The organism is Candidatus Venteria ishoeyi (assembly GCF_030378065.1).
Lineage (GTDB): Bacteria > Pseudomonadota > Gammaproteobacteria > Beggiatoales > Beggiatoaceae > Venteria > Venteria ishoeyi.
In genome coordinates this window covers 1-41,366 of record NZ_JAUCGJ010000039.1, presented here as the reverse complement: position 1 = coordinate 41,366, position 41,366 = coordinate 1, and the positions used below count along the sequence as shown (strand labels likewise).

Genomic DNA, 41,366 nt, shown 5'->3' with positions numbered 1-41,366 from the left:
ACATGAATTTTAGTGCTTAATATTAAAAACATGCCATTTCAAGTTATAAATTTGAGCATTCAGTAGCTATTTTTGGCTACTTCATACGGTATAAAATACAATTTTACATCGAAAAAAATCAGCACCCCCTAAAAGTATTGTCTTTTCTATAGCTGACTACCGTGTTGAATAACAGCCATACAATATCAAGCCTTTTAAGGTGATGAGGATGAATCCCTGAGTTAAAAATACAATTTAACAATGGTGAAGAAGGTCTGTATGACTGTTCCCACCTGCTGGAATTTGGCGTATTCAAGGAATTGAAAAATAAAAATTACTTTAACAAGGCAAAAGCATGGGATGGTACAGTGGTTTGGCCTCATGAACAGGATATATGCCCAGACACCTTGTATCTGGATTCAAAGAAAAATGCTGCACAATAGAAATATTGTGAAAATGAAAAAACTAATACCAGAAAAAACTGTACTTTTATCAAAAACTCAGTGGGCAGCAAAGTTGACTCAGGAAAAGCTTGTGCATGAGTGGCCACAGTCGATTATCGATATGGTTGGAACCTGGGAAGATTTTCCTGATATTGAAGATATTCGCTCTCAGCAGGAGCAAGATGTTGAACGTGAGCATTTGTAATGTATTTTGTTTCCTCGTTCCCAAGTTCTACTTGAGAATGCCTATCTTGGAAGCTCTGCTTCCCATGCACCGCATGGAAAATGGTGGATGACGCGATACTTATCCGCCCTACCCTGATGAAAAACAAAGAAAAGAACAATGAAATATATAACACTCGGACAAAGCGATTTAAAGGTTTCCAACATCTGTCTTGGCAGCATGACCTGGGGCACCCAAAATAATCAGGACGATGCCAATCAGCAAATTGAATATGCCTTAGTCAGGTAGGGTGGGCAAAATTCCGTCCAATGAATTTTGATGTTGGCGTTTAATTATCACGGAATTTTGCCCACTGGAAAGCTCAAAGCCTTAGCTGAAAAAGCACTGGCTGATCATGCTGCCAGTTGGACAAAATCGCTTTGATTCATTATACCAACCCGGACTTCTGGTATTGCTACAGGCATCTGCCGGAAGATATTCAAAGATGTGCGGATAAGGGTTATGAGTTATTACGCCAGAACCCTCGCCATTCTTCACTGCATTTCAAAAAAACTCGTAAGGTGCATAAGCGATAGCCCCAGGCACCGTATGGAAAATAATGGGTGACGTGATGCTTATCCGTCCTACCGTATTTTAACCTTTAAAATAGTACTGTATATTGGTACTATTTAATTATGAAACGCAAACATCAAAAGACTCTTGAACTCATTTTTTCCCGCCCAGTGAGTGGTAATATCAAGTGGCGTGATATTGAGGTATTGTTTATTGAGTTGGGTGCTGAAATTACTGAACGGGAAGGCTCCCGTATTGGTGTGCGTTTGTTTGGTGATCGTCGGGTATTTCATCGACCACATCCCTCACCTAATACAGATAAAGGTGCTGTAGCGGCGATCAGAGAATGGTTGAGAGCAAATGAGGTGACACCATGATGAATATGATGGAAATTAATGACTTTCGTGCAGCGATTCAATACGATCCTGAAATTGAGATGTTTCGGGGTGAGTTTGTTGGCCTCAATGGCAGCGCAGATTTTTATGCCAGCAATATTGAGGGGCTGAAAAAAGAAGGAGAAATTTCTCTGAAGGTATTTCTGGAAATGTGTCAGGAAGAAGGCGTTGAACCCAGAAAAGAATATTCTGGAAAGTTTAATGTACGTGTTCCTTCCAGTCTTCATGCTGATATAGCCAGTGCTGCGACTGCTGAGGGAAAAAGCCTGAATCAATGGGTTGTTGATACATTGGATCAAGCTGCTCATATTTAATGTATTTTTTTATACAAAAAATCACTGATTCAAAGGTATGGACAATGGCGGATGACGCGATGCTTATCCGCCCTACTGTAAAAATAAAAAAATAACGATGAAATATATAACACTCGGACAAAGCAATTTAAAGGTTTCCAACATCTGTCTTGGCAGCATGACCTGGGGAACCCAGAATAATCAGGATGATGCCAATCAGCAAATTGAATATGCCTTAGCCGCAGGCATTAACTTTATTGATACGGCAGAAATGTATGCTGCGCCACCGTCTCCTGAAACCTATGGCAAAACGGAAAAAATCATTGGTCATTGGTTAGCCAATAACAAACAACGTCGTTCAGAGCTTATTTTAACTTCAAAGATTGCGGGTAACGGTCTGCCGTGGGTACGCAATGGTGGGGATATTACGGGTGAAGCCATTATCCAATCTGTTGATGCTTCACTGGCGCGCCTGCAAACCGATTATATTGATTTGTATCAACTGCATTGGCCTAACCGGACTTCCCCGCACTTTTCCAAACATTGGCCGGGTATGCTTAAGTTTACAGAGGTTGATGCCAAGCAGCATTCAGCACAAATGCTGGAAATTCTGCAAGCTTTGGATAGTTGCGTGAAAGCTGGGAAAATACGCTATTGTGGTTTGTCGGATGACACGACCTGGGGCATTAATGAGTTTATTCGCTTAAGCGAGCAGCATCAACTCCCGCGTATCGTGTCCATACAAAATGAGTTTAATTTATTACATACTAAAGATTGGCCCTATCTGATAGAAAATTGCGTACATGCGAATGTCAGCTATTTGCCCTGGTCACCTTTGGCGGGTGGCGTGTTAAGCGGTAAATACTTAAATGGCGCACGTCCTGAAGGCAGCCGTTGGAACAAGGCACAGCGCAATGGTTTGTTTCGTGACAATACAACGGTTAATCAAGCCGTCAGCGCGTATATGGAAATTGCGCAAAAACATGATTTGTCAATGGCACAATTAGCCTTGGCCTGGTGCAATCAAGTGGATGGCGTTGCTTCTAGCATTATTGGCGCGACCAGCCTTGTACAATTAGAGGAAAATATAAGCGCTTTTGATAAGTCTTTATCAGAAGAACTATTAAGTGATATTGATTCTGTGATGCGTCAATATCCCGTTCCATTTTAAATTTAGCTTTGGCAGAGGAATTATGAAACAAATAATCTACAAATTTTTGACGGTGATATACCTGATTTCCAGTGTATCAGCATTTGCAGCAGAGGATAACAACCCTGACAAGCGTATCAGCCTTGGCTTAAATGCCACTGAAAAAGTTGCATTTCTGACTGAAATGCAGCAAATGTTGGCGAGCATACAGGGGATTCTCATCGGTATGGGTGAGGATGATCGGCAAAAAATCATGAACTCGGCACGCGCTTCCGGTAACAAAATGGCGCGCGCAACCCCTGAGTCAATCAAACAAAAACTACCGCCTGCGTTTAAAGCGCTTGGCGGCCCTACACACATGCTATTTGAAGAATTAGCCATATACGCTGAAACCGATGATATGGATATGCTGGCGGCATTTTCCGGTAAGTTAATGCAGCAGTGCATGAATTGCCACGCCATGTTTAAAGTTGATTGATTGCGGTATAATTAACCTGAGTTTTTAACTGTATGTGCCAGATTTGGGTATTTTAAGCACGAAAATCTTATGTCAAATTCAGGTTACAACAACCCTATATTTTATGACCTCACTTGAGCCAAACCAAATGGATACATCCCCCGATTCTTCCCCAGACTCTCTTGATAATTTAATTGCCACTGCAAAATCAGAGATTGCAGCTTGCACCGAGCTTGCGCGCTTAAATGATTTGCGCGTTGAACTGCTGGGCAAAAAAGGCAAAATCACCGCACAGCTTAAACAACTGGGCAAGTTGCCGCATGAACAGCGTAAAACCGTTGGTGCAGAAATTAACCGTGCCAAACAAGATCTGCAAAGCGATATTAATGCGCGTCAGCAGGTTTTGGAAGCCGCTGCACTGCAAGCAAAATTAGTGGCTGAAAAAGTTGATATTACGCTGCCGGGGCGCGGCGCATCTGCGGGTGGTTTACATCCCGTCACCCAGACTTTGCAGCGCATCGAAACCTTGTTTTCCCGTATGGGTTTCAGTATCGCGGAAGGCCCTGAAATTGAGGATGATTTTCATAATTTTGAGGCGCTGAATATCTCGGAAACGCATCCGGCGCGGGCGATGCACGATACTTTTTATTTTGATGCGCATACCCTGCTGCGCACCCATACTTCACCGGTGCAGGTGCGGATTATGGAAACCGATCCACCACCGTTGCGTATTATTGCGCCGGGTCGGGTGTATCGCTGTGATTCTGATTTAACCCACACCCCGATGTTTCATCAGGTGGAAGGTTTGCTGGTGGATGAAGCCATCAGTTTTGCCCAGTTAAAAGGTATTATTAACGATTTTCTGCATGTGTTTTTTGAACGCGAAGATTTAGCCGTGCGTTTCCGGCCTTCTTATTTTCCGTTTACCGAACCTTCTGCTGAAGTAGATATTCAATGTGTGATGTGCAGCGGTAAAGGCTGCAAGGTTTGTAAGCAATCAGGTTGGTTGGAAGTGTTAGGCTGCGGCATGGTGCATCCTAAAGTCTTTGATTCAGTGGGTATTGACAACGAAAAGTATACAGGCTTTGCCTTTGGCATGGGCGTGGAGCGTCTGGCAATGCTGCGCTATCAGGTGGATGATTTACGCCTGTTTTTTGAAAATGATTTACGCTTTTTAAAACAATTTTAATCCGGGGTTTGTGATGAAATTTAGTGAACAATGGCTGCGCACCTGGGTTAATCCAGCAATTGATACCGCAGCACTGGTCGAGCAGTTGACCATGGCAGGTTTGGAAGTGGACGGGGTAGAACCTGTTGCCAGTGATTTTAGCCAGATTTTAGTGGGCGAAGTGCTGGAGATTAATCCCCATCCTGATGCTAAAAAACTGCAAATCTGCAAGGTTAATGTCAATGCTGATGAAGCCTTGCAAATTGTCTGTGGCGCGGCAAATGTACATGTGGGTATGCGCGCTCCGACTGCGGTTGTTGGCGCGCAGTTACCCGGCTTTAACATTAAACAAGCGAAACTGCGCGGTGTGGAATCGTTTGGCATGTTGTGTTCTGCCAGCGAGTTGGGGCTGGAAGAACAGTCTTCCGGTTTATTAGCACTGCCAGCAGATGCGCCTATTGGACAGGATATCCGGGAATATCTGCAACTGGATGATGTGGCGATTGAAGTGGATTTAACCCCCAATCGCAGCGATTGTCTGAGTCTGTTGGGTATTGCGCGGGAAGTCGATGCCTTAAACCGTTGTGGTTTGAATATCCCGGATATTATGCCAATACCGGCGACCACAGATAAAACTTTTCCTTTGGATATTCAGCAGCCGCAGGCGTGTCCGCATTATGTGGGGCGGGTGATTTCCGGCATTCAGGCGCAAGCAGTTACGCCGTTATGGATGCAGGAACGCTTGCGGCGCAGTGGGCTGCGCAGTCTCAGTCCGGTCGTGGATGTCACCAATTACGTGATGTTGGAGCTGGGCCAACCCATGCACGCCTTTGATTTGGCAAAACTCAGCGGCGGCATTCAGGTTAGAAACGCAAACGCCAATGAAAAACTGACCTTATTAGATGGTCAGGAATTGAAGCTCAATGCAGACACGCTGGTGATTGCTGATAATAACAAAGTGCTGGCCCTGGCTGGGGTCATGGGCGGTGAAGGCAGTGGCGTTGCTGATGAGACCACGGATATTTTCCTGGAAAGCGCATTTTTCACCCCGGAACAACTGGCGGGTTGCGCGCGCGCTTATGGCTTGCATACCGATTCCTCGCACCGTTTTGAGCGTGGCGTGGACCCTGAGTTACAGGCAACTGCGATTGAACGCGCAACGGCGCTGTTATTAAAAATTGTTGGCGGTGAAGCCGGGCCTTTAATTGAGGCAACACAGGCAGAGGCATTACCTGAATTAAAGCCGATTAGCTTACGCGCCAGTCGCATCAAACGGGTATTAGGCGCAGAGATTTCCGCAGAAGATATTGAACAGGCTTTAACCCGTTTAGGGCTTGCGGTGGTAGCAGAAGAAAATGGACAACAATGGCAGGTTACGCCAACCAGTTTCCGCTTTGATATTCGCCTGGAAGCCGATTTAATTGAAGAAATTGCGCGTATTTATGGCTATAACCAACTGCCCAGCGAGATGATTAACATCCATGCGGAAATAGAGCCGCCGCCGAGCAATCTGAATTTACAGCAACTGCAACAAGTGCTGGTGCAACGCGGTTATCAGGAAGCGATTACCTACAGCTTCATTGATCCCAAATTGCAGGCACAGTTTACCCCGCAGCATTCCCCCATCGCATTGGCAAATCCCTTAGCCAGTGATTTATCGGTGATGCGTACCAGCTTATGGCCGGGATTGATACAGGCCTTTTTGCGCAATCAAAAACGCCAGCAGGCGGATGTACGCTTGTTTGAAACCGGCCTGCGTTTTATTTATGATAATGAGCAGAAATTACAGCAACAACCTATGCTGGCTGCTGTTATCAGCGGATCGGTCTGGCCGGAACAATGGGGCGCACCTTCCCAAGCGGTCGATTTTTTTGATCTGAAAGGGGATGTGGAAAACCTGCTGCACACGGCGGGTATCACGGCAGAATTTGTACCCAGTACCCATCCCGCGCTGCATCCGGGACAAGCTGCAAAGCTGATGTTTGAAGGCGAAAGCTTAGGTGAAATCGGTGCTTTACATCCGCAATTAGCCAAACAACTGGATATTGACGTGCCGGTGTATGTATTTGAACTGGCACTGGAGCCTTTACTGGCAAATAAACTACCGGTATTCCAGGCTTTGTCCAAGTTTCCTTCGATTCGCCGTGACCTTGCGCTGCTGGTGGATAAAGATCAGGTCGCAGCGGATATTATCAACTGCATCAAGCAAAATGCCGGAGAATTACTCAGTAAGTTAGAGTTATTTGACATTTATCAGGGCGAAGGCATTGATTCACAGAAAAAAAGTCTTGCTTTGGGCTTGACCTTTAGAGCATCTTCGCGCAATCTAACGGAAGCTGAAGTTGAACCCGTGATTGAGCAGGTTTTACAGCATTTACAACAGGATTTTGACGCAAGTTTGCGTTTCTAATAAGGTAAAAAAAATGGCATTAACAAAAGCTGCAATGGCAGAACGATTATTTGCAGAATTGGGCTTAAACAAACGTGAAGCCAAAGAAATGGTGGATCAATTTTTTGAAGAAGTCCGTCAGGCACTGGAAAAAGGTGATCAGGTCAAATTATCGGGTTTTGGAAATTTTGATCTACGTAATAAAAGTGAGCGCCCCGGTAGAAACCCAAAAACCGGGGAAGAAATCCCTATTACAGCACGCCGGGTTGTGACTTTTCGTCCAGGTCAAAAACTCAGAGCACGGGTAGAAGAATATGCTGGAAATAACGACTCATAACGAACTCCCGGAAATTCCCACCAAGCGCTATTTCACTATTGGAGAGGTCGGCGAGTTATGCGCCGTTAAGCCCCATGTGTTGCGCTACTGGGAACAGGAGTTCCCACAATTAAAACCCATTAAACGGCGGGGCAACCGCCGTTATTATCAGCGCCATGATGTGTTGCTGATTCGTCAGATTCGCAGTTTGCTGTATGAAAATGGTTTTACCATTGGCGGTGCCAGACAGCAACTGACCGATGAGCAGAAACAGGAAGAAACGCCTTGCGCGGATGTTGCCATGATTCGGCAGTTGCGCACGGAACTGGAAGACTTATTAGCCCTACTCAATGAGCCGATAGCGGTTAAACCATCATTCTGATGTTGAGTAAAACAAGCACCCAGAGAAAAAAAAGCGCAACAAAAAAAGCACCCAGAAATCGCACGACAGTTTTAACTGAAGCCGATAAAAAGTCTTTTTCTCGGCATCTGCTGTCGTTAAGCGCAAAAGCAGAACCTGAGCAGGTTTTTGGTAAGGTAATTCATCAGGACTTGCACGATGCCTTGCCTTTGCTTCCTGCGCACTGCGTTGATTTACTGATTGTTGATCCGCCTTATAATATGAATAAGGCGTTTAATGGTCGCCAGTTTACTAAAAAAAACCTGGATGACTATGAAATATGGCTGGATTCCTGGATTAAAGCCTTGTTACCAACCTTAAAGAAAACTGCTTCATTGTATATCTGTGGTGACTGGCAATCTTCCAGCGCCATACATCGCGTGGCTCAGCAATATTTTCATATCCGAAACCGTATCACCTGGGAGCGGGAAAAAGGCCGGGGCGCAAAAACCAACTGGAAAAATTGTGCTGAAGATATCTGGTTTTGTACCGTATCCAATGATTATACGTTTAATGTTGATGCGGTAAAAATGAGGCGTAAAGTGATTGCGCCTTATACCGATAAACAAGGTAAACCCAAAGACTGGCAAGAAACTGATGAAGGGAAGTTTAGAATCACCCACCCTTCTAATTTATGGACTGATATTTCCATCCCTTTTTGGTCTATGCCAGAAAATACCGACCACCCTACCCAGAAACCGGAAAAACTGATTGCCAAATTGGTTCTGGCTTCATCAAATCCTGGCGATGTGGTGTTTGATCCTTTTCTTGGTAGTGGTACCAGCGCCGTGGTTGCTAAAAAATTAAAACGCCAATATTTTGGCATTGAAATCGATCAGGATTATTGCTGTCTGACAGAAAAGCGTTTGGCAATGGCTGAGCAAGTGCAAAGCATACAAGGTTATGTGGATGGCTGTTTTTGGGAACGTAATACGCAAGCTGCACAAATTAAATCCCGGTAATTGGATATGAAAAAATCTATTTTTAAAGCCGGTAAAAAATATACCTTCAGTGACTACTTTGAGCTAAACAGTCCCACAGAAGAGATTGTTGCGGAACTGGGTTATGCTTTTTCTTACGAAGTCATTCATCTTCCAAGATCAAATGATTACAGTATTGATGAAATCAACAAGCTTCAACAAACCTTATACACCATTCTGCCAAAAATTATTATTAATTCAGAAATTGCCAAGCGGGAATTTCTGATTGCGCCTATTTTAGTGGAGATTGCTAAAAATACAGCCTCTAAAATTAATGTTGAATACGCGCTTGAAGTCGATGACAGATTAAGTGGTTCTTTGGATTATTTAATCCAGTTAAAACAGGAAATCATTGTCATTGAAGCCAAAAAAGGGGATTTGGATAAAGGTTTTAATCAATTATCCGCTGAATTAATCGCCTTGGATAAGTATGAGGATGATAATACCAGTAATGTATTATATGGCGCGATCAGTATTGGTGATGTATGGAAATTTGGTATTCTGAAAAGACAAGAAAAGCAGATTAGCAAAGACATTAACAGCTATACCATCCCTGCCGATATTGAAAAGGTATTTTCAATATTAATGGGCATTTTAACGAAAACTTAGGCAATAACAAGACAGCATATGAAACTTGAATTCTGGCATCAACGCTGGGAAGCTGGGAAAATCGGCTTTCATCAGGCGGATATAAATGTTTATTTGCAAAAATACTGGCATCAACTGGACTTGCCCGTACAAAGCCAGGTGTTTGTGCCTTTATGTGGTAAAACCCTGGATATGCTATGGCTGTTAGAGCAGGGACTGGAAGTTATTGGTATTGAAACCAGTGAAACAGCCATTGAAGATTTTTTTTCGGAAAATGGCTTAACCCCCACGATACAAAGCCAAGGGGCTTTCCAGTGCTGGCAGCAGGATCAGTTATGCTTGTTGCAGGGGGATTTTTTTGCTCTGGAAACCGATGACTTGCAGGGTTTTAATGCGGTTTATGATCGGGCTTCACTGGTAGCACTGCCCCCGGCGATGCGTCAGCAATACGCAGAAAAGATGGCGCAACTGTTGCCACCGGATACACCGATTTTATTAATCAGCATGGAATACCCGCAAACACAGATGGATGGCCCACCATTTTCTGTGACGGAAAGCGAAATCAAACAATTATATGCACAGAATTTTTCGGTTGAATGTCTGGATCGGGTGGATATTTTAGCCGATAATCCGCGTTTTCAGCAGCGTGGTTTAGCGCAAATGGATGAAGTTATTTATCGTTTAACACGTTTGTAAATGATAGTTACACATTATTGCTTGACACTTATCGGCTTCTTTTTTTTACTAAACCGTAAACCGTAAACCGTAAACCGTAAACCGTAAACCGTAAACCGTAAACCGTAAACCGTAAACCGTAAACCGTAAACCGTAAACCGTAAACCGTAAACCATCTGCTGGAAATTCAATTAATGCGTAAAACACTCTTACAATGCACCGACTGTCCCCGTCTGGCTGAACATCTGGCAGTGTTGCGCCAGGAATTTCCAGGCTATCACAACCAGCCGGTATTGCCTTTTGGTGTGGAAGACCCCAGCTTATTAATTGTCGGACTGGCACCGGGAAAGCACGGAGCCAATGCCAGTGGACGGCCTTTTACCGGGGACTATGCCGGGATTTTGCTCTACCAAACCCTGTTTGATGCCGGTTTTAGTAATCAGGCAACAGGAGAAAATGCCGATGATGGGCTGGAACTTTACCATTGCCGCATTAGCAACGCGGTTAAATGCCTGCCGCCGGAAAACAAACCCACTACGGCAGAAATTAAAACCTGTAATCATTACCTGCAAGCTGAACTGAATCAACTATTATCCGCCAAACCCGATAATCATCTGGTGTTGGCCTTGGGTGGCATTGCCCATCAAGCGGTATTACGCGCCTGTAATCAGCCGTTGAGCAGCCGTAAGTTTGCACATAACACCCTACACGAATTAGATAACGGCCTGCGTTTGCTCAATGCTTATCATTGCAGTCGTTATAACACCCAAACCCGACGTTTGACCCCGGACATGTTCCGGCAGGTTTTTGAACACGCTCACACACTGCTTAAAATTACTTAAATAGCTGATTTTCAAAACCTGCGAAAAAGAAGCTTTTGCGTAACACCAGATTTAAACAATTCCTACAAGAGACAATTTTATGAGTTTTTCCTCCCTGGGGCTATCCGCCCCTATCCTTAGCGCTGTTGCCGAGCAGGGTTATGAAACGCCATCACCAATTCAGGCCCAGGCGATTCCCGCCGTATTGCAAGGCAAAGATGTGATGGCCGCAGCACAGACCGGTACCGGTAAGACCGCAGGTTTTACCCTGCCTATTTTAGAACGTTTATCACAAGGGGAACGGGCGCATCCCAATCAGGCACGCACGCTGATATTAACGCCAACCCGTGAATTAGCCGCACAAATTGGTGAGAGCGTACTGACCTATGGTCAACATTTGCCGTTACGCTCTACGGTGGTTTTTGGTGGGGTGAAAATCAACCCGCAGATGATGCGCTTGCGCAAGGGGGTTGATATATTGGTGGCAACGCCGGGACGACTACTGGATCTCTACAACCAGAATGCCGTAAGGTTCAAGCATTTGGAGGTTCTGGTACTGGATGAAGCAGACCGTATGCTGGACATGGGTTTTATTCATGATATTCGTAAAATTCTCGCGGTTTTACCCAAACAGCGCCAGACCTTAATGTTTTCCGCGACTTTTTCTGATGATATTCGTAAGCTGGCTAAAGGCTTGGTGCATAATCCGGTGGAGATTTCAGTCACACCGCGTAATACCGCAGTGAAAACAGTCACCCATTGGATTTGTCCGGTTGATAAAAAACAAAAATCTGCTTTGCTCACGCAATTGATTCATGATAACCAGTGGGAACAGGTGCTGGTTTTCAGCCGCACCAAACATGGCGCTAATCGTCTGACCCGTCAGTTGGAAAATGCCGGTATTAAAGCAGCTGCAATTCATGGTAACAAAAGTCAGGGCGCGCGCACCAAAGCGCTGGCTGATTTTAAGAAAGGGGCAGTGCGGATTCTGGTAGCAACCGATATTGCCGCCAGAGGGTTGGATATTGATCAGTTGCCTCATGTGGTCAATTTTGATTTGCCTAATGTGCCGGAAGATTATGTGCATCGCATTGGACGCACCGGTCGGGCGGGGGCTAAAGGTGAAGCTATTTCTCTGGTCAGCGCAGATGAATTTAAACAGCTTACGGATATTGAGCGTCTGATTAAACAGTTATTACCCCGTAAATTGATTGATGGTTTTGAGCCAGTTCATGAGCTGCCAGAGTCGCGTTTGGCACAACGTCCTGTACACACCAAAAAGCCAAAGAAACCAAGGTCGGGACACCGGGATGGACAACGCTCTGGAGAGAGTGCCCAAGGCCATAAGCCAGCAGGTAATAAATCAGGAAATCGGGGGCGCGGAAGTCAAGCTGGGGGGCAGGGCAGAGGTCGTAACAGAGTTCGCTAGCGCTTACTTCACTGTGCATGGGTCTTTCACCATAACTGAAGCCCATGCAACGGCGTGTCAATCCTGATGAAGAAATCCTCAACTGGAGAGCCGTATGCACGGTTCGGCGGGAGGGGAGATGAAAGTCTTCCCTCCCCTATCTTTAAAACCAAATTTTTCACCTCACGTCAAAATTTACTGTTTTTGCACTAGACTTTATGCGAGTGAACCTATACTTTTCAAACAACAAAAACATTTCAGGACACTATCATGAAATCACGCAGAAGAACCAAAGACCCTTTAACTACGGCTTGCCCAGCCTCCTGGTTATGGTTATTAACCGGCATTTTGATCGGTTTATTCCTCGCTTTCTTAATCTATCTTAAGGGTTGGCTACCTAGCGCGCCAGTACCGCCACCACAACCACTGGTACAAGCACCACCACCGGCTTTACCGATTCAGGCGGAACCGAAAATAAATAAAAGTGCAGAAAAAATAAGTGAACAAAAAACAGCGGAAGCATCTGAAAAACCAGCAGCACCACATTTTGAGTTTTACGATATGCTGCCCAAAAGTACGCCAAAACCCACGACGCGACCCAGCCCGGAAGTAGAACTCGCGCAGGCACAGGCAGCGGCTATGGTTGCGCCAGTTGCCCCTGCCAGCACTTTGGCACTACCTGTTACACCACCAATACAGACACCCATGCGCCCGGAAGATTTTCCCGTGGCAGGTGTCACGCCAGCTACAGGGCAATTTATCCTGCAAGTAGCCTCTTTTCGTGACCGCCGCGCAGCAAATGAATTGCAAAATGAGCTGCAAACTCAGGGCTATGCTGCTGCCATTGCACAGGCGCAGGTGAGTGGAAAAACCTGGTATCGGGTACAGATTGGCGCTTATAGCTCACGCACTCAGGCTAATCAGGCGCAGCGACAACTTAAACAACAGGGTTATCAGGCGATTGTGCGCCAGCAATGAGTCGCTGGCATAAAAACAAGCAGAGTGCGGTAACATCAGTGAGTAATACCGATAACTTTAGTCAGGCTGTCTTAAACTGGTTTGCCGTTAATGGGCGCAAGGATTTACCCTGGCAACAAAAAACCAGTGCTTATTCAATCTGGATTTCAGAAATCATGCTGCAACAAACCCAGGTGGATACGGTTATTCCGTATTTCCGGCGTTTTATGCAGCAGTTTCCTGATGTTAATAGCTTAGCCAACGCACCATTAGACAGTGTTTTACAGCATTGGAGCGGCTTAGGCTATTATGCCCGCGCGCGCAACCTGCATCGTGCCGCGCAAGTGCTTTGTGAGCAGCATGAGGGGCAGTTGCCACAAAACCTGGAGGCTCTGTGCGCCCTGCCGGGTATCGGGCGCTCAACTGCGGGGGCTATTCTGGCCCTGGCTTTCGAGCAGCAGCAAAGTATTCTTGATGGCAACGTCAAACGTGTATTATGCCGTTATTATGCTATCTCGCAATGGTCGGGACAGAGTGCCGTGACCAAGCAACTGTGGGAACTTGCCGATAAACATACCCCCATGCAGCAAGTCGCAGCTTATACCCAGGCGATGATGGATATGGGGGCAACCGTGTGTAGCCGCAGCCGTCCACATTGTGATTTATGCCCATTGGCAACAGGCTGTCAGGCATTAGCGCAAGATATTATTAAAAATTGTCCCGCACCTAAACCCCGAAAACCGCTGCCTGAGCGTCAAACCCGCATGTTGATGTTGCAAACCCTGGGAAGTGGCGATATTCTCTTATCGCAACGTGAGCAACAGGGTATTTGGGGCGGCTTGTGGAGCTTCCCGGAGTGTCCGGCAGAGCAGACAGCGGAACATTGGTGCGCGCAACATTTAGGGATAACAATCAATAAACCGGATAAAAAACACTATTGGCCCGTGCGCCAGCATTGTTTTACCCATTTTCGGCTCAATATTGAGCCTGTGCATATTCTGCTGGATGCAACAGAAAGCCAGAAAATTACCGACTTACTTGTCACACAAGGCAACAGTCTCTGGTATCATCCTCAGCAGGAAGCACATTTTGGTTTAGCCGCCCCGGTGGCAAAATTAATTCAGCAATTGAAATAACAGGAGAACTCCATGAGTCGCATGGTACAGTGTGCCAAACTTGGCAAAGAAGCAGAAGGTCTGAAATTTCCCCCTTACCCCGGCGATCTGGGTAAAAAAATTTACGAAAATATTTCTAATGAAGCTTGGCAGCAGTGGGTGCGCCATCAGACCATGCTGATTAATGAATACCGTTTATCACCCGTTGATCCAAAAGCGCGCAAAATGATTGAAGGGGAAATGGAAAAATTTCTGTTTGGCGAAGGTGCTGCCGCGCCTGAGGGCTTTACGCCGCCAGCATAAAACATTTGTTACTCAAATGTTTTATTAACTTTTTAATTTAGAAATGTTGCCTTGCAACATTTCTAACAGGTAATCATTATGCGCCCTCTGCTTTTATTATCCCTCTCAATCAGCTTGCTTGCCATCACCAGTTGTTCTGCACCTAAAATTGATTATGAAGGCTGCGGCCCGCGCTTATTGTTCTGGGCTATAGGGCCAAAACCGGAAGAGCCGTTTCTGGATGTCTGTTATACCCAGTTGGACATCACCGAAATGCAGCAATATTTTGATTACGTGCCTATCGCGGGTTTTAACAAAGATACCCGGCAACCGCTGGATAATAATCAGGATGGCATTTCCGGTAATGGTCAGGTGTTTAACCAGGATCGGATTCATTGGGGCGGTAATGGTTGCAGTCATTATGCAAGGCGTATCGTGCAACAGGGCTGCTCGCGCCTGGGCAATGCCAGTCGTACCGGTGGCTGTGAATGGGTGGCGCTGCAAATCACCCCGAAATCCGGTATCAGCAAAGGCTTGGTATCGCTCACCCCGGTTTCCCATGTCCGCCTCAGTGACGGTACAGAACAGAATAACTACGCAAAAACCTTAACCACCGCGTTTTCTAACTGCCCATAAGGGATATAAGCATGGCACAAGCAGACATTGGTTTAATCGGTCTTGCCGTTATGGGGCAGAATCTGGTGCTGAATATGAATGATCACGGTTTTCAGGTTGCCGTTTATAACCGCACCCACCAGAAAACCAAAGATTTTATCAATGGCGCTGCAAAAGATACTCAAATCCAGGCCACTTATTCGATTGAGGAATTGGTTGGGCAACTCAAATCCCCCAGAATCGTGATGTTAATGGTCAAAGCCGGGGAGGTCGTGGATCACTTTATACAACAATTGCTGTCTCACCTGACACCGGGTGACATCATTATTGATGGCGGCAATTCACGTTATATTGATACCAACCGCCGCGTTACCGAATTAAAAGCGCAGGGCATTCGTTATATCGGTAGCGGCGTTTCCGGTGGTGAAGCAGGGGCGCGTAACGGCCCTTCCATTATGCCCGGTGGCGAAACCAGCGCCTGGCCTGCGGTGAAACCAATTTTACAAGCAATTGCTGCTAAAGCCGAGGGGCAAGCCTGCTGCCAATGGGTGGGCAATGGCGGCTCCGGGCATTATGTCAAAATGGTGCATAACGGCATCGAATACGGTGATATGCAATTGATTGCCGAAGCCTGGCAGTTGCTGCGTGAAGGCTTAAAACTGGATGATGATACGGTTGCTGATATTTTCAAGCAATGGAATCAAGGCGTGCTGGATTCTTACCTGATTGAAATCACCGCAGAGATTCTTGCCACCAAAGCTGAAGATGGCTCGTTGCTGGTGGATAAAATTCTCGATAGCGCAGGACAAAAAGGCACTGGCAAATGGACCGGTATCAGCGCACTGGATACCGGCATTCCGTTGACGTTGGTGACAGAAGCAGTATTTGCCCGTTGCCTGTCCGCCCGCAAAGCCGAGCGCCAACGCGCTGCCAGTATTTTTCAAAAGAGCGTTAATGACACCATCAGCATAGAACAAGAAACCATTATCCAGCAAATTCATGATGCCTTGTATGCCTCCAAAATCATTTCTTACGCACAGGGTTTTATGTTAATGCGCGAAGCCGCCAAGGAATACGGCTGGTCGCTGGAATATGGCAATATTGCTTTGATGTGGCGTGGTGGCTGTATTATTCGCAGTCAGTTTCTGGGTGAAATCAAACAGGCATTTGAAAAAAAACCACAACTGGAAAACCTGTTATTGGATGATTTTTTTGCACAGGCTATTCAAAAAACGGAAAACAACTGGCGCAAAGCAGTGATTTTTGGAATAGAGCGTGGTATTCCAACCCCGGCCTTCAACGCCGCGCTGGCTTTTTTTGACGGCTATCGCAGTGAACGCCTGCCTGCCAGTTTATTACAGGCACAGCGCGATTATTTTGGCGCGCATCAATATGAACGCATAGACCGGGCGCGTGGTGAGTTTTTTCATACCGACTGGACTGGGCGCGGCGGTAATGCCGCCTCCAGCACTTATCAGGTTTAAGAGAAGAAATAAAGATGCTTAACATGACCTTAGCAGAATTTGAAAGCTGGTCACTGACCTTAGGGCTTGGCGGCCTGATGTTTTATATGTTCTTTATTATTTATGATCTCGCCAAGCAGTCCAATGCCGGGAAATATGGTTATATCGCCCTATTTCTGGTACTGGGCCTGGGCATGGCCGGGTTTATTTTTAAGCTGGTGATTACTGAAATGATGGATCTATAGATTTTCAGAATCAGGGATTACCAATCAACAAAAATGCAGCCCAGTAATAAGGGTGTCGGTAAGCGATATAAGATTCATCTTCCAATAATAAGCGCTGAGCGCTGCTCAGGGCATGGGCTTTTCCCAGATTACCGGCTGCAAAACTGTTTTCCTGTAAAGCCTGCTGCCATTGCTGATAAAAGTTAGCAACCAATACAGATGTCAGTTGATCGTCAATACGCCATAAGCTGGCTAAAACACTGCTCACCCCGGCTTTAATGGCAATTCCTGCAAGCCCTAAAGCTGCTTTATCATTACCTGCGGCAGTTTCACAGGCGCTAAGAACGAGCAAATCCAGTGCTGCTGAGTTTGTTTGTAAACGCAGCAGGCTTTCCAAAGTATTAAAATTAATTTTTTGATCATAGGTCAGAATGAAACTTTGCTCGACATCCCCATTAAACTCTCCGTGCGAAGCAATATGCAGGTTACGATAAGTGCGCTGACTGAGGTTTGTTTTCATCAGTGGCAGGACAAATGATTGATTGAACAATAAATCAACCGACTGATTTTGATATAAATTTTGTATCTTACTAAGTTCGTGTTGTACGCAAGGCAAGGCTGGGTATGCCTGTACTGATTCACTTAAACCCGCCAGTAATATTGCCTGTTGCTCCTGCTGAAGATTTGGATTTGGGCTGAGAATCAAGCATTGCCCCGGCGCAATGGCGAGACTCAGGTTTTGGATGAGATACTTTTCCCCATCGTGCAGCGCGGCAAATGGCAAGGTATAAAGTATTTTATTGGGGATAACCATCAGGGTATCGATTTGCGCAGTTTGCAAGGCAGATTCTATGGGGCTTATCAACCATTGATACAGAATTTGCGCAGATTTTAGATACGCTTTCTGGTCATCAGCAGCCGATGTTTGCATGGATAAATAACGTGAACGACTGGTTAAAACCTGACAGGATTCAACACCGCCATTTTTATTTTTTTTTGTTAATCCCCTGGTATAAGCGGGGGGGCGACGCAACTGACTGACAAAATCAGTGACTTGATAGCTTAATTGCCCTGCACTCACCGGGATGCTGCGCAGTGTCAGGCGATCACCAATTTTCAGTAGTAATAATAATTCCTTTTCTAATAACAGCGGGTATAACACCGCTTGTTTTGCAGGTAGCGGAGCACTTAATCTGCTACAAGCACTACCTCTATTATCTGCATTGAGTTTACAAGGACTTTTAAAATAGTTTTCCAGTTCCACCTGATTAAAGGCTTCAATCACTTGTAATAGCGTTTGTAACAGCGCCTGATCCTGCTGTTTCTGGCTTTGAATTTGATTTGCCAGCAATTGGAAAAATTCAGCATATACGGGCTGAACATTTTGCTCAAAGCGTTGGTAATGATCACGATAACCCTGGTAAGATTCATTGCGCCAATGTTTTTCCAGGATTTTAATTGCTGCCTGGTAAGCACTGATAGCCTCTGATGAGTTTTGCTGTTTAGCACTTAAGCGCCCCAGTTGATGATACCAACGATAAATACGCGCATTTTCCGGCTGGTATTGTGCGTAAAACAAGGCCTGGCGGGTGAGTTTTAAGGCATTATCCAAATCTCCCCGTGCTGCCAGATAGCCACCAAAACCACCAGCAGCATAGGCTTTTGCATTATTGTTATTTAATTCCAGGGCTTGTTGATAAGCCTGCTTCCAAACTGTTAGAAGCCTATGATGCTCAGGTTTTGGCAAACGTTCTCCCTGTTGAGCCAGACGAATCAGGGCTAAAACCTGGGTATAGCTGCTTGCTTGTTTTTCCAAACTGCTCCAGGTTTGTTGCCAGACAGTGTTTAATTCGACAGGGCTAACTGATGGTTGTTGTTCCAGCAAAACGACCAAGCGATTGAGCTGGATTTTAGCGTGCAGTAAATCTATTGCAGGCACAATCTCAAGCGCTTTATCGTAGGCAAGCAGCGCCTCTGGATAATTTAAGGCAATGCTTTGGATATGCCCGTGTTGATTCCAGACTTTGGCAAGCCATTGATGATGCTGCGCCTTATGATTTCTCACCTTATGGTTTTTCAACAGGCTCGCCGCAGCGAGTGCTTTGGCATTAACATCAAATAATACATCAAACTGAAGCCGCGCCTGACTCATTGCTATCTTGTTATAAACAAGCCAATAGCGGGTTTGTTCAACTGCATTTAAGCCTTCGGGTTTTAATGCCTCCAGTTGCTGAATTGCGCGCTGGTAATGACCCAGGGCATGATAGGTTTGCGCAAGGCTTAAATGATGTTCAGCCGCGCCAGTTTTCTTAACGGCTTGTTGTAACAAAGACACCAGTTTTTGATATTCACCCTGCTGTTGCAGGGTTTCCAGCTCATCCGCCTGCACCAAAATGCTACAGACCAGCGCAAGCAAGCCAACAATATAAGTGATGTCAGATAACAATTTTCTCAAAATAAGCAAAATCACTCCAGCCACTTTAACGGCTCTTTGCTGCTAAACAACAAATCAATTTGGCTTTTACAGCCTTGTTTTACCATCCAGGAGACAATATCACTGCCACTTTTCAAATCTTCAGGTAAAACATGCAGGGTAACTGCCACATAACGTTTGCTATCCATTTGCAATAAATAACTTTGTTTATCCTGAATGGGCAGATATTGGGCTTGCCAATATAAACGTTGTTGTCCATATCGCCACACTAAAGGAGCCGGTGTCGCTGTTGTTAATGAACTTTTAGGGCGGATTGAAAGTCGCTGTGCCTGGCTATCATCCCTGCGCCATAACAATACTTTTTCAGTATTACGCACGCAGACATCACCATCTTGCTCCATATTGATCGCCCATAATTCTGTAGGGCCTTGCGCGGTGCTGCGCTGGCTTGGCACCCAGGTTTTCAAGTGTGATGCCAAAGTCGGACAGGTGGCTTTGCCTTGATAGATGCCTTTAAGCGTACAATATTCAGCAACACCCAGTTTTTTGAGACGCAGTTTTTCCCCATGTCTTAAATGAATATCCTGATGCTCGTCAAGCTTTTGTTTTATCCTATAATTTTCTGAAGTGCTAAGTACAACTTCATATTCAACCGCTGCATACACAGGGCTTAGACCGAGACTAAATCCAAATAAAATAAAGGCGCTTTTGCGTAATACCCGTAAAACAATCAAAATTAAATACTGGAAACTAAAGTGATTCATTTTAATACCTATGCTAATGTTTGACTCATGCAGACTGCTTGGCGCAGTAATTCTATATGTACCTGATAATATCCTGCCTGCCTGGGTGAGGCTTGAATTAAATCCCGCTGTAATAAATGTTGTAATCTGGTTTGATGCTGTTGCATGTCCACTTGTTGCCAGGCACTTTCCCCCACAGCGGCAATTGCGTTTAATAATAACAAATCATGTTTATCAATTTGATTATAAATCATATCATTAAAATAAAAACTGCCCGCACTCAGTGCCAGAGGAACTGTTGCTTCGACATCCTCAAAACAAACAAGGTGACGCACCTTGGCAGGCTGGGTATTTTTTAATTCCACCAGTTCATTACATAGTAATTGCACCAAGGCAGGATGACAATGCGTGAGTTTCAGTATATAAACCAGGGCATCGTCTGTATAACGCAGCTTGTAACCGGACACCGGCGCTGTAATAAGTTTCAGAGCTTCCGCTTTGTCCAGGTAGGCAACCGTAATGACCTGCACATTAATAAAATATCCCGCCCAACCATGTAGTTCATCTAACTGATGTGAACCGGACAGTAATAAACGAAAACAGGGACGATGTTGCACAATATGGCGAAAAATACCCAGTACAGTGTTTAATTCATGAGCTGCCAAGTGTCCTGACTGCACACGTTCCTCCAGGGTGACAAACTCATCCAGGGCAAGCAATAAAACCTGATCCCCAAGATAGTCAGCCATTTGATCCAGCCAGTTATCAAATGTAACCAGCGTGTCTTGAGAGGTGTCACTATCCAAGCTGGGACAAACTTTTTCCGGGTATTGCAGATCAAGTGAACGATTAATCACCTGCACCAGACCGGAAAGGATTTGTTCCGCCTGATTGGTCAATAAACGTGGACTTTGAAAATCCACATAAACAAAACAAAAGTGGCTGGATAATAAACGTCTTAAATTATTTAATAAAGAAGTTTTACCCATGCGCCGCTGTCCATACAATAATATCGGTGGAGCTTGTCTGGCAAGTAATACATGCTCAATCCGGTGCATGATGTCATCACGCCCGATAAAAATTTCCTGTTTGGTGGTTAAAGGCACACCCACTACATAAGGGTTATAAATTTCCTGCTGTTGATAACTCTGGATTGAAATTTCTTTATTTTCTTTAAATATTTTATCGTGCCACTGGGCTAAAATGATTTGAAATGGCTTGGCAACACGCTTGGGGTGTTGACTGATTTCCAGAATCAAATGGTCTAAACGTTCTTCAATATCTGTAAGCATCAAGCGCTGGTTATAGAGACTGTTTTGCTCAAGCGCCGCAGCCACATCCTGACTGATAAGCTTAAAACGACGTATAATACTGGCTTCTATCGCAATACCCTCGGTATAAGATAATTGTTGATGAACTTGACTGAGCTGCCTCATATCGCTTACTGCTTCCAGATTTGCCATATCCTCCAACAGGCTTAAACGTCCCACAATCCAGGCTTGTTGTGTACATGCTAATTTTTCTAAATAAAGTGGTAATTGCATAGGCGCATATTGTTTTAATAAGCGCAAATGTTGAACCAAGTCCAACCAGGGTAAAAATTGGCGTTTATCCCAAAAGGCACTGTGCCAATACAAATAGGCGGGCGCGAGACCCTGCCGATAGCGATAATGCTCAATATGTAATAAAACCAGATGCCATAAGCCTTGCAATGGATAAGACAACACCGGTCGCCACCAGGCTTGAGCCAACCCCAAACCCCAGGCCAGCAAACCCAGTAATAGCATCCAGACGGGTTGTTCCCAGTAAATAAAACAGTACAGGCTGTAAAGACTCAAACCACCGGCTATCAAGCCCAGTTGTTGATTAACAAAATAATATGCGGGTAAATAAGCGGCTAAAAACACGCTGCCAACCAATATCACAAGGCTGGCGCTAAGGATGGCATCGGTAAAAAACCACTGCACAGCAAGCGGCAGGCTGGGTTTAATCCAATAGGCTTGTAAAAAAAACAGTGCCAGAATTAAACCCGGCAAAACAGCGCTGATACTTGCCCAAAACCAAAAATACTTACTGCGATAAGCGCCTGCTCCAAAACTGATAAGCAGTGCAATCAACCATAAGCGCAGATTAATGCCATCCCAGCTAAATTGTCCAAGCCCCGCATTAACCAGGATATAAATAAGGCTAAATACGCTCAAAGCGATAACAAAACCAATCCCCAGCTTCCAACTAAATAGCATGCATACAAACTGGCGGCGGGATAATAACAGGCTGACAAATACCCCCAACATAAACAAGGCAGCCCATAAAACTGTCATCAGACCCGTGTTTAAACCACACAACAACAGCCCCACCAGCAAACCGCCCCAAAAACCTGCAATCGCAGCCTTAGCTAAATCAATACTGATACCCAATAAAAGAGAGGTAATGAAATTCCAGCTACCCGCGCAAACCATGCCTAACTGAATATATTTCCAGGCATAACCCGAGAGTAATAAAACAAGCCCCGTAGTCAAACTACAAAGCAGCGGCAGCAGACACAGATACAAGCTGAACTGACGATAGAGCAGCAAGGATTGCCAATCTCGCCAATGCAACTGGTTTAAACGCATACTAATAATCAAGCTCCAGATTACTTAAATGATTAGCACAGCATTGTTGCAATAAATCCGGCTTCCCCTGGCTTTGTTCCAATATCTCCTTTATCACCTCATTGCTAAATGCCGTTGGCACATTGCTTATCAGTGCCAGAGCTTCTTCTTCAGTAAAACCTTCAAGTTTGACCTGATAACCAAACACATTAAAAAAAGGTGAGGGTTTTCCCACTTCCTGCGCCAATTGGGCGGGTTTCTGTCTGGAGGTCATCAAAAAACCCAGACGTCCCTGACAATAATTATGCTGTACCGAGCGCATGGCCCACCAGAATTCCTGCGATAAGCTATCCGAGGCCAGGCCATATTCAATATCATCTAGCAATACCACGGTAGGATGGCACAAGACATGATGGCTGAGCAGCTCTTCAAAGTTGATCAAGCTGCAATTACTCAGTACAGGCAAGCCTAAAGCTTGTAATAAAAATTGTAATAAACTGGTTTGAGAGCGCATCCGGGTTTCTTTGAAATCAATTAACACCACCTTAAAATCCACCGAAACACGCTGCACGGCAATGGCTTTTAAGTAATGCAATAAAGAACTTTTACCAATCCGGCGCTCCCCGGTAATCGCGATATTTTGCAATGGGTGGCGCTGCCAGATGCGGATAATGCGTGAAACCAGTGCTTTGCGACCATAAAACTGCCTGGGATGCACTACCGGTTGTCCAATAACAAAAGGACTGAGCTTTTCAGGTGGCAGATCAAAGGGATCGGCATTTTGCGTGCTAACACTGAGCTTTTCAGATGCCTGAGTGAAATCACAGCCTGCTGCTGCCAATAATTGGCGTGCTTCATAAGTGGGCAAGTTTAACTGCTGGGCGCACAATAATACTTTTTCGCAATTAGGACGCTTGGTTTTACCACTGCGCCAATGCAATAAGGTATGTCGACTCAGATCGATACGTCTGGCCATTTCAGAGACATTAATATCGGCCTGTGACATTGCCTGAATTAGCAATTCAGCAAAACCTTGGGTATTGGCTTTAGTCAAAAAAATCCTCCGGGGATAGAAAACTGCCATTGACTGGCACAAGTACAAAACGGCTATTTTCCTGTGGCCCGCAACGGGCAGTGAGCAATTCAGGTTTTATAAATTCAGATAGTCCGCCGTGGTAGCGTAAAAACCACCGGAGACATCCAGTCTGGCATGTTCAGCAAAAAAAATACCCGCCGGGTTGAGTAAATAGGTATTCGCGCCGGGAATCGTGTTGCTGATGGTGCCGTTGATATGAGAAGGACTGCCGCCAGTCACGCGGGAAATTACATTGTTGATATGGGCAGCGCCGGAAAAACGTGCCGTTTCCCCTTGCTTGAGATTAAAGTCCTGAAAAGAATGAAACAGGTTATTGCCAATGACTTTCCCTAAATTCTGGGTGATAGCGTATTCACCCTGATTTGGTGTCAGCAACTGTGGTTGCTGAAAAAAACTGCTATCGACAGTAATTTCAGCGGCAACGGGAGAAAAGAATAAATACAGTCCTCCAAAGAACCAAATTTTTCCTGTATTATTTTTGTTTATCAGCATCAGCTTTTAATAGTCCGGTGATTTGCTTTTCTGGCAAACCACTGATTTCTTCGATGGTGGATAAGGGTAAACCTATTTGATGGGCATTACGGACGATATTTAAAGTCGTTTGCTCAACACCTTGTTCTATACCCTGCTCTATGCTCTGTTTAAGACCCTTCTCAATACTCAATACCCTGTGTAATCCCTTGTTTTACACCTAATTTCTCTGCTTTGAGCATGGCGTTTTTCTGAATATAAATCCAGTCCCGTTTTTTATGCTGTAATTCCAGTTCTTCTTCGCTGAGATTTGCTTCATTAATCACTGCAAATGCTTTTTTTAACTCATTCCTTAGTCAAAAAAGTCCTCTGGAGACAAAGGGCTGCCATCTAATGAACCCGACACAAAACGGCTGCTGCTCTGTGCCTGGCAATCTGAAGCTAACAATCGGGCCTCGGTAAAATCAGCCAAATCCAGTGCTTCCATCGGGTTTAATGTCGTGTCTGGTGATTTAATATGTATTTTGCCATCAATGCCCATGCGTGATGAGGCGCTGATAACACTGTCTGTTGAGCGCATAAACTGCTGGCTGCCGATGTTGATATTACCGCCGCGCCCTGCATCGGCCTGCGCCGTGATTTGACCTCGATTTAATATCACCGACTCCGTGTTGCTAATCTCAATATTGCCACTGTTGTCATTACCGCCCCGAACATCAGTAACAATATGCCCATTGTGCAAATAAAGCTGCTGTTTGGATTCAATGTTGATATTACCGCCTTGTGCCTGGTTGGCACTGCTATCAATATGCGCACCATTTAATAAGGACAGGTTTTGGGTCTGAATCTGAATGTTTCCGGCAGTGCCTGCTCCAGCTAAAGCAAGTTCTGAATTATTATTAATAATAGCCTGATCCATCATCAGTTCACCATCTACCATAATATTTATTTGCCCAGCATGCGCCTGTCCCATGGTTTCTGTGCTAATAAAACTGTCATGTTTAATAGATAACTGTCCTGCATTGATTTGAATTTGCCCACTTTGACCACAGGTTGATTGCTCTGCAAGCGATATGATATTTGATTCATTGTCCAATGATAAATGTTGTTTAATATCTAAAATCAAATTACCGCCAAACCCGTGCGCTTCAGCGGCTAAGGAGCTATTAATGTGGGATTGATTGTCCAGGTTTAAATAATCTGCATGGATGTTAATCACGTTACTTTTTTTATTATCGCTAGTCACAAAATTTACAATACTACTATTACCAAGTCTTATGTTTTCAGCTTTAATAATAATATTTCCTGGTTGAGATGATAGGTTTTTTTCAGCACGTAAGTCAGTGGAGCTATTGATGCTGGAAAAATTAAGCATCTCAAGTTCACGCACCTGAATATCAATATCCCCCGCATCGCCCCCTCCTAGCGACGATGATATAATCCAGCCAAAATTATCCATCAATAATTGATCAGCACTTATTTTAATATCTCCGGCATCCCCCGCATCGGCATTCTCTCCCACCGCCAGGGAATATAAGCCACTGAAAGAAATTAGTGACTCCGCGCCTTGTATAACTATATTGTCTTTGACTTGCAGGTGAATATCTCCACCTTGTCCGGCTTCGCTCACGCCCGTATAAATTGCCGCACCGTTAGTTAAATACATATTATTTGCCTGGATATTAACATTACCACCTGCCTGTCCATGCGAGATATTCAGACCGGGCAGTTGAGTAACCAGAGGCGAGTGCTCTGATAGAACACTATTATTTAATCCCAGTATTGAATGAAAATTAATCTGACCCGCATTTAAAAAGCTATTATCAATATTGACATCCCCGGCATGAATAAAAATATCACTATTCTGCCCACTGGCGGATAAACTTGTTTTATCCAGTAAATCCACGCGGCCTAATGCGCTGAACCCGGTTGTGTTCAAGCCTGTAGGCGTTAAACTCACTTCACCTTTTGCGGCAAACGCCCCCAAATACAAATGCCCCCGTTCCGCAGCCATTGAAACTAATGGAACCAAACCGAATAATGTCTGGTTGCCCTGCCACATACGAATATCCCCCGCAAGCAAAGATATATCATACCCTTCAGGCACACCTAAGCCGGTTTGCCATGCAATCTGTGGATAATCAAAAAATAAACGGCTCAGGTCTGTGGAGATTAAGCCATGACCCTGAATACTGACAGGTGCAATCTGTGCGTCAATAAAACCGAAAGCACTGACTGCCGCGCTACTGAACTGGCTGCCTTGCTCAGTAGATGTATATAAACGCTTATCATCGGCAAACTTCAGATAATCTGCGGTACTGACATGAAAACTGCCCTGTACATCCCACTTGGCATTACCTGAAAACATCACCCCGGCAGGATTTAATAAATAGGTATTTGCCCCGGCAATCTCATTACGAATTGTGCCGCGAATATCAGAGGGAAAACCGCCGGTCACTCGGCTAATTACGTTTTGAATGTTGGCATTGCCGGAAAAAGTCGCTGTCTCAGTGTTGCCAAGATTAAACTGCTGAAAAGAATGAAACAGGTTTGTACCTACGGTTTTACCTAAATCCTGGCTAATCGCATATTCACCCTGGTAAGGCTGCAAGGCTTTTATTTGGTTGGAAAAACTGGCATCAATGATGACTTCGGCATGAAGCCCGGAACATAAAATAAAACCAACCAAAAAACAATTTTGTTTTACAAAAAAAACAACAATACCATTCACTGAATTTTCCAGTTAGTCAAAAAAACACCTCAGAAGAAAAAATACTTAAAATTCATTATACGTCATTTTATCACTCATTCCCCCAATCAATGACCGACTAAAACCAAAAATTTATCAAAATAATTACAATATTGAAATAAAAGCATAATCACATTAAGCTAATAAAATCAATAGATTAAATAAATGGTGTTAAAAATAATGTTACAAATTAACAGGCATGGTTTGGGTAAAAAGATGGATTTTGTTAATTGAAATTTAACAGGCTGTTTCCCTAAAATCTCTTGGCATAAGCGTTTTAACGCTTTTAACTTGGATGAATAATATCCGTAACCCAATTTTCACGGAGTCATACGTAATGAACGTACCAATATTCCACGAGTCCTGTTCAGGCAGGCAGGGCTTGACCCAATATGCTGTTAACCCCAGGTTGACAGGCTATAAAGACAGGCCTTTCGAGGAGAATAATATATGAATATTCTAAAATTTTCCGTACACAAAACGGTTTGGTTGGCTTTATTGAGTTTGTTTTTGTTGATGGGGCTGGGCTTGAATGCGCAGGCAGGGGCGCCAACTAATTGTAGTGCCAGAACTGACAATGATGGTTGGCTTAATAATGCTGCTAACAACCCAGGTTCTACTACAGCAGGAAATAATAGTCATGCTCCAGCTTCAGTCTGTGGTTGTAAAGGTGGAACAGGTTGGATGACCTCGCAAAGCAATTCCTATGATACCGGTGGTGTCATTACTAAAGATGATGGTGCAACACGTACTATTGGTAATGCTGAAGAGTATAGTGTTGGTTTTTGCATTGATGGTTCTGACAGTACCTGTTCTCAGGGACAACCCAATAATTTGGTTAGTGGTACCACCTATTATTTTAAAAATACCAGCGGTGATAATAACTATTATCATTGTACCTGGGATGCATCTGGAGTTTGGGCTTCGCCTGTAACTTATAGTATTTCACCTGCACCAGGCAATGTTTCCGGTGAATTAGAACTTTGGCTTAAAGCTGATGCGGGTACAACACCCACTACCAATAATACTGCTGTCACCGATTGGGTTAGTCAAGCTGGCACTCATACTGCGAGTGGTACTGCTGGACCAAACTATTTAGATACAGACAACGGACTTAACTTTCGCCCTGCTTTGGATTTTAATGGTGTTAATACAAGTTTGAATTTAGGTAGTGATTATATTGACGTGGATAGTACAAAATCAGGTTTAACCATGATTTTTGCAGCACGGACGCATAGTTCTATTGCTGGAGATAATTTTATTTTTGATTATGGTAAACATGTAGGAAACAGTTATAGTCTTCGATATACTAAATCAGCGTCATATGGTGTGGTATTTAGTACAGGACTTGGTGGTACACATAATAGCGGTTCTGATGCTGCCATTTTAACCTATAAACTTGATTTTAGTGGAAATGGTGATGTCTTTGTAAATGGTGAAACATTGGGAAGTGCAGATGTCAGTGGTTTGACATCCATCACCACAGCTCAAATTAATGAATCTGCTGTACATACAACCGATGCAGGTCCAATGTCTATCGGTCGCCAATCTAAAGCAAATGTATCAACAGGTCGTTTTTACGCAGGCAAACTAGGCGAATTCCTATTTTATCGCCAAGCCATGTCAACAGCCGACATCAACAAAGCTGAAACCACTTTAGCAATTAAATACGGTGCAACCCTCAACAAAGATTACATTTTCTCTGATGGATCAACCGTTGTTTGGGACGCAACCACCAACGCAGGTTTCTTAAACGGTATTGCCGCAATTGCTCATGATGATGACGCTGATTTAATGCAATCAAAATCCCGCAGTGAAACTGTTGGTGCAATCTTAACCATTGCACATGGTTCATTAACAACACCTACCGATGTAACCGCTGATAACCTCGCTTTTGTTTGGGGTCATAATGGCCTGGATACTGATTACAGTAGTACATCCGTTTTAGGCAAACTACCCATGAATCGTATCTGGAAGGTACAAGATAATGATGATAAATTTGCTGCAATGCCATATAGCATTCCTGCTAGTACAGGTGCTAAATATATAATCACCGATAGTGATACTGATTGTAATTTCAGCACCGGCACACCTGTTGTTCAAGCCCTCACAGGTAGTAATAGTGATATGGTTATTACTAAAGACCATACTAATGGACAATGTTTTACTTTTGCTAAAGATATTCCTGAAGTAGCTTATCCCGGCAATGCCTTAGATTTTGATACAAATCCACGTTCAACAGGTGCGCTTGTTTATGGTGGTTATTATCATGTTAATACAACACATGCCGATATGCCTGGTGATAATTCTCCTATGACAGTTGAATTCTGGCTTAACTATAAGCGCGGGGTAACATATTCAAAATATTTCCAAGGTCCAGGTGGTTGCTTGAATATGGGATACAGTACCAGTGGCGCTTTCTGGTTCGGTCCTGGTAAAGGCGGTGGTATACCGGATGGTGGCTTACCTACCAATCGCTGGTTCCATTTTGCTGCCACAGTTGATGGCTCAGGTAGTGGACAATTTTATATTGATGGTGAAGAGGCAGGTGCATTTACGGGTGATACCAGTACTTGCACCAATTTCGCATACTTACAAGTCGGTGCTGATGTTACTAATCCAGAAAGCATCCCAGGTACAATGGATGAACTGCGAATCTGGAAAGTTGCACGGACACAGGCTCAAATCAGAGCTTATATGAATGGCCCTATCCCTAACCCTGATTCAGTAGCTGATTTATCTTTATATCATAAATACGATCAAGGTACTGCGAATGGTGATAATACTGGCATTACCACTATTATTGACAGTAGCCAATATGGACATAATGGTGCAGCAACTCGTTTTGCATTTAGTGGTGTCGATGGTAATTATGACAGTAATAATTTCATTAAATCCGAAGCACAACACAGCTTCCAGCCGGGGAATGGGTTGAATTTTGATGGCACGGATGACCATGTTGATATTGCGGCAAACTCAGCATTAGACGTGGCTGCTGGCTCTTCCACCATCGAGCTACGTTTCAAAGCAGACACTTTTCTTAAGAATGGCGCATTATTGACCAATCGTTGCACTGGCCCCAATACTCGGTATAGCTTCCACCTTAGCTCAGATAAATTAGCCTTGTGGAATGGATCCAAGAGTGGTTCCATCAGCCATGCTTTCGATACGAGTACCTGGTATCACCTTGCATTGCTGCCTGGCGCTACCGCGACGGAAGTGCTGGTAGACGGTGTCTCTATCGGCTCAATTGATGTAGCAATTAATACCGCTCAAACTGGCTGTCCAACGAATTTAGGTGCGGCCTATAATGGTGGGTCGACTTATGTAGAGTTCTTTGACGGGGATCTTGATGAGGTTCGCATCTGGAACACCGTGCGCACCACCGATCAAATCCGCGCATATATGAACCGCGACATTCCCAATCCAACTGGCGAAACTAATCTAGTCGCTTACTACCAGTTTGACTATGGTCAGCCCGGTGGAACCAATACTGATATGACCGAAGCCCTGGATTCTTCCTTGAACGGGCATAATGGTACCTTGGCTAACTTTGCTTTAACTGGTTCTAGCTCCAACTATTTAGACTCATCAGCCTATAGCATTTGGACAGGTACAGGTGGCGACTCAAATTGGACTAACATTGCTAACTGGACAGATACCGATGCCAGTGGTTTACATCTCAAACCCACTACAGCGACTAATGTACATTTAGCTGATGTGGGTAATATACCAAGTGAATTATTGGCACCAAGTATTAACCACCTCGTTATTGATTCTACAGGAGTAGGGCTTGAGTTAAAGGTGCAGGGGAATGTCTTTGCAGTTAATGCAGGTCAAAGTGCAGGGACTAAACCCATTATTCTTAAAAATGGCAGCCAAACTCATTATGTTTCTGGTACTTTTGCCAAAGGTTTATCCCAAACCGATCCCTATCAACCTATGAAGCTGGCAGGTAATTTAAGTATCAGTGGTTCAGGTGCTTATTTTACTCGAGTATTCCCAGCTACTGTAGATGCCAATGGTTATACTTTTAGCTATTCAGGCAGTGATACGGATTTAATCAGAGGGGGTACAGTTTCTGGTGATTTTGGTGATGAATTTCCAGCTATTAATGGCCCCTCAAGATTAGTACTCAATGGTACTAGTTCAGCCAGCTTAATTGGGGACAGAAGTATTGATAAAGTAGCTCTAGGATCGGCTGGTGCAATGCTCTCTTTAGGTGACCATACTCTAACTGCAACGATGATAAGCCTTGACCTTAATGGTAGTTCTGGACATGTAGTTGCCACAGGCACAGGTGAGCTTCGTCAAACCTACAGCAGTGGTAGCAAAACCTTCCCTGTAGGTGATGGTCAAAAATACACTCCGATTGATATTGATATCACAGGCGGTACTGGTGGTAGCTATGTTGGTGTAAGAGTAACAACATCCAAACAACCACAAAACTTAAGCACTACAAACTTTATTGAGCGTTATTGGTCTGTCAGTACCGATATGACCGATTTTGCAGCCGATGCAACGGCAACTTATGTAAGTAATGACGTCCAAGGCGCTGAAGACAAGATGTTAGGCCTATTCTATAAAGCCAATCCCTGGGAAGTGGGCAATGCAGCAGCGGGTAACAGTGTCAGCGGTTCTTTGAGTAGTGCAGGTGATTTCACTGCTGGTGAAGACCTCAGTGCAACTCTGGTTTCGGCAATTATAACCGGCTCTGGTGATTCAGGTAACGGCGATTGCTCTTCAGACAGCACGACTTGTGACATCCGTACTGCGATTAATTCGGTAGAAGACGGTGGTACAATTACCTTCCCCACCAACCCCACCAACATTACCTTAACCAATGGTCCTTTGGATTTATCCAAAAACCTCACTATTGATGGTACGGGTAAAAAAGTTACCATTACTGCAAAAACTGGTGAGCGGGTTTTTCACGTCAATGGCAATAAGAATACCGTGACCTTCAAAAACCTGACAATCCAGGGCGGCAGTCCAACGAGTGCATCTAACGAAGGAGCTTTCGGTGGTGGTATCCTGGTAGGTACATTTGGTGGCGATACTGCTACTGCGAATGTGGAAGGATGTACCTTAACCGGTAACAACGCCAATACCGGGGCAGCCATTTATGTACAGAAAGACTCAAGCTTAAATATGAGTAACAGTACTGTAAGCGGCAACACCACTACTGCGGGAACGGGTTCTGTTTCAGGTGCCGGGGCAGAATTAAATATCAGCTATAGCACCATTGCAGGTAATACAACAGAAGATACTAATATTACTAGCGGGGTTTATGCAGGCGATTATGATCCAACACCAGAGAATGGTGATAGTGGTGATGAAACAGAGTCACAACTAGTCCTCATCAACGTGTTATTAGCCTATAATGGTGGTACCGATCAATGCACGATGATGGGTAATAATGTGTTTGAAGAAAGCAACCTTATTTTTGGTGCTCACACCAGTTGCGGTATACCAGCAGTGACCACTGATCCAGGCTTGTCAGCCTTAGCGGACAATGGTGGTGATACCCCAACGATGGCAATCAGTGCAGGCAGCTCAGCAGAAGGTTCATCTGATACGGAGGCTTGCTTAGCTGATGACCAACGCGGCGTAGCCCGCCCCGAAGGTAGTGCTTGTGATATTGGTGCATTTGAAGCCACTCTGTCCCCCGCACCTCCTACGGGTTTAGCCGTGGAAGTTGATGTTACTACTGCTCCAGCTAATACCTACCCGGCAAGCTTAACCTGGACTGCCTCCATAGGCAGCCCTGTAGCTGAAGGTTATAAGGTCTATGCAGGCGGCAGTTTAATATCCACTATATCCGGTGGTGACAGTGCTGATACAAGCATTGATATTGCCTGCCCAAGTCCAACAACCATTGAAGTCCGTGCTTATCGCACTGACACCTTTGGTAATGTGCTGGAATCCATGCCGGGTGCTAAGCTGACAACAACAGAAGCAGGGGCTTGTCCGGTGGTTGTTTCACCGCCACGCCCTGCCCCGGCGACACCGGGTGATTTTGTCGGTCAGCCAAAACTGCCTAATGGTATGCAGGAATTGCGTCTCACCTGGGAAGATGTGTCAGGTGAAGCCAACTACATTCTGGAGCGTTCTGACAATGGTAGTAATAACTGGACAGCAGTGGCTAATTCACCTCTGCCAGCAAATACGGCTGAGTACACTGACAGCAATTTAAGCTGTGGCATGATCTATCAATATCGTCTGCATGCTAAAAACAGCAGAGGAGAATCTGATAATGTCATCATTAAAGTGAGCACTGAAGCTTGTCTGACAGCGCCGACTGGTTTTGTTGCAAAACCAACTGGAGAAACCTCTGTGGACTTGAGTTGGACCGCTGTAGCCAATGCTGATACTTATATACTGGAACGTTTAGACAGTGGTGGCAGTGATTGGAATTTGATTACCAATCCTGCTGCGGGTTCTTCCAGTTATAATGATACGGGTTTGACTTGTGGTACAACTTACAGCTACCGCCTGCGAGCTGGTTATAATGGTCAGGAGTCGCAGGACGTAACGACCCAGGTCACTACTGCTGCTTGTGCAAATACTGGTGGAACTGGTGGAACTGGTGGAACTGGTGGAACTGGTGGAACTGGTGGAACTGGTGGAACTGGTGGAACTGGTGGAACTGGTGGAACTGGTGGAACTGGTGGAACTGGTGGAACTGGTGGAACTGGTGGTACTGGCATTAACCTGGCATTATTAACGCCGCAGACATCATCAAGCATTGCTGAAAATGGCAAATACGTGGAACTTGCCGTTACACGCAGTGAAAACGATGAAGGTCTTGTGAGCATGCAGTTCAGCCCCAGTGCAGATAATACTGCCATTGAAGGTCGTGACTATAAAATCCTGAATCCGGGTAACTCTGTGAAATGGGGAGAGCATTTGTTGGAATGGGGAAATACTGAATTAGGACAAAAACTAATTCGTATTCAACTCATCGACAATGCGATTCCTGAAGCGGACAAAACCTTGAATTTTGATTTAACGATTAAAAAAGGCAATGCCCGGTTTACAACAACTGCGTTATTACAGTTGACTATTGTCAATGATGATCAGTGTCTGCCAAAAGGCAGCAACACAACCACCTGTATCAGTTCACAGTTAACACCGCAGTCATCATTAAGCATTGCAGAAAATGGCAGACACATAGAACTTGCCGTCACACGCAGTGAAAACGATAAAGGTCTTGTGAGCATGCAGTTCAGCCCCAGTGCAGATAATACTGCCATTGAAGGTCGTGACTATAAAATCCTGAATCCGGGTAACTCTGTGGAATGGGGAGAGCATTTGTTGGAATGGGGAAATACTGAATTAGGAGAAAAACTAATTCGTATTCAACTCATCGACAATGCGATTCCCGAAGCGGACAAAACCTTGAATTTTGATTTAACGATTAAAAAAGGTAATGCCTTGTTTACAACAGCTGCGCTATTACAGTTGACTATTGTCGATGATGATCAGTGTCTGCCAGCAACTGCCATAGAGAGCAATCAGCCAACACCGGAAGGCAGCAACACAACTGCCTGTATCAGTTCACAATTGATGCTTGAAGGCGCAGGTATGCCACGTCCCGCAAATTGGCTTGTTGGTGATCAGGTCGCCCTGCACACCTGGATGGACACTGGCAGCGATGTCGGTATGGAAGCATCAGTGATACTGGTCTCCATAGATTCACTGGGACATACCTGGATGCACGATGGTCAGCAATGGCATGAGTATCACAGTAATGGCTATCATGGTGATCAACATCCGCAATGGCATTTCTATAAGCATTACAGCCTGACTGATGGTGGTTTGCCGCAGAAACTGAGCCTGATACACGACGAATCGACGCGACTGGATATTTCTCAAGCCAGTCGTTATTGGCTCTATACTGGCTATCTGCTCAGTGATGGACGCTTGATATTTAATGGTGGTAAATCGGATGATAAGGCGCAGCCGCTCGAAGTGAATGTTCTGGCACAAGCCTGCCGGAATAATAACAGTGCCGGCCTTAATATTCACGATGGCAAGGGTTTTGTACCAGCAGGCAATAACTGTTTCAGCCTGTCTCTGGTAAATGGCCTTGAACATATGCAAAATGCTGATAAAACCATTGAATCAGGTGAAACACTGGCGCTGCATTTACGCATCAACAGTGATACCCATTACAAGCAGGATGCCAAACTGCTGCTGGTTGCACAAACCCCGCAAGGGACGTTATTGCACGATGCAACAGGCTGGCAGACATGGGATGGCAGCATTGCCGGATTGCGTGGTTATCGTGAAGAAGCTTTGGGTGAATATCGCTTTGAGCAATTTGCACTGGATGCGCATTTTGCGACACCAGGGGCTTATTACATATACGCCGGTTATCTGTTAGGCAACGGTGAGTTGTTGTACGGTGCCAACAATCCTGTAAGCTTTATCCGGAAATAGGGAGGTACTGTAGAGACGTAGCAATGCTGCGTTTCTACCGAGTAATAATAAAAACCCGCAAGGTCTTTGACCTTGCGGGTTTTTTATTGCAAGTAGCAATTAAGAAATAAGAGTCCAGCACTCCAGTGCTACTGGCCTGACCAATCAGATATTTTTGTTGCTACCTTCATCTTTTATGCTGAATGTAGACGAATATCACATCAGTTTAAGCAGGATAAGAATAATATTGATGGTGATGGCCTGAACGCCTTGCAGGAAGATCATACGCACTTGTTAGGAATAATCGGCGTTGTTGTTTGCGGCTGTGGATTTTGCGCGCGCTGGCGTAATAAATGATCCATCAGCACCAAAGCCAGCATGGCTTCAGCAATCGGTGTGGCGCGGATGCCCACGCAAGGATCATGGCGGCCTTCTGTGACCACTTCCACGGCATTACCGTGAATATCAACACTGCGCCCCGGCAGGCGGATACTGGATGTGGGTTTTAAGGCGATGCTGACCAGCACATCCTGACCCGAGGAAATGCCGCCTAACACGCCACCGGCATGGTTGCTTAAAAAACCTTGCGGGGTGATTTCATCACGGTGCTGCGTGGCTTTCTGGTTGATCACATCAAAACCATCACCAATTTCCACGCCTTTTACTGCATTAATACTCATCATGGCATGGGCAATATCGGCATCCAGGCGATCAAAAATCGGTTCACCCAATCCCGGCGCTACGCCAGTAGCGACTACATTCACCCGCGCGCCAACGGCATTGCCTTCTTTGCGCAGGGCATCCATATAAGTTTCCAGTTCCGGTATCAGTGCCATATCCGGGCAAAAAAATGGATTCTGATGCACCACATCCCAGTCGAAACTCGCCGTTTCCGTGCAAATACTGCCCAGTTGCGCCAGATAACCCCGGATTTCTATGCCGTAAAATTCCCGCAGATATTTTTTAGCAATACCGGCTGCCGCCACGCGCATTGCGGTTTCCCGCGCTGAGGAACGCCCCCCGCCGCGATAATCACGGAAGCCATATTTTTGCTGGTAGGTGTAATCGGCATGACCGGGACGAAATCTGTCCATGATTTTGCCGTAATCTTTAGAACGCTGGTCAGTATTTTCTATTAATAAACCAATCGGCGTACCAGTGGTTTTACCTTCAAATACCCCGGATAAAATTTTCACCTGATCCGCTTCACGGCGCTGCGTGGTATGACGCGAAGTACCGGGTTTGCGCAAATCCAGATCGGCCTGTAAATCAGCCTCAGAGATTTCCAGCCCTGGCGGACAACCATCAACAATACAGCCCAATGCAGGGCCGTGACTTTCTCCAAAACCGGTGACGGTGAAAAGCTTTCCAAAACTGTTGCCTGACATGATAAATCCTGTATTTAGCGAAGTTGTTTTATTTATGCGATGACTATTTGAGCCACACATCAATATCCTTGGTTTCTTGCTGTACCGTTTCATCATTGCTGACGATTTCTATGCCAAGATTACCAAGGTGGTTAATAAAATTAATGAGTGTCAAACTATTAAGTTTGACAGCATATTCGGCTCATTTAGTACACTTCATCATGCGCACCAATATTAAGCAAAACAATGACTTCTTTATCATCATTTGTCATTTGGATGCTTTTCCAAGGAAAAAAGAATCCTGCAATCATAGCCGCAGGAACATGCGCGCACACCGTGCAGTTTACCAGTCAGATGATGGATGGCAAGGTGAGGCATATCCAGGTTTTGCGCCATATCCTGTAGCGTTTGTTCAATCTTCATTTGTAATACTGAATTACGGCGCACGAAGCGGCGAAAAGCTCGCTTAAAGTATGGTGTTAACACCAGTTTTCGCATATCAAGACTCCGTCAAGTCTGCCTGTAATGCCTTAATAACTTCATTACTGCTTTGTGCTGGCAAATCACCTTGCCGAAACAAAGCCAAAGCCTCTTGCGTTTCAGCAGCCAATAAATTGCGGCGTTCTTCCAATTCTTTTGTATCAGTTACAGGCGTTTCATGTACCATAATTTCGATATGCTTATGCCGAAACAAGGTTTTTAAAGCGTCAACAAAATCTGCGTTTAATTCATCAGCGTTAATTCGGTAAATGGTGTGCATCATTGTGTCCTGAAATAAGTCATAATATTTGTGTTTCTGTTTGGTAAAAAACAAAAATCAAAGGTTACTGTCCGCCGCGCATTAAGGGCATGATTTTGTTTGTACCCGATAGAGACGTAGCACTGCTACGTCTCTACGTTTTCATTCCAGCGCTGCAAATCCTCCGCCGTATCCACCCCGGCCTGCGGCTCTTCTGTAGCAAGATCCACAAAAATTTTACCGCCGTGATACAGCAAGCGCAACTGCTCCAGGGCTTCATCTTGCTCTAAATCACAAGCAGGCAGGCGGGTAAGCTCTTGCAGATAGTGGTTGCGATAAGCGTATAAACCGATATGGCGCAACGGTTTGACCTGGCCTGCCAGGGCAATTTGTTGATCCTTGTTGCTGTTTTCCGGGGCGTGGCTGAATATATCCCGCACCCAGGGAATCGGCGCACGGCTGAAATATAAGGCAAAACCCGCTTTATCACGCACCAGTTTAACCACATTGGGATTCCATAGCAGACGCTCATCACTGATGGCTTCCGCCAGGGTTGCCATGTCCGCCTGCTGCTGTTGTTCCAGCCCCTGTGCCACCTGCTGAATCAAACTGGCGGGCATACCCGGTTCATCGCCCTGCAAATTAACGATAATGGTATCAGTATCCGCGCCCGTGAGACGCGCCACTTCCGCCACGCGATCAGTGCCGGAGGCATGGTTGATATCGGTCATAAAGACTTCCGCGCCAAAACCCTTGGCGCAGTCTTCAATACGCTGATCATCAGTGGCGATCATCACCCGCGCCGCGCCGCTGTCTTGCGCGCAGCGATACACATGCTCCAACATGGGTTTACCCTGGATTTCCAGTAAAGGTTTACCGGGCAGGCGGCTGGAGCCATAACGCGCAGGAATAATGACCCAGAAACTCATAAGCCCTCCAGCAAACTCAAATCCGCTTCCTGACTGACAAATTGCAGGCGTATCTGCCCGGCTTTCTGGCGCAGTTTTTCAATTTTGGTCATAATCAGCTTGCCGGGTTCCAACGCATCACCACTGATACCGCGACTGCTGAGCAGGGCTTCCACGCCCCAGGGCAACAATTCAACCTTATAACCTGCTTTCAGCGGTTCCAGCACCCGTACAATCAGATTTTTATCAGACCATTGCTGTTTCAGATACATCACAAACCAGCGTTTTTTGCTGTCCATTTCCAGAAACTTGGCTTCGCGTGCGGTACTGTCTGCGGTGGCTAAGACCTTAAATAATTCTTCCTGATCATAAGGCAGGGTTTCGCCATTGAGATGGGCATCTAACTGGCGTTGCATCACTAAATCGGCAAAACGCCGCAGCGGCGAGCTAAATTGCGTATACACTGATAAACCCAAGCCACTGTGCGCGCCGGGTTGCAGCGATAGCGCAGAAGGCTTGAGCAGCTTGCGCAGTTTCAAAAACGCCATGGGATCTTGTAACAAGCTGCGATCTATAGGCTCTACCGGCGCATCCTGAGTACGGAAAATTAAGGGCACTTCATGTTGCTGGGCATATTTACCCGCCAAGTGATTTGCCAGAATCATCAACTCCGCCACCAGATCGCGGCTGGGTGAGTTGCGTTCAATCATTTTGACTGCAACCTGCCCATCTGTCACCTGCATTTTGTATTCCGGGCGATTAAAGCTTAACGCACCATTGTCCATACGTTGCTGACGCAGTGCATCTGTGACTTGCTGCAAGGCTTGAAGTTTTTCAGCCATTTCATCACTGCCATCTGCTAACAGGGCATCCGCCTGGGCATAGCTCAGGCGTTGCTCCAGCAGTACCGCAGCGCGGCGAATCGAAAAATCCTGCACCTGATACTGTAAATCCAGCTCAACCTGAATCAACACGGAAGAACGCGGTGTTTGCGCAGTCAGACTGGATAAATCCGTGGAAACCCGTGGCGGAATCATTAATATAGTTTGGGTTGGCAGATAAACCGTAGTGCCACGGCGCATGGCTTCTTTGTCCAGTGTATCGCCTTTGGCAATGATGGCTGCCGGATCAGCAATGCCTATGGTCACTGTCCAGCCTTGAGCATGAGCAACGATATTCAGTGCATCATCGACTTCGCGGGTGTCTTCATCATCAATACTAAAGGCCAGTGCCTGAATTTCCTGCGCTGGCGCTGGCACCCAGGGTGCTACCGCCAAAGCTGCTTCCTGTACGGGTTCAGAGAAATCTGCGCGCAAACCGGCAATAATCACATCCCGATCAGCATCAGCAGGAATGCGCCCGACTTTTTGCAGTACCTCAAAAATCAGTTCACGCGGTGGTAAACGCACACTGGAAGCGATTTCCGTAATCAGGGTTTCAATATCCTTATCCCGATCCCCTCGCATCCAGTTTTCCAGGCGCTCAATAAAAGGGTGCTCATCTTCGCTGATGTCTACGCTGGCTTTGGCTTTGCTGGCGCGGGTCAGGCATTCCCGCGCAATCGTTGCGGTTCTGATGCGTTCCTGCTCACGTTCACGCTGGGTGCGCAGTTCTTCAATTTGTTGTTGATTGCGGATTTCCCATTCTTTGCCCTTGCGCTTGAAATGTAAGGCATCAACCGCCAATGCCTGCCAGATGGCAATTTTATGCTCCACGCCAGTGTCTTCGCCAAAATACAATTCGGCAAGCTCATCCAGGTCGCTGGTTTCCAGTTCCTGCGCAGTTTCCCACAATAAAGGCACATCAATTTCATCGCGTAAACCCGCCAGACGGCCTTGTATGCCTGACAACACTTCCGGCCATTCGGTGGCATTGCGAACTTTAGCCCCCAGCAGCCAGAATAATTTATTCTCAGGCAGGCTGTGCTCCCGAAACTTTTCATTTAAGCATTGGATTTTCTTTTTAATGGTTTTAACCTGGCAAATCAGTGCCAAATCATCATTATTTTGTATTACCCAGACCCGACCGTCCCATTCGCTCACGCTTTATCCTTGTTGTCAGTATAGTAACTAGGAAGCTGTCTGAGAACACAAGACCTACTGCGGAAAAGCTGGATTTGGTCAAATTTCTCCCTTATTTTCGTTAAATATACCCAATATTCGCCTCAAATAATGAAAAAATCTGCCTCAAACCAGCTTTCCCTCGCTACGGCCTCTGTTCTCGGACAGCCTCCTAGAGCTACGCAAAAGCTTCATTTTTGGTGCTTTAAGGCGCAAAAAAGCCGCTTTTTACTCCACGCTGATTTTGTCAGATCCTAAAGAACATGGGGTCAAGCCAAAAACAAGCAGAGTGCGTAACATTAATAATTATGTCAGCTTATTGTAATGCATCCGGCTTAAACCTGCACCCGACGAGACTCGCCCGGTGCCAGTCCCTGTACGCTCCACTGCCCGACAGCGTAGCGAATTAAACGCAAGGTGGGAAAACCCACAGCCGCAGTCATGCGCCGCACCTGACGATTACGGCCTTCAAAAATGGTTAATTCCAGCCAACTGTCAGGAATCTCAGCACGGTAGCGTATCGGTGGCGTGCGTGACCATAAATCTGGCGGCTGCGCTATGACGCGCGCTTGTGCCGGACGGGTTTTACCATCTTTCAGTAACACACCCTTGCGCAGTGCTTGCAGCGCCTTATCATCAACCTGACCCTCCACCTGCACCCAGTAGGTTTTCCCCAGCTTTTTACGCGGATGGCTGATTTTATGCTGCCAAGCACCGTCAGCAGTTAAAATCATTAAACCTTCGCTGTCGTAATCCAGCCGCCCTGCGGGGTACACCTCGGGTATTTTTATATAGCTTGCCAGGGTTTCCTTGTCGCCATCACTGCGAAACTGGCTTAACACCCTAAATGGTTTATTGAATAAAATAAGTTCCGGCATCTTTTGTTTCCTTTTTATCTACTCACCTTGCTTATTGACACTGATTTCA

General features: G+C 45.4%; 37 protein-coding genes. 24 read left to right on the top strand and 13 right to left on the bottom strand.

What is annotated here, in order from left to right; genetic code table 11:
• The first annotated feature begins 212 nt into the window (after positions 1 to 212).
• The 22 genes from QUF61_RS18240 to QUF61_RS13035 all read left to right on the top strand — a co-directional run bounded on the left by QUF61_RS18240 (position 213) and on the right by QUF61_RS13035 (position 16,875).
• Positions 213 to 422 carry a DUF2442 domain-containing protein gene (locus tag QUF61_RS18240; RefSeq protein ID WP_407080060.1) on the top strand — a complete coding sequence of 70 codons (210 nt, stop codon included), beginning with the start codon at positions 213 to 215 and terminating at the stop codon, positions 420 to 422.
• On the top strand, positions 409 to 627 hold the full coding sequence (locus QUF61_RS13135; RefSeq protein WP_289682079.1) for a hypothetical protein: 219 nt from the start codon (positions 409 to 411) through the stop codon (positions 625 to 627). Before QUF61_RS18240 ends, QUF61_RS13135 begins: the two co-directional genes overlap by 14 nt.
• Positions 628 to 765: 138 nt before the next feature.
• Positions 766 to 894, top strand: coding sequence for a hypothetical protein (locus QUF61_RS13130; RefSeq protein WP_289682078.1), 129 nt, complete (start codon positions 766 to 768; stop codon positions 892 to 894).
• Positions 895 to 1,280: 386 nt separating this feature from the next.
• Positions 1,281 to 1,535, top strand: coding sequence for a type II toxin-antitoxin system HicA family toxin (locus tag QUF61_RS13125; RefSeq protein ID WP_289682077.1), 255 nt, complete (start codon positions 1,281 to 1,283; stop codon positions 1,533 to 1,535).
• A complete protein-coding gene (locus tag QUF61_RS13120) occupies positions 1,532 to 1,867 on the top strand; it encodes a type II toxin-antitoxin system HicB family antitoxin (protein WP_289682076.1) in 336 nt (111 codons plus the stop codon). The genes QUF61_RS13125 and QUF61_RS13120 overlap by 4 nt, the downstream gene beginning before the upstream one ends.
• 97 nt (positions 1,868 to 1,964) lie before the next feature.
• A complete protein-coding gene (locus QUF61_RS13115) occupies positions 1,965 to 3,017 on the top strand; it encodes an aldo/keto reductase (protein ID WP_289682075.1) in 1,053 nt (350 codons plus the stop codon).
• A 22-nt stretch (positions 3,018 to 3,039) separates the two neighbouring features.
• On the top strand, positions 3,040 to 3,474 hold the full coding sequence (locus QUF61_RS13110) for a hypothetical protein (RefSeq protein ID WP_289682073.1): 435 nt from the start codon (positions 3,040 to 3,042) through the stop codon (positions 3,472 to 3,474).
• 127 nt (positions 3,475 to 3,601) lie between these two features.
• Entirely contained in the window at positions 3,602 to 4,642 is a 1,041-nt protein-coding gene (gene pheS / locus QUF61_RS13105) for a phenylalanine--tRNA ligase subunit alpha (protein ID WP_289682072.1), read from the top strand.
• Between the two features lie 13 nt (positions 4,643 to 4,655).
• Complete coding sequence (gene pheT / locus QUF61_RS13100) at positions 4,656 to 7,031, top strand: phenylalanine--tRNA ligase subunit beta (protein ID WP_289682070.1); 2,376 nt, start codon at positions 4,656 to 4,658, stop codon at positions 7,029 to 7,031.
• Positions 7,009 to 7,347 carry an integration host factor subunit alpha gene (locus tag QUF61_RS13095; RefSeq protein ID WP_286019583.1) on the top strand — a complete coding sequence of 113 codons (339 nt, stop codon included), beginning with the start codon at positions 7,009 to 7,011 and terminating at the stop codon, positions 7,345 to 7,347. The genes pheT and QUF61_RS13095 overlap by 23 nt, the downstream gene beginning before the upstream one ends.
• Positions 7,325 to 7,708: a MerR family transcriptional regulator gene (locus tag QUF61_RS13090; RefSeq protein ID WP_103922313.1), complete on the top strand. Its 384-nt coding sequence runs from the start codon at positions 7,325 to 7,327 to the stop codon at positions 7,706 to 7,708. The genes QUF61_RS13095 and QUF61_RS13090 overlap by 23 nt, the downstream gene beginning before the upstream one ends.
• On the top strand, positions 7,708 to 8,688 hold the full coding sequence (locus QUF61_RS13085) for a DNA-methyltransferase (protein WP_103922314.1): 981 nt from the start codon (positions 7,708 to 7,710) through the stop codon (positions 8,686 to 8,688). The genes QUF61_RS13090 and QUF61_RS13085 overlap by 1 nt, the downstream gene beginning before the upstream one ends.
• A gap of 6 nt (positions 8,689 to 8,694) precedes the next feature.
• Positions 8,695 to 9,315 carry a hypothetical protein gene (locus QUF61_RS13080; RefSeq protein WP_103922315.1) on the top strand — a complete coding sequence of 207 codons (621 nt, stop codon included), beginning with the start codon at positions 8,695 to 8,697 and terminating at the stop codon, positions 9,313 to 9,315.
• Between the two features lie 18 nt (positions 9,316 to 9,333).
• The gene (locus QUF61_RS13075; protein WP_289682069.1) at positions 9,334 to 9,990 is read left to right on the top strand and encodes a thiopurine S-methyltransferase; all 657 of its coding nucleotides are present in this window, start codon (positions 9,334 to 9,336) and stop codon (positions 9,988 to 9,990) included.
• A 173-nt stretch (positions 9,991 to 10,163) separates the two neighbouring features.
• Positions 10,164 to 10,811, top strand: coding sequence for a uracil-DNA glycosylase (locus QUF61_RS13070; RefSeq protein WP_289682068.1), 648 nt, complete (start codon positions 10,164 to 10,166; stop codon positions 10,809 to 10,811).
• A gap of 79 nt (positions 10,812 to 10,890) precedes the next feature.
• Entirely contained in the window at positions 10,891 to 12,219 is a 1,329-nt protein-coding gene (locus QUF61_RS13065; RefSeq protein WP_103922318.1) for a DEAD/DEAH box helicase, read from the top strand.
• 249 nt (positions 12,220 to 12,468) lie between these two features.
• On the top strand, positions 12,469 to 13,176 hold the full coding sequence (locus QUF61_RS13060) for an SPOR domain-containing protein (protein ID WP_289682066.1): 708 nt from the start codon (positions 12,469 to 12,471) through the stop codon (positions 13,174 to 13,176).
• The gene (gene mutY, locus QUF61_RS13055; protein ID WP_289682065.1) at positions 13,173 to 14,291 is read left to right on the top strand and encodes an A/G-specific adenine glycosylase; all 1,119 of its coding nucleotides are present in this window, start codon (positions 13,173 to 13,175) and stop codon (positions 14,289 to 14,291) included. The genes QUF61_RS13060 and mutY overlap by 4 nt, the downstream gene beginning before the upstream one ends.
• 12 nt (positions 14,292 to 14,303) lie before the next feature.
• Entirely contained in the window at positions 14,304 to 14,573 is a 270-nt protein-coding gene (locus QUF61_RS13050) for an oxidative damage protection protein (protein WP_103922321.1), read from the top strand.
• A 78-nt stretch (positions 14,574 to 14,651) separates the two neighbouring features.
• Positions 14,652 to 15,188, top strand: coding sequence for a hypothetical protein (locus tag QUF61_RS13045; protein WP_103922322.1), 537 nt, complete (start codon positions 14,652 to 14,654; stop codon positions 15,186 to 15,188).
• 11 nt (positions 15,189 to 15,199) lie between these two features.
• Positions 15,200 to 16,651, top strand: a complete 1,452-nt coding sequence (gene gnd / locus QUF61_RS13040) for a decarboxylating NADP(+)-dependent phosphogluconate dehydrogenase (RefSeq protein WP_289682064.1) — start codon at positions 15,200 to 15,202, stop codon at positions 16,649 to 16,651.
• Between the two features lie 14 nt (positions 16,652 to 16,665).
• Positions 16,666 to 16,875: a DUF2788 domain-containing protein gene (locus QUF61_RS13035; protein WP_289682063.1), complete on the top strand. Its 210-nt coding sequence runs from the start codon at positions 16,666 to 16,668 to the stop codon at positions 16,873 to 16,875.
• A 10-nt stretch (positions 16,876 to 16,885) separates the two neighbouring features.
• Here QUF61_RS13035 and QUF61_RS13030 read toward each other — a convergent pair whose 3' ends face one another.
• The 8 genes from QUF61_RS13030 to QUF61_RS12995 all read right to left on the bottom strand — a co-directional run bounded on the left by QUF61_RS13030 (position 16,886) and on the right by QUF61_RS12995 (position 26,923).
• A complete protein-coding gene (locus QUF61_RS13030) occupies positions 16,886 to 19,318 on the bottom strand; it encodes a CHAT domain-containing protein (RefSeq protein WP_289682061.1) in 2,433 nt (810 codons plus the stop codon).
• Positions 19,319 to 19,320: 2 nt separating this feature from the next.
• On the bottom strand, positions 19,321 to 20,052 hold the full coding sequence (locus QUF61_RS13025; RefSeq protein WP_103922326.1) for a hypothetical protein: 732 nt from the start codon (positions 20,050 to 20,052) through the stop codon (positions 19,321 to 19,323).
• Between the two features lie 8 nt (positions 20,053 to 20,060).
• Complete coding sequence (locus QUF61_RS13020) at positions 20,061 to 22,646, bottom strand: AAA family ATPase (RefSeq protein ID WP_289682060.1); 2,586 nt, start codon at positions 22,644 to 22,646, stop codon at positions 20,061 to 20,063.
• 1 nt (position 22,647) lies between these two features.
• A complete protein-coding gene (locus tag QUF61_RS13015) occupies positions 22,648 to 23,679 on the bottom strand; it encodes an AAA family ATPase (RefSeq protein ID WP_289682059.1) in 1,032 nt (343 codons plus the stop codon).
• Between the two features lie 96 nt (positions 23,680 to 23,775).
• Complete coding sequence (locus tag QUF61_RS13010; RefSeq protein WP_103922329.1) at positions 23,776 to 24,213, bottom strand: two-partner secretion domain-containing protein; 438 nt, start codon at positions 24,211 to 24,213, stop codon at positions 23,776 to 23,778.
• Positions 24,194 to 24,385 carry a hypothetical protein gene (locus QUF61_RS13005; protein WP_289682057.1) on the bottom strand — a complete coding sequence of 64 codons (192 nt, stop codon included), beginning with the start codon at positions 24,383 to 24,385 and terminating at the stop codon, positions 24,194 to 24,196. The genes QUF61_RS13010 and QUF61_RS13005 overlap by 20 nt, the downstream gene beginning before the upstream one ends.
• Positions 24,375 to 24,518 carry a hypothetical protein gene (locus QUF61_RS13000; RefSeq protein WP_289682055.1) on the bottom strand — a complete coding sequence of 48 codons (144 nt, stop codon included), beginning with the start codon at positions 24,516 to 24,518 and terminating at the stop codon, positions 24,375 to 24,377. Before QUF61_RS13000 ends, QUF61_RS13005 begins: the two co-directional genes overlap by 11 nt.
• Positions 24,519 to 24,544: 26 nt before the next feature.
• Positions 24,545 to 26,923, bottom strand: coding sequence for a two-partner secretion domain-containing protein (locus QUF61_RS12995; protein WP_289682053.1), 2,379 nt, complete (start codon positions 26,921 to 26,923; stop codon positions 24,545 to 24,547).
• Positions 26,924 to 27,391: 468 nt separating this feature from the next.
• On the opposite strand from QUF61_RS12995, the gene QUF61_RS12990 reads away from it, so the two are divergent.
• Positions 27,392 to 35,386: a LamG-like jellyroll fold domain-containing protein gene (locus QUF61_RS12990; RefSeq protein ID WP_289682052.1), complete on the top strand. Its 7,995-nt coding sequence runs from the start codon at positions 27,392 to 27,394 to the stop codon at positions 35,384 to 35,386.
• A gap of 260 nt (positions 35,387 to 35,646) precedes the next feature.
• On the opposite strand, the gene aroC is transcribed toward QUF61_RS12990, so the two are convergent.
• The gene (gene aroC, locus QUF61_RS12985; RefSeq protein ID WP_289682049.1) at positions 35,647 to 36,753 is read right to left on the bottom strand and encodes a chorismate synthase; all 1,107 of its coding nucleotides are present in this window, start codon (positions 36,751 to 36,753) and stop codon (positions 35,647 to 35,649) included.
• Between the two features lie 143 nt (positions 36,754 to 36,896).
• On the opposite strand from aroC, the gene QUF61_RS12980 reads away from it, so the two are divergent.
• A complete protein-coding gene (locus QUF61_RS12980; RefSeq protein ID WP_289682048.1) occupies positions 36,897 to 37,202 on the top strand; it encodes a hypothetical protein in 306 nt (101 codons plus the stop codon).
• Between the two features lie 29 nt (positions 37,203 to 37,231).
• Here QUF61_RS12980 and QUF61_RS12975 read toward each other — a convergent pair whose 3' ends face one another.
• The 4 genes from QUF61_RS12975 to QUF61_RS12960 all read right to left on the bottom strand — a co-directional run bounded on the left by QUF61_RS12975 (position 37,232) and on the right by QUF61_RS12960 (position 41,317).
• On the bottom strand, positions 37,232 to 37,495 hold the full coding sequence (locus tag QUF61_RS12975; RefSeq protein ID WP_146066906.1) for a hypothetical protein: 264 nt from the start codon (positions 37,493 to 37,495) through the stop codon (positions 37,232 to 37,234).
• Positions 37,496 to 37,617: 122 nt separating this feature from the next.
• On the bottom strand, positions 37,618 to 38,400 hold the full coding sequence (kdsB, locus tag QUF61_RS12970; protein WP_289682047.1) for a 3-deoxy-manno-octulosonate cytidylyltransferase: 783 nt from the start codon (positions 38,398 to 38,400) through the stop codon (positions 37,618 to 37,620).
• Positions 38,397 to 40,421 (bottom strand): ribonuclease catalytic domain-containing protein, encoded by a 2,025-nt coding sequence (locus QUF61_RS12965; protein WP_289682046.1) that lies wholly within the window; start codon positions 40,419 to 40,421, stop codon positions 38,397 to 38,399. Before QUF61_RS12965 ends, kdsB begins: the two co-directional genes overlap by 4 nt.
• A 353-nt stretch (positions 40,422 to 40,774) precedes the next feature.
• On the bottom strand, positions 40,775 to 41,317 hold the full coding sequence (locus QUF61_RS12960) for a pseudouridine synthase (RefSeq protein ID WP_289682044.1): 543 nt from the start codon (positions 41,315 to 41,317) through the stop codon (positions 40,775 to 40,777).
• Positions 41,318 to 41,366: the final 49 nt, after the last annotated feature.

Bases quoted from the DNA above. Each gene is read 5' to 3' on its own strand.
- QUF61_RS13135 (WP_289682079.1), top strand. From the start codon at position 409: ATGCTGCACAATAGAAATATTGTGAAAATGAAAAAACTAATACCAGAA.
- QUF61_RS13130 (WP_289682078.1), top strand. From the start codon at position 766: ATGAAATATATAACACTCGGACAAAGCGATTTAAAGGTTTCCAACATC.
- QUF61_RS13125 (WP_289682077.1), top strand. From the start codon at position 1,281: ATGAAACGCAAACATCAAAAGACTCTTGAACTCATTTTTTCCCGCCCA.
- QUF61_RS13120 (WP_289682076.1), top strand. From the start codon at position 1,532: ATGATGAATATGATGGAAATTAATGACTTTCGTGCAGCGATTCAATAC.
- QUF61_RS13115 (WP_289682075.1), top strand. From the start codon at position 1,965: ATGAAATATATAACACTCGGACAAAGCAATTTAAAGGTTTCCAACATC.
- QUF61_RS13110 (WP_289682073.1), top strand. From the start codon at position 3,040: ATGAAACAAATAATCTACAAATTTTTGACGGTGATATACCTGATTTCC.
- pheS (WP_289682072.1), top strand. From the start codon at position 3,602: ATGGATACATCCCCCGATTCTTCCCCAGACTCTCTTGATAATTTAATT.
- pheT (WP_289682070.1), top strand. From the start codon at position 4,656: ATGAAATTTAGTGAACAATGGCTGCGCACCTGGGTTAATCCAGCAATT.
- QUF61_RS13090 (WP_103922313.1), top strand. From the start codon at position 7,325: ATGCTGGAAATAACGACTCATAACGAACTCCCGGAAATTCCCACCAAG.
- QUF61_RS13085 (WP_103922314.1), top strand. From the start codon at position 7,708: ATGTTGAGTAAAACAAGCACCCAGAGAAAAAAAAGCGCAACAAAAAAA.
- QUF61_RS13080 (WP_103922315.1), top strand. From the start codon at position 8,695: ATGAAAAAATCTATTTTTAAAGCCGGTAAAAAATATACCTTCAGTGAC.
- QUF61_RS13075 (WP_289682069.1), top strand. From the start codon at position 9,334: ATGAAACTTGAATTCTGGCATCAACGCTGGGAAGCTGGGAAAATCGGC.
- QUF61_RS13070 (WP_289682068.1), top strand. From the start codon at position 10,164: ATGCGTAAAACACTCTTACAATGCACCGACTGTCCCCGTCTGGCTGAA.
- QUF61_RS13065 (WP_103922318.1), top strand. From the start codon at position 10,891: ATGAGTTTTTCCTCCCTGGGGCTATCCGCCCCTATCCTTAGCGCTGTT.
- QUF61_RS13060 (WP_289682066.1), top strand. From the start codon at position 12,469: ATGAAATCACGCAGAAGAACCAAAGACCCTTTAACTACGGCTTGCCCA.
- mutY (WP_289682065.1), top strand. From the start codon at position 13,173: ATGAGTCGCTGGCATAAAAACAAGCAGAGTGCGGTAACATCAGTGAGT.
- QUF61_RS13050 (WP_103922321.1), top strand. From the start codon at position 14,304: ATGAGTCGCATGGTACAGTGTGCCAAACTTGGCAAAGAAGCAGAAGGT.
- QUF61_RS13045 (WP_103922322.1), top strand. From the start codon at position 14,652: ATGCGCCCTCTGCTTTTATTATCCCTCTCAATCAGCTTGCTTGCCATC.
- gnd (WP_289682064.1), top strand. From the start codon at position 15,200: ATGGCACAAGCAGACATTGGTTTAATCGGTCTTGCCGTTATGGGGCAG.
- QUF61_RS13035 (WP_289682063.1), top strand. From the start codon at position 16,666: ATGCTTAACATGACCTTAGCAGAATTTGAAAGCTGGTCACTGACCTTA.
- QUF61_RS13025 (WP_103922326.1), bottom strand. From the start codon at position 20,052: ATGAATCACTTTAGTTTCCAGTATTTAATTTTGATTGTTTTACGGGTA.
- QUF61_RS13020 (WP_289682060.1), bottom strand. From the start codon at position 22,646: ATGCGTTTAAACCAGTTGCATTGGCGAGATTGGCAATCCTTGCTGCTC.
- QUF61_RS13010 (WP_103922329.1), bottom strand. From the start codon at position 24,213: ATGCTGATAAACAAAAATAATACAGGAAAAATTTGGTTCTTTGGAGGA.
- QUF61_RS12990 (WP_289682052.1), top strand. From the start codon at position 27,392: ATGAATATTCTAAAATTTTCCGTACACAAAACGGTTTGGTTGGCTTTA.
- aroC (WP_289682049.1), bottom strand. From the start codon at position 36,753: ATGTCAGGCAACAGTTTTGGAAAGCTTTTCACCGTCACCGGTTTTGGA.
- QUF61_RS12980 (WP_289682048.1), top strand. From the start codon at position 36,897: ATGAGTGTCAAACTATTAAGTTTGACAGCATATTCGGCTCATTTAGTA.
- QUF61_RS12975 (WP_146066906.1), bottom strand. From the start codon at position 37,495: ATGATGCACACCATTTACCGAATTAACGCTGATGAATTAAACGCAGAT.
- kdsB (WP_289682047.1), bottom strand. From the start codon at position 38,400: ATGAGTTTCTGGGTCATTATTCCTGCGCGTTATGGCTCCAGCCGCCTG.
- QUF61_RS12960 (WP_289682044.1), bottom strand. From the start codon at position 41,317: ATGCCGGAACTTATTTTATTCAATAAACCATTTAGGGTGTTAAGCCAG.